This is a genomic window from Rhizobium sp. 11_C7_N12_5, from assembly GCF_051811145.1.
Taxonomy (GTDB): Bacteria; Pseudomonadota; Alphaproteobacteria; order Rhizobiales; family Rhizobiaceae; genus Rhizobium; species Rhizobium lusitanum.
In genome coordinates, this window is sequence record NZ_JBPWPY010000001.1 from 1 (window position 1) to 56,028 (window position 56,028).

Annotated in this window: 54 protein-coding genes (1 of these 54 only partly in view); 33 read left to right on the forward strand and 21 right to left on the reverse strand. The window is 61.1% G+C overall.

All coding sequences use genetic code 11. The features are described 5' to 3' along the window. A partial coding sequence (gene dnaA / locus AB8B29_RS00005; RefSeq protein WP_034513977.1) for a chromosomal replication initiator protein DnaA occupies nucleotides 1–1,551 on the forward strand: 1,551 nt, incomplete at its 5' end. Nucleotides 1,552–1,667: 116 nt separating this feature from the next. Here the strand turns inward: dnaA and gcvA are convergent. Beyond that, on the reverse strand, nucleotides 1,668–2,564 hold the full coding sequence (gcvA, locus tag AB8B29_RS00010) for a transcriptional regulator GcvA (RefSeq protein WP_208865012.1): 897 nt from the start codon (nucleotides 2,562–2,564) through the stop codon (nucleotides 1,668–1,670). 159 nt (nucleotides 2,565–2,723) lie between these two features. Here gcvA and AB8B29_RS00015 point away from each other — a divergent pair, with 159 nt between their 5' ends. Further along, nucleotides 2,724–3,653, forward strand: coding sequence for a DMT family transporter (locus tag AB8B29_RS00015; RefSeq protein WP_439006666.1), 930 nt, complete (start codon nucleotides 2,724–2,726; stop codon nucleotides 3,651–3,653). A 115-nt stretch (nucleotides 3,654–3,768) separates the two neighbouring features. On the opposite strand, the gene hemW is transcribed toward AB8B29_RS00015, so the two are convergent. Genes hemW through rph form a run of 4 tightly spaced genes read right to left on the reverse strand, consistent with a single transcriptional unit; the run spans nucleotide 3,769 to nucleotide 6,782 of the window. Next, on the reverse strand, nucleotides 3,769–4,962 hold the full coding sequence (gene hemW, locus AB8B29_RS00020) for a radical SAM family heme chaperone HemW (protein WP_047641087.1): 1,194 nt from the start codon (nucleotides 4,960–4,962) through the stop codon (nucleotides 3,769–3,771). Nucleotides 4,963–4,980: 18 nt separating this feature from the next. After that, entirely contained in the window at nucleotides 4,981–5,625 is a 645-nt protein-coding gene (rdgB, locus tag AB8B29_RS00025; protein ID WP_047641086.1) for an RdgB/HAM1 family non-canonical purine NTP pyrophosphatase, read from the reverse strand. Nucleotides 5,626–5,636: 11 nt separating this feature from the next. Next, complete coding sequence (locus AB8B29_RS00030) at nucleotides 5,637–6,053, reverse strand: VOC family protein (protein ID WP_037202974.1); 417 nt, start codon at nucleotides 6,051–6,053, stop codon at nucleotides 5,637–5,639. A 12-nt stretch (nucleotides 6,054–6,065) separates the two neighbouring features. Continuing rightward, on the reverse strand, nucleotides 6,066–6,782 hold the full coding sequence (rph, locus tag AB8B29_RS00035; protein WP_037202976.1) for a ribonuclease PH: 717 nt from the start codon (nucleotides 6,780–6,782) through the stop codon (nucleotides 6,066–6,068). A 172-nt stretch (nucleotides 6,783–6,954) separates the two neighbouring features. On the opposite strand from rph, the gene hrcA reads away from it, so the two are divergent. Then, entirely contained in the window at nucleotides 6,955–8,043 is a 1,089-nt protein-coding gene (hrcA, locus tag AB8B29_RS00040; RefSeq protein ID WP_037202978.1) for a heat-inducible transcriptional repressor HrcA, read from the forward strand. 3 nt (nucleotides 8,044–8,046) lie between these two features. Here the strand turns inward: hrcA and AB8B29_RS00045 are convergent, their stop codons facing one another. Beyond that, a complete protein-coding gene (locus tag AB8B29_RS00045; RefSeq protein WP_047641085.1) occupies nucleotides 8,047–8,481 on the reverse strand; it encodes a GFA family protein in 435 nt (144 codons plus the stop codon). Between the two features lie 211 nt (nucleotides 8,482–8,692). Here AB8B29_RS00045 and grpE point away from each other — a divergent pair, with 211 nt between their 5' ends. After that, entirely contained in the window at nucleotides 8,693–9,331 is a 639-nt protein-coding gene (gene grpE, locus AB8B29_RS00050; protein WP_047556215.1) for a nucleotide exchange factor GrpE, read from the forward strand. Between the two features lie 88 nt (nucleotides 9,332–9,419). Here the strand turns inward: grpE and ptsN are convergent, their stop codons facing one another. The 6 genes from ptsN to lptC all read right to left on the reverse strand — a co-directional run bounded on the left by ptsN (nucleotide 9,420) and on the right by lptC (nucleotide 14,722). Further along, the gene (gene ptsN, locus AB8B29_RS00055; protein WP_037202984.1) at nucleotides 9,420–9,884 is read right to left on the reverse strand and encodes a PTS IIA-like nitrogen regulatory protein PtsN; all 465 of its coding nucleotides are present in this window, start codon (nucleotides 9,882–9,884) and stop codon (nucleotides 9,420–9,422) included. Between the two features lie 89 nt (nucleotides 9,885–9,973). After that, nucleotides 9,974–10,549, reverse strand: a complete 576-nt coding sequence (gene hpf / locus AB8B29_RS00060) for a ribosome hibernation-promoting factor, HPF/YfiA family (RefSeq protein ID WP_037202985.1) — start codon at nucleotides 10,547–10,549, stop codon at nucleotides 9,974–9,976. 249 nt (nucleotides 10,550–10,798) lie between these two features. Continuing rightward, on the reverse strand, nucleotides 10,799–12,358 hold the full coding sequence (rpoN, locus tag AB8B29_RS00065; protein ID WP_092574441.1) for an RNA polymerase factor sigma-54: 1,560 nt from the start codon (nucleotides 12,356–12,358) through the stop codon (nucleotides 10,799–10,801). A 195-nt stretch (nucleotides 12,359–12,553) separates the two neighbouring features. Continuing rightward, nucleotides 12,554–13,345, reverse strand: a complete 792-nt coding sequence (gene lptB, locus AB8B29_RS00070) for an LPS export ABC transporter ATP-binding protein (RefSeq protein WP_245297501.1) — start codon at nucleotides 13,343–13,345, stop codon at nucleotides 12,554–12,556. 31 nt (nucleotides 13,346–13,376) lie between these two features. Then, a complete protein-coding gene (locus tag AB8B29_RS00075) occupies nucleotides 13,377–14,039 on the reverse strand; it encodes an LptA/OstA family protein (protein WP_037202988.1) in 663 nt (220 codons plus the stop codon). Continuing rightward, nucleotides 14,036–14,722, reverse strand: coding sequence for an LPS export ABC transporter periplasmic protein LptC (gene lptC, locus AB8B29_RS00080; protein ID WP_037202989.1), 687 nt, complete (start codon nucleotides 14,720–14,722; stop codon nucleotides 14,036–14,038). The genes AB8B29_RS00075 and lptC overlap by 4 nt, the downstream gene beginning before the upstream one ends. 326 nt (nucleotides 14,723–15,048) lie before the next feature. Between lptC and sppA the strand changes: the two genes are divergently transcribed. From sppA to AB8B29_RS00095, 3 genes are all read left to right on the forward strand, one after another. Beyond that, nucleotides 15,049–16,005 carry a signal peptide peptidase SppA gene (gene sppA, locus AB8B29_RS00085; RefSeq protein ID WP_047556211.1) on the forward strand — a complete coding sequence of 319 codons (957 nt, stop codon included), beginning with the start codon at nucleotides 15,049–15,051 and terminating at the stop codon, nucleotides 16,003–16,005. Between the two features lie 26 nt (nucleotides 16,006–16,031). After that, the gene (locus AB8B29_RS00090; RefSeq protein ID WP_004120746.1) at nucleotides 16,032–16,337 is read left to right on the forward strand and encodes an integration host factor subunit beta; all 306 of its coding nucleotides are present in this window, start codon (nucleotides 16,032–16,034) and stop codon (nucleotides 16,335–16,337) included. 168 nt (nucleotides 16,338–16,505) lie between these two features. After that, a complete protein-coding gene (locus tag AB8B29_RS00095) occupies nucleotides 16,506–16,838 on the forward strand; it encodes a lipopolysaccharide assembly protein LapA domain-containing protein (RefSeq protein ID WP_037202994.1) in 333 nt (110 codons plus the stop codon). Here AB8B29_RS00095 and AB8B29_RS00100 read toward each other — a convergent pair. Continuing rightward, nucleotides 16,830–17,237 carry a GNAT family N-acetyltransferase gene (locus AB8B29_RS00100; protein ID WP_376774211.1) on the reverse strand — a complete coding sequence of 136 codons (408 nt, stop codon included), beginning with the start codon at nucleotides 17,235–17,237 and terminating at the stop codon, nucleotides 16,830–16,832. The genes AB8B29_RS00095 and AB8B29_RS00100 overlap by 9 nt on opposite strands. Nucleotides 17,238–17,325: 88 nt before the next feature. Beyond that, nucleotides 17,326–17,778: an SRPBCC family protein gene (locus AB8B29_RS00105; protein ID WP_037202998.1), complete on the reverse strand. Its 453-nt coding sequence runs from the start codon at nucleotides 17,776–17,778 to the stop codon at nucleotides 17,326–17,328. Nucleotides 17,779–17,893: 115 nt separating this feature from the next. Between AB8B29_RS00105 and AB8B29_RS00110 the strand changes: the two genes are divergently transcribed. The 5 genes from AB8B29_RS00110 (at nucleotide 17,894) to AB8B29_RS00130 (ending at nucleotide 23,853) form a co-directional block, all read left to right on the forward strand. Next, nucleotides 17,894–19,012, forward strand: a complete 1,119-nt coding sequence (locus tag AB8B29_RS00110) for a class I SAM-dependent methyltransferase (RefSeq protein ID WP_037203315.1) — start codon at nucleotides 17,894–17,896, stop codon at nucleotides 19,010–19,012. After that, complete coding sequence (locus AB8B29_RS00115) at nucleotides 19,009–19,869, forward strand: TrmH family RNA methyltransferase (protein WP_037203000.1); 861 nt, start codon at nucleotides 19,009–19,011, stop codon at nucleotides 19,867–19,869. Before AB8B29_RS00110 ends, AB8B29_RS00115 begins: the two co-directional genes overlap by 4 nt. Beyond that, nucleotides 19,866–20,384: a signal peptidase II gene (gene lspA / locus AB8B29_RS00120; protein WP_037203001.1), complete on the forward strand. Its 519-nt coding sequence runs from the start codon at nucleotides 19,866–19,868 to the stop codon at nucleotides 20,382–20,384. The genes AB8B29_RS00115 and lspA overlap by 4 nt, the downstream gene beginning before the upstream one ends. A gap of 55 nt (nucleotides 20,385–20,439) precedes the next feature. After that, a complete protein-coding gene (locus AB8B29_RS00125) occupies nucleotides 20,440–22,722 on the forward strand; it encodes a hybrid sensor histidine kinase/response regulator (protein ID WP_092574434.1) in 2,283 nt (760 codons plus the stop codon). Nucleotides 22,723–22,974: 252 nt separating this feature from the next. Further along, entirely contained in the window at nucleotides 22,975–23,853 is an 879-nt protein-coding gene (locus tag AB8B29_RS00130; protein WP_037203005.1) for a GNAT family N-acetyltransferase, read from the forward strand. A 6-nt stretch (nucleotides 23,854–23,859) separates the two neighbouring features. Here AB8B29_RS00130 and AB8B29_RS00135 read toward each other — a convergent pair whose 3' ends face one another. Together AB8B29_RS00135 and AB8B29_RS00140 are read right to left on the reverse strand one after the other, a co-directional pair. Beyond that, nucleotides 23,860–25,269, reverse strand: a complete 1,410-nt coding sequence (locus AB8B29_RS00135; RefSeq protein WP_112440079.1) for an adenylate/guanylate cyclase domain-containing protein — start codon at nucleotides 25,267–25,269, stop codon at nucleotides 23,860–23,862. Nucleotides 25,270–25,346: 77 nt separating this feature from the next. Continuing rightward, a complete protein-coding gene (locus AB8B29_RS00140) occupies nucleotides 25,347–27,635 on the reverse strand; it encodes an NADP-dependent malic enzyme (RefSeq protein WP_037203008.1) in 2,289 nt (762 codons plus the stop codon). A gap of 112 nt (nucleotides 27,636–27,747) precedes the next feature. On the opposite strand from AB8B29_RS00140, the gene mutS reads away from it, so the two are divergent. The 20 genes from mutS to trmB all read left to right on the forward strand — a co-directional run bounded on the left by mutS (nucleotide 27,748) and on the right by trmB (nucleotide 49,691). Further along, nucleotides 27,748–30,489 carry a DNA mismatch repair protein MutS gene (gene mutS, locus AB8B29_RS00145; RefSeq protein WP_112440077.1) on the forward strand — a complete coding sequence of 914 codons (2,742 nt, stop codon included), beginning with the start codon at nucleotides 27,748–27,750 and terminating at the stop codon, nucleotides 30,487–30,489. A gap of 27 nt (nucleotides 30,490–30,516) precedes the next feature. Continuing rightward, nucleotides 30,517–30,810, forward strand: a complete 294-nt coding sequence (locus AB8B29_RS00150) for a hypothetical protein (RefSeq protein WP_037203011.1) — start codon at nucleotides 30,517–30,519, stop codon at nucleotides 30,808–30,810. A 157-nt stretch (nucleotides 30,811–30,967) separates the two neighbouring features. Next, the gene (locus tag AB8B29_RS00155) at nucleotides 30,968–33,883 is read left to right on the forward strand and encodes a [protein-PII] uridylyltransferase (RefSeq protein WP_112440075.1); all 2,916 of its coding nucleotides are present in this window, start codon (nucleotides 30,968–30,970) and stop codon (nucleotides 33,881–33,883) included. Further along, on the forward strand, nucleotides 33,880–35,484 hold the full coding sequence (gene murJ / locus AB8B29_RS00160) for a murein biosynthesis integral membrane protein MurJ (RefSeq protein ID WP_092574430.1): 1,605 nt from the start codon (nucleotides 33,880–33,882) through the stop codon (nucleotides 35,482–35,484). Before AB8B29_RS00155 ends, murJ begins: the two co-directional genes overlap by 4 nt. A 243-nt stretch (nucleotides 35,485–35,727) precedes the next feature. Continuing rightward, complete coding sequence (locus tag AB8B29_RS00165) at nucleotides 35,728–36,120, forward strand: VOC family protein (RefSeq protein WP_092574428.1); 393 nt, start codon at nucleotides 35,728–35,730, stop codon at nucleotides 36,118–36,120. A gap of 111 nt (nucleotides 36,121–36,231) precedes the next feature. After that, nucleotides 36,232–37,296 (forward strand): tryptophan--tRNA ligase, encoded by a 1,065-nt coding sequence (gene trpS / locus AB8B29_RS00170; RefSeq protein WP_113118247.1) that lies wholly within the window; start codon nucleotides 36,232–36,234, stop codon nucleotides 37,294–37,296. A 75-nt stretch (nucleotides 37,297–37,371) separates the two neighbouring features. After that, nucleotides 37,372–37,863 (forward strand): universal stress protein, encoded by a 492-nt coding sequence (locus tag AB8B29_RS00175; protein WP_037203017.1) that lies wholly within the window; start codon nucleotides 37,372–37,374, stop codon nucleotides 37,861–37,863. Between the two features lie 117 nt (nucleotides 37,864–37,980). After that, on the forward strand, nucleotides 37,981–38,547 hold the full coding sequence (locus AB8B29_RS00180; RefSeq protein ID WP_037203019.1) for a NifU family protein: 567 nt from the start codon (nucleotides 37,981–37,983) through the stop codon (nucleotides 38,545–38,547). Nucleotides 38,548–38,571: 24 nt separating this feature from the next. Continuing rightward, nucleotides 38,572–39,228, forward strand: coding sequence for a tRNA (adenosine(37)-N6)-threonylcarbamoyltransferase complex dimerization subunit type 1 TsaB (gene tsaB / locus AB8B29_RS00185; RefSeq protein WP_037203021.1), 657 nt, complete (start codon nucleotides 38,572–38,574; stop codon nucleotides 39,226–39,228). Between the two features lie 2 nt (nucleotides 39,229–39,230). After that, a complete protein-coding gene (locus tag AB8B29_RS00190) occupies nucleotides 39,231–39,725 on the forward strand; it encodes a GNAT family N-acetyltransferase (protein ID WP_047641079.1) in 495 nt (164 codons plus the stop codon). A gap of 38 nt (nucleotides 39,726–39,763) precedes the next feature. Continuing rightward, nucleotides 39,764–40,192 (forward strand): Fur family transcriptional regulator, encoded by a 429-nt coding sequence (locus AB8B29_RS00195; RefSeq protein WP_037203024.1) that lies wholly within the window; start codon nucleotides 39,764–39,766, stop codon nucleotides 40,190–40,192. Nucleotides 40,193–40,222: 30 nt separating this feature from the next. Continuing rightward, entirely contained in the window at nucleotides 40,223–41,020 is a 798-nt protein-coding gene (locus AB8B29_RS00200) for a lysophospholipid acyltransferase family protein (RefSeq protein ID WP_037203026.1), read from the forward strand. Nucleotides 41,021–41,080: 60 nt separating this feature from the next. Beyond that, nucleotides 41,081–42,493, forward strand: a complete 1,413-nt coding sequence (gene miaB, locus AB8B29_RS00205) for a tRNA (N6-isopentenyl adenosine(37)-C2)-methylthiotransferase MiaB (RefSeq protein WP_092574424.1) — start codon at nucleotides 41,081–41,083, stop codon at nucleotides 42,491–42,493. Between the two features lie 30 nt (nucleotides 42,494–42,523). Further along, entirely contained in the window at nucleotides 42,524–43,576 is a 1,053-nt protein-coding gene (locus AB8B29_RS00210) for a PhoH family protein (RefSeq protein ID WP_037203030.1), read from the forward strand. A gap of 18 nt (nucleotides 43,577–43,594) precedes the next feature. Further along, nucleotides 43,595–44,101, forward strand: a complete 507-nt coding sequence (gene ybeY, locus AB8B29_RS00215; RefSeq protein WP_037203032.1) for an rRNA maturation RNase YbeY — start codon at nucleotides 43,595–43,597, stop codon at nucleotides 44,099–44,101. Between the two features lie 25 nt (nucleotides 44,102–44,126). Next, a complete protein-coding gene (locus AB8B29_RS00220; protein WP_092574422.1) occupies nucleotides 44,127–45,299 on the forward strand; it encodes a hemolysin family protein in 1,173 nt (390 codons plus the stop codon). 78 nt (nucleotides 45,300–45,377) lie between these two features. Next, entirely contained in the window at nucleotides 45,378–46,979 is a 1,602-nt protein-coding gene (gene lnt / locus AB8B29_RS00225; RefSeq protein ID WP_092574420.1) for an apolipoprotein N-acyltransferase, read from the forward strand. A gap of 153 nt (nucleotides 46,980–47,132) precedes the next feature. Continuing rightward, complete coding sequence (locus tag AB8B29_RS00230; protein WP_037203317.1) at nucleotides 47,133–47,552, forward strand: helix-turn-helix domain-containing protein; 420 nt, start codon at nucleotides 47,133–47,135, stop codon at nucleotides 47,550–47,552. Between the two features lie 187 nt (nucleotides 47,553–47,739). Further along, nucleotides 47,740–48,993 carry a methionine adenosyltransferase gene (gene metK / locus AB8B29_RS00235; protein ID WP_037203038.1) on the forward strand — a complete coding sequence of 418 codons (1,254 nt, stop codon included), beginning with the start codon at nucleotides 47,740–47,742 and terminating at the stop codon, nucleotides 48,991–48,993. Then, entirely contained in the window at nucleotides 48,990–49,691 is a 702-nt protein-coding gene (gene trmB / locus AB8B29_RS00240; protein ID WP_037203041.1) for a tRNA (guanine(46)-N(7))-methyltransferase TrmB, read from the forward strand. Before metK ends, trmB begins: the two co-directional genes overlap by 4 nt. A gap of 173 nt (nucleotides 49,692–49,864) precedes the next feature. Here the strand turns inward: trmB and AB8B29_RS00245 are convergent, their stop codons facing one another. Together AB8B29_RS00245 and AB8B29_RS00250 are read right to left on the reverse strand one after the other, a co-directional pair. Then, nucleotides 49,865–50,122 (reverse strand): DUF1150 family protein, encoded by a 258-nt coding sequence (locus AB8B29_RS00245; RefSeq protein WP_037203042.1) that lies wholly within the window; start codon nucleotides 50,120–50,122, stop codon nucleotides 49,865–49,867. A gap of 45 nt (nucleotides 50,123–50,167) precedes the next feature. Next, complete coding sequence (locus AB8B29_RS00250; RefSeq protein ID WP_439006062.1) at nucleotides 50,168–50,599, reverse strand: Hsp20 family protein; 432 nt, start codon at nucleotides 50,597–50,599, stop codon at nucleotides 50,168–50,170. Nucleotides 50,600–50,828: 229 nt separating this feature from the next. On the opposite strand from AB8B29_RS00250, the gene AB8B29_RS00255 reads away from it, so the two are divergent. Next, nucleotides 50,829–51,773 carry a nucleoside hydrolase gene (locus AB8B29_RS00255; protein ID WP_047556196.1) on the forward strand — a complete coding sequence of 315 codons (945 nt, stop codon included), beginning with the start codon at nucleotides 50,829–50,831 and terminating at the stop codon, nucleotides 51,771–51,773. A 67-nt stretch (nucleotides 51,774–51,840) separates the two neighbouring features. On the opposite strand, the gene AB8B29_RS00260 is transcribed toward AB8B29_RS00255, so the two are convergent. From AB8B29_RS00260 to AB8B29_RS00270, 3 genes are all read right to left on the reverse strand, one after another. Then, the gene (locus AB8B29_RS00260; RefSeq protein WP_113118248.1) at nucleotides 51,841–54,183 is read right to left on the reverse strand and encodes a methyl-accepting chemotaxis protein; all 2,343 of its coding nucleotides are present in this window, start codon (nucleotides 54,181–54,183) and stop codon (nucleotides 51,841–51,843) included. 193 nt (nucleotides 54,184–54,376) lie between these two features. Next, a complete protein-coding gene (locus AB8B29_RS00265; protein ID WP_092574418.1) occupies nucleotides 54,377–55,276 on the reverse strand; it encodes a ribokinase in 900 nt (299 codons plus the stop codon). A 103-nt stretch (nucleotides 55,277–55,379) separates the two neighbouring features. Further along, nucleotides 55,380–56,028, reverse strand: the 3' portion of a protein-coding gene (locus tag AB8B29_RS00270; protein WP_092574416.1) for a DNA recombination protein RmuC. Its footprint extends 530 nt past the window's final position; the window shows 649 of its 1,179 coding nt (coding positions 531–1,179); its start codon lies off the right edge, out of view; the stop codon is at nucleotides 55,380–55,382.

Consider the following 56,028-nt stretch of genomic DNA (forward strand, 5'->3'; position numbering starts at 1 on the left):
ATGCAGATACATACGAGGACGACGGGTGCGTTGGAAACCGGGGACAATGCGCAGGCGTTCAGTGCGGTTTGCCTAGAAGCGGCGGGGGAAAAAGGAGACGTGGCGCAAAATGTTTTGTTCGAACGTGTCAGTGCGCGCTTGAAGGCGCAGGTTGGTCCTGACGTCTATGCCAGCTGGTTCGGCCGACTTAAACTGCATTCGGTCTCCAAGAGTGTTGTGCGCCTTACGGTTCCGACGACCTTTCTGAAGTCGTGGATCAATAATCGCTATCTCGATATGATCACCGGCCTGTTCCAGACAGAAGACGCGGAGATCCTGAAAGTTGAAATTCTGGTGCGTACGGCGACGCGGCACAGCGCGAAGCCGGGTGCTGACGAACAGGCTGTTGTATCGGATCAGGCTGCCGTGGCGCCGATCCGCCGCTCTGTAGCGCAGCCCGCCGGCCACGCTGTCGCTCAGGCCGTAAGCGCGGCAGCCGCAGCCCGCCCTGCGACGGGAGGTATGCCGCTGTTCGGCTCGCCGCTCGATTCCCGCTTTACCTTCGACACCTATGTCGAGGGCAGCTCGAACCGGGTGAGCCTTGCCGCCGCCAAGACCATCGCTGAAGCCGGCTCAGGCGCCGTGCGGTTTAATCCGCTCTTCGTTCATTCGACGGTCGGTCTCGGCAAGACGCATCTGTTGCAGGCGATCGCCAATGCCGCCGTACAGAATCCGCGCAACCTGCGCGTGGTCTATCTGACGGCGGAATACTTCATGTGGCGCTTCGCAACCGCGATCCGCGACAATGATGCGCTGACGCTGAAGGATTCCCTGCGCAACATCGACCTGCTCATCATCGACGACATGCAGTTCCTGCAGGGCAAGATGATCCAGCACGAGTTCTGCCATCTGCTCAACATGCTGCTCGACAGCGCCAAGCAGGTTGTCGTCGCCGCCGATCGCGCTCCCTGGGAGCTGGAATCGCTCGATCCACGCGTCCGCTCGCGTCTTCAGGGTGGTGTAGCGATCGAGGTCGAGGCACCGGACTATGAAATGCGTCTTGAAATCCTCAAGCGCCGTCTGGATGCGGCCCGTCAGGACGATCCGTCGCTGGAAATCCCGGCGGAGCTTCTGTCTCACGTCGCCCGCAATGTCACGGCAAGCGGTCGCGAGCTGGAAGGCGCGTTCAATCAACTCATCTTCCGCCGGTCGTTCGAGCCCAACCTGACGGTCGAGCGCGTCGATGAGCTTCTCGCGCATCTGGTCGGTTCCGGCGAGCCGCGTCGCGTCCGCATCGAGGACATCCAGCGCATTGTCGCGCGTCACTATAATGTCTCGCGCCAGGAGCTGGTCTCCAATCGTCGCACCCGCGTCATCGTGAAGCCGCGCCAGATCGCCATGTATCTGTCGAAGACACTGACACCGCGCTCCTTCCCGGAGATCGGTCGCAGGTTCGGCGGTCGCGATCATACGACCGTGCTGCATGCGGTGCGCAAGATCGAGGAACTGATCTCGGGCGACACCAAGTTGTCGCATGAGATCGAGCTGCTCAAGCGCCTCATCAACGAATAAGCGGCGGGCGCTATCCGCTCTTCGTTTCACGGCCGGCCTCAGCGCCGGCCGTTTTCTTTGGGTGACCTTGTCTGCTTGATGTTGACGGGGATGACCGATCAGGTGTTCGAGCCTGCCTATGTCGGCGGCGTCGCATGTGAGACTTCGGAGAGCAGCCAGGAGCGGAGGGCCGCAACCGCCGGCCGTTCCAGCGCGCCCGGCGGATAGACGAGATGATAGGCGAGTGCGCTGGCAAACCCGATGGGGAAGGGGGCTATCAGCGTCCCGCCTGCCAATTCCTGCTCGACGAAGGAGCGGCGCATCAGTGCGATGCCGAGCCCTGCCTTCATGGCGTGATAAGCCCCGGTGCCATCCGTGAAGACCGGCCCGCGCGTGGCGTCCACACGCGTCGCGCCCGCAGCCTGCAGCCAGAGCTCCCAGTCGCGCCGATAGACGTCATGAATCAGGGTCTGATCCGCCAGATTGTCGACGACGGGCGAGGGGCCGAGTGTCGCCGCCATCTCGGGGGTGCAAATCGGCACATATTCGTCATCGAGCAGCCTTTCGCTTGCCAGCCCTTCATAGCCGCCGAGCCCGTGGCGGATGGCGATGTCGATCCCGTCCCGCTGGAAATCCATCATGCGATGCGAGGCGCTGATGCGCAGATCGATATCGGGATGAGCCTGCTCGAAGCGCCGAAGCCGCGGCACCAGCCAATGCGTGGCAAAACCGGCAGTGCAGGCGACGGTCAGCACTGTGTCCCTTGAGCGCATCGTCAGGGCCGTGGTTGCCTCGCGAATGAGGCGGAAGGCCGTGCGCATCGTCGCGAAATAGTCGGCGCCTCCTGTGGTCAACGCAAGGCTGCGCGCCCGGCGCTCGAAAAGCCGTACGCCGAGCGCGCTTTCGAGGTCCCGGATCTGCAGGCTGATGGCGCCAGGCGTGACATGCAGCTCGTTTGCCGCCAGCGTCATGCTGAGATGACGGGCTGATGCTTCGAAGGCCCTGAGGGCCGAAAGAGACGGCAACTGATCCATAATGATTGAGTTCAGCTAAATCATTGAATGAGAAAGACTCGCTTGCCAGAGGCCCGCTATCGCGAGATTATTTCAGCAATTCCGATGGTTGGCAACAGTATGAGATTCCGGCCGTCCATAAGTAAAACTCAATCGAATGAAATACTGGAGACTATCGTGATGCCGCAGAAGTCCATGGGCGCAGTCGAGTGGGGCATGCTTGTGGGACTATCCCTCCTGTGGGGCGGCTCCTTCCTGTTCAACGGCATTCTGGTCCATGGACTGCCGCCCTTTACCATCGTGACAGCGCGTGTCGCACTTGCCGCTATCGCTCTGCATGTCATCGTGCGCGTGACCGGGCATTCCATGCCACGCGATCGCCAGGTCTGGCTCGCCTTCTTCGGCATGGGCTTCCTCAACAATGTTATTCCCTTCCTGCTGATCGTCTGGGGCCAGACGCATATTGCCAGCGGCCTTGCCTCGATCCTCAACGCGACGACACCGCTTTTCGGCGTCGTGGTCGCGCATCTTCTGACGTCGGATGAGAAGATGACCGGCAATCGCCTTGTCGGCGTCATCGTCGGCTTTGCCGGCGTGGCCCTGATGATCGGCCCGTCGGTGCTCGCAAGCCTCGGTTCGAATGTGCTGGCGCAGCTCGCCGTATTGGGAGCCGCCTTCACCTATTCCCTCGCCGGCATCTTCGGACGCCGCTTCCGCCGCATGGGGTTGGCGCCCATCATTCCCGCCGCCGGTCAGGTGACGGCCTCGACCGTCCTGCTGCTGCCGATCGCTCTTTTCGTTGACCGCCCCTGGACGCTCGCGATGCCATCGGCCGAAACCTGGCTGGCGCTCGCGGGCCTCGCCATCCTGTCGACGGCCGTCGCCTATGTGCTGTTCTTCCGCATTCTCGCGACCGCAGGCGCTACCAACTTGATGCTGGTGACCTTCCTCATCCCTGTCAGCGCCATCCTGCTCGGTGCACTGATTCTCGGCGAGGACTTGCAGCCGAAGCACTTCATCGGCATGGCGATGATCGCGCTCGGCCTTGCGGCGATCGACGGACGGCTGTTTACCCTCCTCTTGAGGGCAGGGGAATCGCATATGAGATGAGATCGTTGCCGCGCCCCCTCATCCGACCCTTCGGGCCAACTTCTCCCCGAGGGGAGAAGGAGCTTGCGGCACCGGCATGCCCCATATGCAATTGCCCCGCCCTCGAGGGAGGTGACTAACAGGCCAGATCGGCAACGACGGAATCGAGGAGCAGCATTCCCGTCGGCGTGCAGCGCAGGCGGGAATTGCCCAGCCGCTCGATGAACCCGTGCTCCAGCAGGAAAGCCTCGCGCTGCGGATCTGGATCCCGGCCGGAGAGTTCCTGCCAGCGGGCGAGGTCGACACCCTCCTTCAGGCGCAGGCCCATCAGCAGCAATTCGTCGGCCTGCTCGTCGAAGCCGAGCATTTCCTGATCGACCATGCCATGGCCGTCGCGCTCGACCATCTCAAGCCAGCTCTCCGGCTTCCGCTCGGTGGCCGTTGCAAGCTTTTGCGAGCCGCGGGTCAGCCGGCCATGGGCGCCGGGACCGATCCCGGCATAGTCGCCATAGCGCCAGTAGGTGAGATTATGCCGGCTTTCGGCGCCGGGACGCGCGTGGTTGGAGACCTCGTAGGCCGGCATGCCCTCGCGCTCGGTGATCTCCTGCGTTGCCTCGTAGAGCAGCGCCGACTGGTCGCCGTCGGGCACGATCAATTTACCGGCCTTGTGAAGGCCGTAGAAGGGCGTGCCTTCCTCGATGGTCAATTGATAGAGCGAGAGGTGGTCGACGGCGTAGGAGATTGCCTCCTTCAGCTCGCGTTCCCATTCCTCGACTGTCTGGTTCGGGCGGGCATAGATGAGGTCGAAGGACATGCGCGGGAAGATCTCGCGCGCCAGCTTGATCGCCTTCAGCGCGTCGGCGACATCGTGCAGGCGGCCCAGGAATTTCAGGTCGCGGTCGTTCAGTGCCTGCACGCCCATCGACACGCGATTGACACCGGTGGCGCGATAGCCGCGGAAGCGCTCGGCCTCGACGCTCGATGGATTGGCCTCCATGGTGATCTCAATGCCGTCAGGCACATGCCAGGTCCTGGCGATGCCATCGAGGATCGTACCGACCGTCTCCGGCTTCATCAGCGAAGGTGTGCCGCCGCCGAGGAAGATGCTGGTCACTGTTTTCGGGCCGCTGATCATCCGCATCGATGCCATCTCCTTCAGAAAGGCGGCAGCGAAACGCTCCTGATCAACAGGCTGGTGACGGACATGGCTGTTGAAATCGCAATAGGGACATTTGGCCGCGCAGAAGGGCCAATGCACATAGACGCCGAAACCAGGCTCGCCGGTATCCGGTAGCAATTGCGCCCCGCGCATCAGGTCTTGCGAATCCATGATCTCCACGAAGTAAGCCTACGCCTCCAGACAGGTTTCGACAAAGACCTTGAAGGCGCGGGCGCGATGCGACAGCGCCTGCGGATTGCCGGGCTTCCAGCCATGCTTCTCGTCGGCGCTCATCTCGCCGAAGGTCGTCTCATATCCCTCCGGCTGGAATATCGGATCATAGCCGAAGCCCTGGGTGCCGCGCGGCGGCCAGACGACGGCGCCTTCGACTTCGCCGCGGAAAAGTTCGGTATGTCCGTCCGGCCAGGCAAGGCAAAGCACGCTGACGAAACGAGCCGTACGGCGTTCAGGCGAGGTGGCGCCGGCTTTTTCCAGCGCGGTTTCGACCTTCTGCATCGCCATGGCGAAGTCGCGAGTGCCGTCAGCTGTTTCAGCCCAGTTGGCGGTATAGACCCCCGGATCGCCGCCGAGCGCATCGATCACCAGGCCGGAATCGTCGGACAGTGCCGGCAGGCCGGAAGCATGCGCCGAGGCCAGTGCCTTGATCGCGGCATTTTCCTCGAAGGTCGTGCCTGTTTCGTCCGGTTCGATGAAATTGAGGTCGGCGGCCGACTTGGCGGCAAAGCCGAAGGGGCCGATCAGATCCTCGATTTCGCGGATCTTGCCGGCATTGTGGCTGGCGACGACGATGGTCTTGGTATCGAGTTTGCGCATGTCTTGTCCCGTCATAAGCCCCAGATGCGGGGTTCGGCGCATTCCAGGCTGTTGCCGGCCGGATCGCGGAAATAGATCGAGCGGCCGCCGTTCGGCCAGTGAAAATCGGCTTCGATGGCAATGCCCGCAGCCTTCAGCTTCCGGGCCATTGCCTCGATGTCGTCGCCGCTGAGCCGAAAGCAGACATGACCATCGCCCGTCGTGCCATGCGGCGGCACGGGAAGGGAGCCCGGTTCCGGCGGCTTCATCGTCTCGGCCGGATTGAAGATCAACAGCACGCCCGGCCCGCAACGATAAAAGACATGGCGGTTACCACCACGTGCGATCTTCTCGAGCCCGAGAATGCCGCTATAAAAGGCCTCGATCGCATCGAGATCGTCCGCATAGAGAGCGGTTTCCAAGATGCCTTCGAGAGCCGCGTCCGCCATTGCAGGATATCCTCAGACGATCGCCTGCTTCTGCAGATCCACCAGTTCGGCAATGCCGTTCTTGGCAAGGCCCAGGAGCGTGGCGAATTCCTCTTCGCTGAAGGGCGTGCCCTCGGCCGTTCCCTGGATCTCGACGATCCCGCCTTTGCCGGTCATGACGAAGTTGGCGTCGGTTTCTGCCGAGGAATCCTCGAGATAATCGAGGTCGATCACCGGCTGGCTGGCGAAGATGCCGCAGGAGATCGCCGCGATGTGATCTTTCAGCACGCGGTCGACTTTGATCATGTTGCGGCTTTCCATCCACTTCATGCAATCGTAGAGCGCGATCCACCCACCGGTGATCGACGCGGTACGCGTGCCGCCATCGGCCTGGATGACGTCGCAGTCGACGGTGATCTGGCGTTCGCCGAGCTCCTTCAGGTCGACGACGGCGCGCAGCGAGCGGCCGATGAGGCGCTGGATTTCCTGCGTGCGGCCGCCCTGCTTGCCGGCGGCAGCTTCGCGCTTCATGCGCTCGCCGGTCGCGCGCGGCAGCATGCCGTATTCAGCCGTGACCCAACCCTTGCCGCTGTTGCGCAGCCATGGCGGCGTCTTTTCTTCCAGGCTTGCCGTGCAGAGCACATGCGTATCGCCGAACTTGACCAGGCACGAGCCTTCCGCATGCTTGGAAAAATTGCGCTCGAACGACACCTTGCGCATCTGATCGGTTTTTCTGCCTGAAGGCCGCATTCCACTCTCCTGAAACTTCGTTGACCGCTTCTACGACCCAGAGGAGGCTTTTGCAAAGGAAAAGCAGGCTTTAACGCCCCACTGCGGCGGTAACCGCATTTTTCCCTTTTGCGATTGCTAACTGAATGATTATATTTTCACTAAGGCTCAATGGAACGGATTTGGCAGCAAAATGGTATTTACGACATCGACGGTTTCGGATGTCATTGCTGCGCTTGACGAACGCTCCAAGGAAATCTTTCGCCGCATCGTCGAAGGCTATCTCGAAAACGGCGAGCCGCTCGGTTCGCGCAATCTTTCGCGCCTGCTGCCCATGTCCTTGTCGCCAGCTTCGGTGCGCAATGTCATGAGCGACCTGGAAGAGCTTGGTCTCATCTATTCGCCGCATATCAGCGCCGGCCGGCTGCCGACCCAGATCGGCCTGCGCTTCTTCGTCGACGCCTTCATGCAGGTCGGTGACCTCTCCGCCGAGGACCGCGCCAACATCGATCGGCAGGTGCGCGGGAGCAATCGCGACCAGCCGATGGAATCGGTCATGTCCGAGGCGAGCCGCATGCTGTCTGGCATTTCGCGCGGCGCCGGCCTGGTCATTACCGCGAAAAGCGATCCCGTGCTGAAGCATGTGGAATTCATCCGGCTGGAGCCGACCAAGGCGCTTGCGGTGCTTGTCGGCGATCATGACCAGGTCGAAAACCGCATCATCGAACTGCCGGCCGGCATCACCTCGTCGCAGCTGACGGAGGCCGCCAATTTCCTCAATGCTCATATGGCCGGCCAGACCCTTCCGGAATTCCGCCGGCGTGTGCAAAGTCTGAAGGATAGCGTCCGCCAGGAGTTGGACAGCCTGTCGCATGAGCTGGTCGAGCGCGGAATTGCGGTGCTGTCGGGTGACGACGCCGAAGGCAAGCCGACGCAACTCATCGTGCGTGGCCACGCCAATCTGCTGGCCGACGTCGGCGGCGCCGAGGATCTGGACCGGCTGCGTCTGCTATTCGATGACCTTGAAAAGAAGGACAGTCTCATCGAGATCCTCAACCTTGCGGAAAGCGGACCGGGGGTGCGTATCTTCATCGGTTCGGAAAACAAGCTCTTTTCCCTGTCCGGCTCCTCGCTCATCGTCGCTCCCTACCGCGACGATGACGATCGCATCGTCGGAGCAGTCGGCGTCATCGGTCCGACGCGGCTGAACTACGCACGCATCGTGCCCATGGTGGATTATACGGCACAGCTGATTTCGAGGCTGTCGCGGCCAGGGATCTGACGCCTAGTCGGGAAGCAGCGTTCCCGATCCGCCCATTTCCGCCGGAAAATCCTTCTGCTTCGGCAGTCCATCTTTCATGTGCAGCACCGTCGTCTCGTAATTGGCGTGAAATGCCGGTTGAAAGTCGAGACCGGGAAGGACAGCGGCGTAAACATCGGTTACGCCCCATGGGGGATGCTCCGTCAGCAGATGGCCCCCGCAGACCGTGCACCACTTGCGCGCGCTCGTTTCGGTCTTCTGGTAGCTGCCGATGCGATCTGCACCCTTGGTAATGTGGACGGCTTCGGGCGGCCAGAGCGAGAAGGCATTGACCGGTCCCGCCGACCATTCCCGGCAGGAATCGCAGTGGCAATAGCCCATCGCGATAGGCTCGCCGTCGACGGTGACCTCGACTGCACCGCAGAAACATTTGCCGGAAAGGGATTTGCCGCTGGACATTGATCTCACCCGCCGTGTTGAGATACGCTTAACTATATCATCGGAGAGAGGGCCTGGATAGCCGAGTCGCAACCAGCGTCTCTGATCCGCCGGTATCTTGCCACCGTCGTAATGCCACGAATTGGCTGATCTTCTCGACAAAGCCTTGATTTTTTCCGGCTAAACCTCGATATCGGGCACATCCAAAAGACAAAGCAATTCGGAGACCGTCATGACCGACGAAACAACGAAAACCGGACCTGACGCCGCGGCGGCCGACACATCAGCGGATTTCGCTCAAGACGCAGCGGAAACCATTGATGCGACCGAGCCGTCTCAGCCGGACCCGGTCGAGCTGCTGAAGGCCGAAAACGGCGAACTGCGTGACCGCTACCTTCGGCTCGCCGCCGAGATGGACAATCTTCGCCGCCGCACCGAGCGTGATGTGAAGGATGCGAAGTCCTATTCCGTGGCGAGCTTCGCCCGCGACATGCTTGCAGTGGCGGACAACCTGCGCCGCACGCTGGAAGCCATTCCGGCCGAAGCGCGCGCCGGCGCCGATGCTGGCCTGCAGACGCTGATCGACGGCGTCGAGATGACCGAGCGGTCCATGCTCTCGGCACTGGAGCGCCATGGCGTGCGCCAGATCGAGCCGATCGGGCAGAAGTTCGACCCCAATTTCCATCAGGCGATGTTCGAGGTGCCGAATTCAGAGGTGCCGAACAATACGGTCGTGCAGGTCGTGCAGGCCGGCTTCGTCATCGGCGAGCGCGTTCTGCGCCCGGCCATGGTCGGCGTCGCCAAGGGCGGCCCGAAGATCGTCGAGAATGCAGAGGGCGCCAATAGCCCGCTGGACGAAAAAGACGCCTGATCTTCACGCGATAAAAAAATAAGAGCCGGATGATCCACAATCATCCGGCTCTTATTTTTGCCTTGATCCGATGTGATCCAAGTCACCGTTAAGCGGCGTTGGATGCCTGTTCCTCGTTGAGGAATGCATAGATCGCCGAAGCGGATTCCGTGGCGCGCAGCTTGGCGACCAGGTCCTGGTCTCGCAAAACGCGGGCGATGCGTGAGAGTGCCTTGAGATGATCGGCGCCTGCGCCTTCCGGCGCGAGCAGCAGGAAGACGAGGTCGACGGGCTGGTCGTCCAGCGCCTCAAAATCGACCGGTGCTTCGAGACGCGCGAAAATGCCTGCGATGGATTTGATGCTGGCAAGCTTGCCATGCGGGATGGCGATGCCGTTGCCGACGCCGGTGGAGCCCAGGCGCTCGCGCTGCAGCACCACGTCGAAAATCTCTCGTTCGGGAAGTCCGGTCAGTTTGGAGGCTTTGGCTGCCAGCTCCTGAAGCAGTTGTTTTTTGGAATTTGCCCTCAAGGCGGGGATGATCGCATCTTGGTGTAGCAAATCTGCCAATGCCATTCTCTTTATCCTTCGTGTCGCCGAGAACCGATAACGGGGGAGCGGCGGTCGGCCCACTTAGGCACGGAGCCGCCGCTCATCTTCTATTCTCAGCCTTTGATATTGGCCGCGTCGATCCAGCCAATGTTACCGTCCTGACGACGGTAGACGATGTTCAGATGTTCCTTGCCGGGACTGCGGAAGAGCAGCAACGGTTCGTCGGTCATGTCGAGCGCCATCACAGCCGTCGCCACCGACATGGTCTTCAATTGCTTCGTGCTTTCGGCAACGATCACCGGCGCGAAATCGGAGGCAATCTCCTCGTCGTCGTCCGGAACGCCGTCCATGACGGTGTAGGCGACTTCAGCCTGACCGTTCGCATGATTGCCGGCCTGATGGTCCTTAAGCTTGCGTTTGTAACGGCGCAGACGTTTCTCGATACGCTCGGACGCCGCGTCGAAAGCAAGCTGCGGGTCCATCGCCTCTCCGGCGGCATGCAACACCACACCGCTGTCGAGATGAAGCTTGCAATCGGCCGCGAAGCGAGAACTGGACTTGTGAACAGTTACCTGACCCGAATACCCCCCGTCGAAGTATTTCGTCACGGCCATACCGATCTGGTCTTCAATCCGCTGGCGGAATGAGTCACCAATTTCCATATGTTTACCGGAGACACGCACACTCATGGAGTTTCCCTTCTTGTAGTGGTTATTGCGCGTACCAGTTTACGCCAAGCCTCAAGCTCATCCAAGCACTTCACGCGGTCAAAGACAAATTGCGTATATCGGCCGCCTTCGGGATGATGGGGATAAGTTCATGGTCGTGCTGTCCTGCAGCGATTGCGGCGGGCTTCTAGCCCCGCCGCATCTGAAAGTCAACTGCATCTTAACGGACTGTTAGGAGATCCGCAGTCTGTGGTTGAATGCCGACAACGGTCAGAAGTTCGCGACTTTTGCGATGGCCCGCTTCTCTCGCCGCCGCTGCACGGATGAAGGAATGTTCATTGCCTCGCGGTATTTTGCAACCGTACGGCGAGCCAGCTCGATGCCGCCCTTCTTCAGCGTATCCACGATATCATCGTCGGACAGAACCGCATCGGAACTCTCGCTCGAGATCAGCAGGCGGATCTTGTGACGCACCGCTTCGGCGGAATGGCTGTCGCCGCCTTCGACGGCGCTGATCGAAACCGTGAAGAAATATTTGAGCTCGAACAGTCCGCGTGGCGTTAGAATATATTTATTCGAGGTCACGCGGCTGACGGTCGATTCATGCATCTTGATGGCGTCCGCCACGGTTTTCAGATTGAGCGGCCGCAGATGGTCGACCCCATGCACCAGGAAAGCGTCCTGCTGCCGCACGATTTCGCTCGCCACCTTCATGATCGTCTTGGCTCGCTGGTCGAGGCTGCGGGTCAGCCAATTGGCATTCTGCAGGCATTCCGACAGAAAGGCGTGGTCCTGGCTGGTTTTGGAGACGCAGGCGAAATAGGACTGGCTCACCAGCACGCGCGGCAGCGTATCGGGGTTGAGCTCCACCAGCCAGCTGCCGTCTGCGGCGGGGCGCACCACGATATCGGGCATGATCGCCTCGGATATGCCGGTCTCGAAGGAACTGCCGGGTTTCGGGTTGAGCTGGCGGATCTCCGTCATCATGTCGAGCAGGTCTTCCTCGTCGACACCACAGAGCCGCTTCAGCGTTGCAAAATCACGCCGGGCGAGAAGCTCGAGATTCTGGATCAACCGCTCCATAGCCGGATCGAAACGATCCCTCTGCCGAAGTTGGATTGCCAGACATTCGCTGAGAGAGCGTGCGAAGACCCCGGGGGGATCCAACTGCTGCAAGATATTCAGCACGCGTTCCACTTCCCGAGGGGAGGCACCGAGACGCTCCGCCGTTTCCTTTGGGTCGGCATGCAGATAACCGGCATCATCGAGCTGGTCGATGAGGTACTGCGCGATCAGCCGGTCGGCTGCGGTCGGAAGCGAAAAGGGGATTTGTTCGTTCAGATGATCGCGAAGCGACACCTGGCCGGCGACAAAATCGTCAAGATCGTAGCTCTCGCCGGCTTCGCCGCCAGGCATGGATTTCCATTGGCTCAGCAGTTCCGGCGCATCGGCACGCTGCGGACTTCCATCGTCGGGAAAGACGTTGCTGAAATTGGTATCGAGTTCGTTGTTCAGCCGGTCCGTATTGCCGGTATTGTCGCTCTCGTACCAGTCGCTCGCCAGATCACCGGGATTGCGGTCGAAATCATCGTCGCCGTGGGTTTCGTCCACGGTTTCGAAGCGCTCGTCCTTCGTCTCGCGATCGCCACTACTGCCTATATCCTCGTCATTTGACGCAAATTCAAGCAGCGGATTCTTCTCGACTTCCTGCGCGATAAACTGAGTCAGTTCAAAATGGGTCATCTGCAGCAACTGGATGGATTGCATCAGTTGCGGTGTCATCACCAGGCTTTGGCTTTGGCGCAGGAAAAGATTGGCCGATAGTGCCATGGCGGACGCGGGACTCCCCTTGATCTCCTCGGGAATCCGCGTTTTCCGTTAATAAAAACTTCGCGAAATCCCAACTGGCCCAAAAATTGCTTTTTTATTGGATTTGGTCAAGTGGAACTGTGAAGCGAAGGTAAATTTCCGAAGCGCGACAGCGTCCAATAATATTGACGTGCGCTCCGGTTGAATTTCAGCCTGTCAAAGGCTGAAATTGTCGCCGAGATACAGCTTTCGTACTTCCGGATTGCTGACGATGTCGTTCGCCCTGCCATGGGTCAGGACTTCACCTGCATGGATGATATAGGCGCGATCGATCAGGCCGAGCGTCTCACGAACATTGTGGTCGGTGATCAACACGCCGATACCGCGCGCCGTCAGGTGATGGACGAGGTTCTGGATGTCGGCGACCGAGATCGGGTCGACGCCGGCGAAGGGCTCGTCGAGAAGCATGAAGGTCGGGTCGGTTGCCAGTGCGCGCGCTATTTCCAGGCGCCGCCGCTCGCCACCCGAAAGCGCTATCGCCGGCACTGTGCGCAGATTGCGAATGTGGAATTCCTCCAGCAGTTCGTCAATCTTGTGTTCCCGCTTCGCCTTGTCCTTTTCGTGGACCTCGAGCACGGCGCGGATGTTCTCCTCCACCGTCAGGCCACGGAAGATCGAGGCTTCCTGCGGCAGATAGCCGACCCCGAGCCGAGCGCGGCGATACATCGGCATCGAGGTGACATTGTTGCCGTCGATCTCGATCGTACCTTCGTCGACAGGCACGAGGCCGGTGATCATGTAGAAACAGGTGGTCTTGCCCGCGCCGTTAGGCCCGAGCAGGCCGACCGCCTCACCACGCCGCACCACCAGCGAGACGCCGTTGACGACGCGCCGGGTGCGGTAGGTCTTGGTGAGGCCGCGCGCAATCAGGGTACCCTGATAACGCGCTTTATCCGCGGCCGGTGCGCCCGCTGCCGTGGAGGAAGGCCCGGTCGTGCCGGGCAAGATGGAAGTGGTCGATGTCGTCACGGGGCCGGTATCAGTTCTTCTTTTGCTGTTGTTGCTGCACTTGCTGCGACTTGGGATCGAGCTGGATCTGGACACGGCCCCCGCATGCATCCAGCTGCGCTTCGCCCGTCGCCATGTGCACGGTGAGCTGACAACCGGTGAAAACGTTCGGTCCGTCGGTCAGCACCACTTTCTTGCCCTTGAGGATGGCAAGCTGGTTGGCCATGTCGAACGAGCCGTCGTCTGCTGTCGCCGTCTGTGTGCCGGAAACGAGGTAGACCTTGTCGGTGACCAGAATGTGGTCGATATTGGCGTCACCCGATACCAGCGACTGGTTCTGCTCCTTGGCTGCCTTGGCGACCGGATTGTCCTCCGCCGGCTTGGCATTGGCATCAGCGGGCTGCTTCTTCTTGTAGAAAACAGTCATCTTGCCAGCCTGCATCGTCGTGGTCCCCTGAACCACCTTGACGTTGCCGGTGAACACGGCCTGGCTTTCCGCATCATGGATTTCCAGCTTGTCGCTTTCGATCTGGATCGGCTGATCCTTGGAAAGCGCAAGCCCTGGCATGTTGCTTGTCGTTGCCTGCGCGCCTGCTTCCGCCGCTGCGAAAAAGGCGAGCGCGCTGAAAGCACAAAAAAGGCCTGCCTTGCGCAGGCCGGAGTTGAAAATTGAATGTGTCCAATCGTTTATCATGAACCGCCCGGCTTCTGTTCGCTAGCTGTGTTGTGGAATGCGGACGGTTCGATACGCATTTGAACCTGCCCGTCGAATTCGATTACGCTCCCCTTATCCGTCATCTTGAGCGAACGCGCAACAACCGACATGCCACCTCGCTGGATTGCAACCTGATCCTGGCTGGACAGGTCGCCCTTCTTCACATCGAGGAAAGCGGTCTTGAACTCGGCGCGCAAGCCGTTGTCCATCTGAACGACGAAGGGCTCGGTCAGTTTCAACGTGTCGGCCTGGCGATCGAAATCCGCGCTCTGGGCCGTCACATGCGCGATCACGTCGGTATTGACAGGCATCGATGCCTTGATCGTCTTCAGCGTGATCATGTTCGGATTCCGGATATCTTGCAGCGCCTTTTCCGCAAGCAGGGAGTAATTGATGCCGTCCTTGTTGCGGCCGGCGATGGCGGGACGCTCCATGACGACCTTGCCGTCTTCGATCTTGGCGCCCTCGATCTGGATGTCGGCCGGCAGATAGGCGCGGATGACGGAGACGGCGATGAAGATAAGCGAGACGATGAAAGCGGCCAAAGGCAGCAGTATTCGCAGCCTCTTCACACGTGCGGAGTGAAAAGTGGCGACTTTATACGCGTTTCGGTCCGGCGCTGAGTGGATTGCGTGGCCGGAGGTCTCGATCGTATTGAGCATGCAACAGGTCCGTCTTTTCTGATCCGGAGAACGGCATTCACGTCATGCACAGACTGTGCCAAAAGGCCTATCGGATCGTTTCGCATTATTGCACTGGCTTGCCAATATGGATTTTTTTCTGCAGCCGAGGAATTTTGGCAGAAAAATATGCCATTTGCTGGTTTCATCCGACCAGGCGATGTCCTATCTGATGAAGCATCGGAGTGCCGTTCCGTCGACGACATCGAAAAACGGGATCGCCCTTTGCTGAGGATTGTGCCTGTTTCAAGGTATTATGCATCCGGTTCGTAGCGCATTCGGTTTGTGACAGGGAGAAATAAAGCGTTATGGACAGTTCTGCAATTGCGGACCGGCGACAAATGCGCCGCAAGCTTGGTTTCTGGCGTGTCATCGCTGTTTTACTCCTCGTCGCGCTCGGCTTTGCGCTCTATCGTTTCGTCGCGGGCGACCTGCCTGACACGCGGGGACCGCAGATCGCCCGCGTCACGATTTCCGGGCTTATTCAGGACGATCCCGAACTTCTCGAGCGGCTGAAGAAGATCCGCGACAACGATCAGGTCAAGGCGTTGATCGTGTCGATCTCTTCGACCGGCGGCACGACCTATGGCGGCGAACGTATCTTCAAGGCGATCCGCGCCGTCGCCGCCAAGAAGCCCGTTGTCTCCGACATCCGCACCGTCGCGGCGTCTGCGGGCTATATGATCGCAACTGCCGGCGATGATATCGTCGCGGGCGATACCTCGATCACGGGGTCGATCGGCGTCATCTTCCAATATCCGCAGGTCAAGGATCTGCTCGACAAAATCGGGGTTTCGCTCGACGAGATCAAGTCTGCGCCGCTGAAGGCCGAACCCTCGCCTTTCCATCCGGCCAGCGAAGACGCCAAGAATATGATCCGCAATATGGTCATGGACAGCTACGGCTGGTTCGTCGACCTTGTGGCGGATCGTCGCAAATTGCCGCGCGAAGACGTCTTGAAGCTTGCCGACGGCAGCATTTTCACCGGCCGTCAGGCGCTTCAGAACAAGTTGATCGATACGCTTGGTGGCGAAGACGAGATCCTGGCCTACCTCGAAACGCGCAAGGTCAAAAAGGACCTGCCGATCGTCGACTGGAAGGCGGAAGGCAAAAGCTCATCCTTCTTTTGGCCGGGTGCCGCTTCCTGGTTGCTAAATCGTTTCGGTTATGATGATTTTGTGAGGGGAGAGGGCCTCCAGAAAATCATAACCGAGAAGTTGTTTCTTGACGGCCTGCTTTCTCTTTGGCAGGGTGCAGCCAACTGATAAATCAATGATTTAAGGGGGTAGCCGTGATCAAGTCGGAATTGGTGCAGATTGTTGCCGCCCGCAACCCGCATCTCTATCACCGCGACGTCGAAAATATCGTCAACGCTGTCCTCGACGAGATCACCGATGCGCTTGCCGCGGGTAACCGGGTTGAACTTCGCGGCTTCGGCGCTTTCTCCGTCAAGAACCGGCCTTCTCGCTCCGGTCGCAACCCGCGCACGGGCGATACGGTGTTCGTCGAGGAGAAGTGGGTTCCCTTCTTCAAGACCGGCAAGGAACTGCGCGAACGCCTGAATCCGGGCGCCGGCGATGAGGAAGACGACAACTAATAGCCGGCTAGGCTCGTTCTTTCCCGAAATGTGCCCGCGGACATATCCATTGGACATGATTGCGCCGCGACGCGGTGGTACTTGAACTCGGCCGCGTCTTTCCTATTCTGCGGCTGGCGGCATCACGCGTGCAGTCGCACGGATACGCCTGGATAAAGGAGCTGCGCAATGGCCAAAAAGATCGTCAATCTGCTGATATTGCTGCCGCTCGGCATCATCCTGATCGTATTCTGCGTTGCGAACAGGCAGTCCGTGACGCTCGCGCTTAATCCGTTCCGGCCTGAAGATCAGGTCCTGTCGCTGAACGCACCGCTGTTCGTATTGCTGTTCGCGGCATTGATCCTCGGCATGCTCGTCGGCGCTGGGGTGACCTGGTTCAATCAGGGAAAACACCGCAGGCGCGCTCGCAGCCAGTCGCAGGAGGCGGTGCGCTGGCAGGCCGAGGCTGACAAGCACCGCACACGCGCCGAGCAGATCGCCGGACAGCTCCCGTCAAAATGACCGGCTGTTGCCGAGCCGCATCTCTTTGTAATCGCCTTCCGCCGAGGCGCCGTCGCCGATGATTTCGAAGCCCATTGCCTGATAGAAGGCCATCGCACGCGTATTTTTGACCAGGCACTTCAGCCGGTAGTGGCGGCTTTTCCAGTCCGGGAGCGCGGTCAGCAGGGCCTTTCCCGCGCCGTGGCCCTGGAAGGCCGGGAGAATGTACAGCATGTGGATGAAATCATCCGGCTCCCAGATCGCCGCGAAACCCGCGATCATGCCGTGCACGTCTTCGCAGACGAACAGGCGCTCGCCCGTTGTATGGATGGCAAGGTCCTCAAGGCTGAAACGACCGGGATCGACCCAGAGGAATGTTTCCCGGCGCACGCGCAGATAGATCTCGGCAAGAGGCGGCATATCCTGCTCCCGCGCCGGCCGGATGGTCCAAGTCTCTGATCTCGATATCATGAGCGGATTATATGGGCGTCAAAAATGTCAACGGCAATCAGGCGCTGGCCTGACCGTTGATCGCTGCGGTGAAATCGGAAAAAAACTGCTGCGCAAGCTTCTTGGCGCTGGAATCGACCAGCCGCGAACCAAGCTGCGCAATCTTGCCTCCGACCTGTGCCTTGGCCTCGTAATGAAGGATCGTCTCGTTGCCGTCTTCCTTCAGCACGACGTCGGCTCCGCCTTTGGCAAAACCGGCGATCCCGCCCTTTCCTTCGCCCGAGATCGTGTAGCTTTCCGGAGCATTGATGTTGGAGAGCGTCACGTCGCCGCTGAACGATGCGGAAACCGGGCCGATCTTCAATTTCACCTTTGCCGTCAGTTCGGTCGGGGAGACCCATTCCAGGCTCTCACAGCCGGGAATGCACTGCCTGAGGATATCAGGGTTGTTCAGCGCCGCCCACACGGTGTCCCTGGGTGCCGTGATCCGCTCCTCGCCGGTCATGTCCATGTGCAATCCTCCCAATGTGACATTTTGTGCATGGATCATCGCAGATCGGAAAGCGCTTTGCCAAGTGGCGGTCAGATGCTATTTGCACGCTCATATCAATTTCGAGACAAGCATGGTGAAACAGAAGGAACGCCGGCCCGGTCAGAAAGCTGCGGGCGGCCCTGGCGCAAAGCCCCGCCCGGAGGCGCGACGCGATACGCCCGTCAAGACAGGCGGCAAAATGTCAGCATCGCGTGACCGTGGCGAGCGGATTACCGAACCGCGTACCGCCGCCTCCACGGTTGCGGCGCCTGAGCGCCCGCTGATCGTGAGAAATGGCGAGCGACCGCCGGAGCGTGTGCCGGTCATCCTGGAATCGTTGGGCGCCGGGGATTTCCATCTGATCGACAGCGGCAACGCACTGAAGCTCGAGCAATATGGCCCGTATCGCATCGTTCGGCCGGAGGCGCAGGCGCTGTGGCAGCCGTCGCTAGCCTCGCATGTCTGGGACAATGCCGATGCCGTATTCACCGGCGATACCGACGAGGATGGCATGGGCCGCTGGCGGTTCCCGCGCGAGGCGTTGGGCGAAACCTGGCCGCTGCAGTTGCTCGGCGTCGATTTTCTCGGCCGCTTCACCGCATTCCGCCATGTCGGTGTCTTTCCCGAGCAGATCGTTCACTGGGCCTGGATGAAGGAACAGGCCGAGGCGGCGAAACGGCCGCTGAAGGTCCTGAACCTCTTCGGCTATACCGGCGTTGCTTCTCTGGTCGCCGCTGCGGCCGGCGCGGAGGTGACCCATGTCGATGCCTCCAAGAAGGCAATCGGCTGGGCGCGGGAAAACCAGGCCCTGGGCCGCATGGAAAAGCTGCCGATCCGCTGGATCTGCGAGGATGCGATGAAGTTCATCCTGCGCGAGGAGCGGCGGGGCAACAAATACGACATCATTCTCACCGACCCGCCCAAATTCGGCCGTGGCCCGAACGGCGAGGTGTGGCATCTTTTCGAGCATCTGCCCTTGATGCTCGATATCTGCCGCGAGATCCTGTCGCCGAAGGCGCTCGGGCTGGTGCTGACGGCCTATTCGATCCGCGCCAGCTTCTATTCGATCCATGAATTGATGCGCGAGACCATGCGCGGCGCCGGCGGTGTCGTCGAATCCGGCGAGTTGGTCATCCGCGAGGCCGGCCTCGACGGCAGCACGCCCGGCAGGGCGCTTTCCACCTCCCTCTTCAGCCGCTGGGTGCCGAAATGAACAAGGATTTCCGTAACGACGGCCCCCGCAAGGTCGGACAGGTCAAGGAAGTCACTTCGCTTGCCAATCCGATCGTCAAGGATATCAAGGCGCTGACGGTCAAAAAATCGCGCGAGGAGAGCGGCGCTTTCCTGGCCGAAGGTTTGAAACTGGTCATCGACGCCCTCGAGCTTGGCTGGACCATCCGCACGCTGGTCTATGCCAAATCCGCCAAGGGCAAGCCTTTGGTCGAGCAGGTCGCCGCCAAGACGGTCGCTGCCGGCGGACTGGTGCTTGAGGCCAGCGAAAAGGTCATTGCGTCGATCACCCGTCGCGACAATCCGCAGATGGTGGTGGGCGTCTTCGACCAGCGTTGGCAGCAGCTTAGGGATGTCAAGCCGGCGGCCGGCGAGACCTGGGTGGCGCTGGACCGCGTGCGCGATCCCGGCAATCTCGGCACGATCATTCGCACTGCCGATGCAGCCGGCGCTTCCGGCGTCATCCTCGTCGGCGAAACGACCGATCCCTTCTCGCTGGAAACCGTGCGCGCCACCATGGGCTCCGTTTTCGCGGTGCCCGTCGTCAAGGCGACGCCGGAAGAGTTTCTGACCTGGAAGAAGAAGGCTGATGTCTCCGTCGTCGCCACTCATCTGGCCGGCGCGGTCGATTACCGCACGATCGACTATAAGAAGAAGCCCGTGGTGCTGCTGATGGGCAATGAACAATCCGGCCTGCCGGATGTCCTGGCGAAAGAGGCCGATGCGCTTGCGCGCATCCCGCAGGCCGGCCGCGCCGACAGCCTCAATCTGGCGGTTGCGACGGCAGTCATGCTGTTCGAAGCCCGCCGCCATCTTCTGACCCTTAGCGAGAGCCGATGACCGAGAGCCAGACCCACGAGCAGGTACCCGCAAAACCCGCACTGTTTTCCCGGCCCGTGCCGATCCTGATCTTCATCGTCGTCGCAGTCATTCTCGACCAGGCCGTCAAGATCATGGTCGACCAATGGCTGCCGCTGCAGGAGATGGTGCCGGTCATTCCGATGCTGGCGCTGTATCGCACCTACAATCTCGGCGTCGCCTTCTCGATGCTGTCGGGCATGGATGGCTGGTTCATCGTCGGCATGCGGCTCGTCATCGTCGCCTTCGTCCTCTGGCTTTGGCGGCGTGCCCCCAATCATCGCTGGCTTGCCCATCTCGGCTTCGCCTTGATCATCGCCGGGGCGCTTGGCAATTTGATCGACCGCTTTCTCTATGGCCACGTGATCGACTATATTCTCTTCCATACGCAGACATGGTCTTTCGCCGTCTTCAATCTTGCCGACAGTTTCATCACGGTTGGCGCCGGCTGCGTCATCCTGGACGAGCTTCTGACGCCGAAAAAGGCGAAAAACTAAAATTCTAGCGTTTCCTTGAAGGCATCGGGAAGGATGCGTGTGTTAGCCAGACTGCATGAGCACTCTGGCTAACCTGCAGGAAAAGCTTGCGGCTGCGATCGCCCGCGGCCAGACGCCGCCAATCGAAGAAGCGGCCGATGGCGTGTCGTCCCTGATCACGCCGATTGAGACGCCGCGTCGTGCCGAACAGCAGGCGCAGCGCGCGGCGGCGCCATGGAAGCTGCAACGCCGCTGGTTGAATGGCGGCGGCCTGGTTGCCGGAGCCGCCCTGCTCGCGATCGGCTACGCCGGCGGCCCGCCGGCACTGTTCGCCGCGCTGTGCGTTGTGGCGCTGTCGCTGATAGCGATGGCTATCTTCACAAAATGGAGCGTCGTCCGCAGTCCTGCCGTCACCGATCTCAGCGAAAACGAGCATGATCGTTTTTGGGAGCGCAAGGAAAGCACCAGCCTGCTTGCTACCATCCATGACGCACTTGGTGACATTACGGTCACGCGCGGTATCGACCGCCGGATTCTGGATGCCAATGCCACCTTCCGCCGGCTGACGGGGAGAACAAACCCGGAGGGCCTGACGCTGGAGGAAACCGGCCTCGTCTTCCGTGCCGTCACCGATGCGCAACATCAGGATGCGGAGATTGCCACGCCCGAAGGGCGGCGTACATTCGCCTGGTACGACGTCATGTTCCGCGATCCGACGACGGGACAGTTGTGCATCCAAAGCGTGGCGCGCGATGTGACCGAAGAACGGCAGATCACCCGCCTTCGCGAGGATGCGCGGCTGAAAGCCGAATACAACAGCGCAGCCAAGTCGCGGCTGCTGGCCACCGTCAGCCATGAAATCCGCACCCCCTTGTCCGGCATCCTCGGCATGAACCATCTGCTTGCCCAGACGCGGTTGACGCTCGAGCAGGCCAATTATCTGACGGGCATTCGCCAGTCGGGCCACGCCTTGGTGCAGTTGGTCGAAGATCTCCTCGATTTCTCCACGATCGAGGTCGGCCGTTTCCAGTTGCATCCGCGCAAGGAGGCATTGCGGCCGTTGCTGGAAGGCGTCGTCGAAATGCTTGCCCATCGCGCCCACGAAAAGGGCCTGGAAATCGCGGCAAGCGTCGCGTCCGATGTCCCCGAGATGTTGGAGTTCGATCCCGCCCGCCTGCGTCAGGTCCTGTTCAACGTCATCGGCAATGCGGTGAAATTCACGCAGACCGGCGGCATCCTCGTCCGAGCGGGCCTGAAAGGGCGGGACCTGACGATAACGGTCCACGACAGCGGCCCGGGGATGACGGAGGAAGAGCAGGCCCGCATTTTCGGTGAATTCGAGCAGGCTGGTTCCATCGTGGAAAAAAGTGCCGGCACCGGGCTTGGGCTTGCGATCTCCGCCCGCATTCTGCGCGAATTCGGCGGTGGGCTCAGTGTTGCCAGCCAGCACGGCAGCGGCAGCGTGTTCACCATCCGCTTTCCGATCGGCCTGGTTGCCGAGGAGGATGGATACAGACGGCGTGACGCCGTGCTCGAGGGGTCGCGCGTCCTGTTGCTGGCGCCGGAGGGCGCGGCAAGCACAGCGATTGCGCAAACCATCCGCGCTCTTGGTGGCCATTGCCGCCTGATCGGCTCAGGCGATATGGGCGAGTTGCGGCAATCTTTCCCGATGGGGGAAGGCGGTGCCTGGACGGATCTTATCGTCGATCATCGCATGGCGCCTTGGTATTTCCGCGAGGGAAGTGAGCTGGCGACACCGGCGCTGCGCAAGATTTTCCTCGTCAATCCCGAGGAGCGCAACACCCATCCGCTCGATCTTTTCGACGCATGGCTCATCCGGCCGCTGCGCGAACAGTCGCTGATTGACGTCTTGAGCGGTCGCATGCGCGGCATGGAAAGGCGCGACCATTCGAGTGACGGTTTGTCCGAGATCGGGATAACGACGCCGGAGGCCGAGGATCCCGCACTCAACATCCTGCTTGGCGAGGATGATCCGGTCAACGCAATGCTGGTTCGCGCCATGCTCGCCAAGGCCGGTCATAGGGTTCGCCTCGTCGAGGATTTCGACGGCCTGCGTGCTCGCGCGCAAGACGGCGAGGCTCGGCCGGATATCATCGTCACCGATTTCAACATGCCCGGCGGCACCGCGGTTGCCGTCCTCGCGCAATTGCGCACCCATGAGCGCCGGCAGGGATTGTCGCCCTTGCCGATCATCGTATTGACCGCCGACAGCCGCGATGCGATAGGTCGTCAGGCGCTGCTTGCCGGGGCCGATGCCGTCATCGTCAAGCCCGTCGATCCTAAGCGGCTGATAGCCACCGTGCAGAGCCTGTCGAAGGCGGCTTTCGAACGCGCCTAAGCCAGGCATTTGATTTTCGAATCAAGATCGGGCATATCCATCATGTCGCCTGAACCGATTAGGCAGCAATGACTGATAGTGGCTTGCGGCGACCTTCAACCTGCGCGAATTGCTGTCGTTTAGTTGGGGACGGGGCGCCCATTCAAAAATTGCAACGGGCACACTTCTTGCTTTTAGCAAAGCTGCGTGTCACTTTCCTGTCGCACGAATTTGGTTTATGGCGCTATATCGGCCCGCAGGGGGAGAATCGCCATGTCCATCGAAATCTTGAATCGCGAAGCTCAGGGCGAAATGGTTCAGTCCTCAAAGGCAACGGTTGCGCCGGTTGCCAGCGATGTGCTCGGACGCATCGGAAATCTAGAAACGCGCCTTGCTCGCACGGCGCGCGAAATTGATGCCGCTCAGGCCGTCCGCTATCGCGTTTTCGTCGAGGAGATGAACGCGCAATTGCCGGCCGACGCCATGCGTCGCCAGCGTGATATCGACGGCTGGGACGCAATCTGCGATCACCTGCTGGTATTGGATCGCTCGCTTGAAGGCGATCCGGAAGACCAGATCGTCGGCACCTATCGCCTGCTGCGCCAGGAAGTGGCCATGGCCAACGGCGGCTTCTATTCCTCCTCGGAATTCGACATCGACACGCTGCTCGCTCGCCATCCCGACAAGCGCTTCATGGAGCTCGGCCGTTCGTGCGTGCTGCCGGAATACCGCAACAAGCGCACCGTCGAGTTGCTGTGGCAGGGCAATTGGGCCTATGCGCTGAAGCACGGCATGGGCGCGATGATCGGTTGCGCCTCTTTCCCCGGCGTCCTGCCGGAACAGCATGCGCTGGCTCTGTCCTTCCTTTATCACAACGTCCTTGCGAAGGACGAATGGACGGTCGGCGCCTTGCCGTCGCTTGCCCGCAACATGGACCTGATGCCGGTCGAAGCCGTCAATCCGAAGAAGGCGCTTATGGCGCTGCCGCCGCTGATCAAGGGTTATCTGCGCCTCGGCGCCATGGTCGGTTCGACCGCCGTCGTCGATCAGGCTTTCAACACGACGGACGTCCTGATCGTCCTGCCGATCGCCAGCATCTCGGATCGCTACGTCAATTATTACGGCGCGGATGCCGGTCGTTTCGCAAGCTGACGGATCTCAAGGGATCGCAAAGATATCCATCGCATCCGTGATGCCTCGAAGCGCGACGTGATGAGATTGCGGCGTGAGGCCGCGCGTTGTCATCAGCTCGGCGGCGAGAGGATTATCGAGCACCGAACTGGTTGCGAATATTTCGCGTGACGTGGCGAGATGCTGGACGCGGGATGCGATATTGACCGTTTGCCCGAAATAATCCTGCCGTTCGTTCAGGCTCACCGCGATGCACGGTCCCTCATGGATGCCGATTTTCAGAAGAAGATCGTCGCTGCCGCGCTCCTTGTTGAGGCTGAGCATGGCCTCCCGCATCCGCATTGCCGCCATCAACGCCCGGTCCGGTGTCGGGAAGGTGGCCATGACGGCATCGCCGATGGTCTTGACGACCGCACCCGCCTCCGCCGCCACGATCTCGTGCAGGATGCCGAAATGGGTCTTGACCAGATCGAAGGCTGCGAGGTCGCCGACCCTTTCGTACAGCTCGGTCGAGCCGCGCAGATCGGTGAAGAGAAAGGTGAGGCTGGTGATCTTCAGTCGCTGGTCGATGTCGATCGTGTCCGTGCGATAAATGTCGCGGAACGTCTGGTTGGAGAGCAGACGCTTGGCGGTCAGGAACGGTCGGCGTTGGCTGAGCAGGGTGTGGAGAGCCTCGTTGGCCAGGCAGATCGATGGCAGCACGCGGAGGTCCGTATGGTTCTCCATCATGATGCGCAGGGGGCCGGGACGCAGTTCGATGGCCTCGCTGTGTCGGTGCATTCGGTCGAAAACGAGCGAGAGAGTCTGCCTTTCCTTCGATGGTTCTCCCTTCACGTCGAGGAACTGCGCGGCGTGCGTGACCGGTTCGAAGATGATGGTAAACTCCGCAGGTAATTGAAGCGATATGACGGCCTTTTCGCCAGGCGGCAGTTCCAGCGATTCCAGGATGAATTGATCGACCTTCTCCTCGTAGCCCTCATCGGGAAGATCGATACCCGAGCCCCAATAGATCTGTCGGAAATATTCAAGCGGCGGCAGTTCGTGCGGATTGTGGGCTTCGATGTGGCGCACGCGCGGACTGACGGTGAAGGTGACCTCAACCATCTCGTCGAGCGTCGGCTCGTAGCCGGCTGCGCACAGCGTGCAGTTATAGGTTTCGCTTTGCACTGTTTTCAGCGAGGTATTGGCATCCAACACCCCGCCGCAACCCGGGCAAAGAACATTCCACGACATCTCGAACAGGCCGAGGCGGGAGCTGTGCAGGAAGGCGTTGATGGCCTGCTCTTCATCGAAGCCCTGGTCGGCCGCGAAGGCAAGCACGTTCACGCGATTGAGCTTGCGATCGGGCGCCTCAACAACGAGCCGCTCGATAGCATCGACGATATCCGACCGCGCTGAATGGCGCAGTATTCCGAACAGGACCTGAGCTTCACTCATCCTGATAGTCTACACCGAATTGATACGGCAGCCCATCACCTTTGTTCGGTCACGGGCTCCGCCATCTGGTGTAGTGGCTACGATCCCGCGCCATAGGCGGCGATCGCCGCCATGTTGACGATGTCGGAATCCTTGGCGCCCATGGAGGTGATCTGCACCGGCTTGTCGAGCCCGACGAGCAGCGGCCCGATCACGGTGGAACCGCCGAGTTCCTGCAGCATCTTGGTGGAGATCGCGGCCGAGTGGAAGGCCGGCATCACAAGCACGTTTGCCGGTCCGGAGAGTCGTGAGAAGGGATAGAGGCTCTCCATGATCTTGCGGTTCAGCGCCACGTCGGCGGCCATTTCGCCATCGAATTCGAAGTTCACATAGCGCTTGTCGAGGATGCTGACCGCTTCGCGCACCCGTTCGGAGCGTTCACCTGACGGATGACCGAAGGTGGAATAGGCGAGCATGGCGACGCGCGGCTCATAGCCCATGCGCCGGGTGAAGCCGGCTGCTTCTTCGGCGATGTCGGCCAGCTCCTCGGCCGTCGGCATGTCGTGCACGGCGGTATCGGCGACGAAGACGGTGCGGCCGCGGGCGATCACCAGCGACACGCCGATGACCCGGTGCCCAGGCTTCGCGTCGATGCAGCGGCGCACGTCTCCGAGCGCTGTCGAATAGTTGCGCGTCACGCCCGTCACCATGCCGTCGGCATCGCCCAATGCCACCATGCAGGCGGCGAAGTGATTGCGGTCGTTATGGATCAGGCGCGTCACGTCGCGGTGCAGATAGCCCTGGCGCTGCAGCCGGGCATAGAGATAGTCGATATAGGCATCGACCCGCTTGGAAATGCGAGCGTTGACGATTTCGAGGCCGGGCCGGTTGAGGTCGATGCCGGCGCGTTCGGCGGTGGAGTGGATCAGATCTTCGCGGCCGAGCAGGATGGCGGTGCCGAGCCCCTGGTTGGCATAGGAGAGGGCGGCGCGCATGACCTGCTCTTCTTCCGCCTCGGCAAAGACGATGCGCTTCTGGTGCCGGCGCACACGCTCGTAGAGCTGCGCCAGCGTCGAGGCGATCGGATCGCGCCGGGCTGAAAGCTCGCGGGCATAGGCCGCCATATCGGGCATCTCGCGGCGAGCGACGCCGCTCTCGATCGCCGCCTTGGCCACGGCCACCGGGATTGCCGAGATCAGGCGCGGATCGAACGGCACGGGAATGATATATTGCGCACCGAAACGCGGCCGCGCGCCCTGATAGGCCGCCACGACGTCGTCAGGCACGTCTTCGCGTGCGAGGCTTGCCAGCGCATTGACGGCTGCGATCTTCATCTCGTCGTTGATGGTGGTGGCGCGCACGTCGAGCGCGCCGCGGAAGATGTAGGGAAAACCGAGGACGTTGTTGACCTGGTTCGGATAGTCCGAGCGCCCGGTCGCCATGATTGCATCGTCGCGGATACGGGCGACTTCCTCGGGCGTGATTTCCGGATCGGGATTGGCCATGGCGAAGATGATCGGCTTGTCTGCCATAGAACGGATCATGTCGGCGGAGAAGGCGTCTTTCTGCGACAGGCCGAACACGACGTCGGCACCTTTCATCGCTTCTTCCAGCGTGCGCTTGTCGGTCTTGACCGCATGCGCCGACTTCCACTGGTTCATGCCCTCGCTGCGGCCCTGGTAGATCACGCCCTTCGTGTCGCAAAGGATGACGTTGTCCGGGTTGAAGCCCATGGCCTTGATCAGCTCGACGCAGGCGATTGCGGCGGCACCCGCGCCATTGCAGACGAGCTTGGTTGTCTTGAGGTCGCGACCTGTCAGCTCGAGCGCATTGATCAGGCCGGCGGCTGCGATGATGGCGGTGCCGTGCTGGTCGTCATGGAAGACGGGGATGTCCATGAGTTCGCGCAGGCGCTGCTCGATGATGAAGCAGTCGGGCGCCTTGATGTCTTCGAGATTGATGCCGCCGAAGGAGGGACCGAGATAGCGCACGCAATTGATGAACTCATCGACATTCTCGGTATCGATCTCGAGGTCGATCGAATCGACGTCGGCAAAGCGCTTGAAGAGAACCGCCTTGCCTTCCATGACCGGTTTGGAGGCCAGTGCCCCGAGATTGCCGAGGCCGAGAATGGCTGTGCCGTTGGAGATGACGGCGACCATGTTGCCGCGCGTGGTATAATCATAGGCTGTGGCGGGATCGGCGGCGATTGCCTTCACGGGAACGGCGACACCGGGCGAATAGGCAAGGGAAAGGTCGCGCTGCGTCGCCATCGGCTTGGTCGGATTGATCTCAAGCTTGCCGGGGCGGCCCTGCCTGTGGAAATCCAGTGCCTCCTGATCGGTGATCCCCGCTCCTGGACGCGACTTGCTCTTGTTATCAGCCATTTTTCCTCCAAACCTCCTGTGGGCGACCGGTCCCTCTTGCCCGATAGCTGTTGTCTTCTATAGCGGCGCGCGGATAGGGTGACACCTCATTTTTTGGAAAAACTGCACCTCCGTGAACGAACGTATAACCACCAGCGTCGATGCTTTCTCGGCCGCCGAGCTTGCCTCGGAGGAAAGTCGCGCCTCCGCGACTCCGATGATGGAGCAGTACATCGAGATCAAGGCGAACAATCCGGGTTCGCTCCTGTTCTATCGCATGGGCGATTTCTACGAATTGTTCTTCGAGGACGCCGTCGATGCGTCGCGCGCGCTCGGCATCACGCTCACCAAGCGCGGCCAGCATATGGGCCAGGATATCCCGATGTGCGGGGTGCCCGTGCATGCCGCCGACGACTATCTGCAGAAGCTGATCTCACTGGGTTTCCGCGTGGCCGTCTGCGAGCAGGTGGAAGACCCGGCCGAGGCGAAGAAGCGTGGCGGCAAGTCTGTCGTCCGGCGCGATGTCGTGCGTCTGGTGACGCCGGGCACCATTACCGAGGAAAAGCTGCTCTCGCCCTCGGAATCCAACTATTTGATGGCGCTCACGCGCATTCGCGGCGGCGCCGAGCCGCAACTGGCGCTCGCCTGGATCGACATTTCGACTGGCGTATTCCGGCTGGCCGAAACGGAAGCCTCGCGGCTGCTCGCCGATATCCTGCGCATCGATCCGCGCGAGCTGATCCTGCCGGATATGATGTTCCACGATCCGGAGCTGAAACCGGTCTTCGACGTGCTTGGCCGCACCGCCGTTCCGCAGCCGGCAGTGCTGTTCGACAGCGCTAGCGCCGAGGGGCGCATCGTGAGATATTTCGGCGTCTCGACGCTCGACGGTTTCGGCACTTTTTCCCGCGCCGAGCTTGCCGCAGCTGCCGCTGCCGTCGCCTATGTCGAAAAGACCCAGATCGCCGAGCGGCCGCCGCTTGGGCTGCCGGAACGCGAAAGCGGCGCGTCGACGCTGTTCATTGATCCCGCCACCCGTGCCAATCTTGAACTGGTGCGCACGCTCTCCGGCGACCGCAACGGCTCGCTCCTGAAGGCGATTGACCGCACCGTGACCGGTGGCGGCGCTCGTCTGCTCGCCGAGCGACTGATGTCGCCGCTCACCGATCCCCAACGCATCAACGAACGGCTGGATTCGATCGGCTTCCTTGCCGAGGAGCCCTCTCTTTGCAGCGATTTGCGGACAGCGCTGAAGCACGTGCCCGATATGCCGCGCGCCTTGTCGCGCCTGGCGCTTGACCGTGGCGGCCCGCGCGATCTCTGGGCGATCCGCCAGGGGCTGGGCGCGGCTGCCGATATCGCCCGTATGCTCGGTGCAGCACTTCTGCCGGAAGAACTGAAGGCTGCATTTGCTGGGCTCGGTGCCTTGCCTGACGATCTCGAAGCCCTGCTCGCCGCCACGCTCGCCGACGAACTGCCCTTGCTGAAGCGCGACGGCGGCTTTCTGCGGGAAGGGGCGAATGCCGAGCTGGACGAGGTGCGCGCGCTGCGCGACCAGTCGCGCCGCGTCATTGCCGGCCTGCAGCTGCAATATGCCGAGGAAACCGGCATCAAGTCGCTGAAGATCAAGCACAACAATGTGCTCGGCTATTTCATCGAGGTCACAGCCGGCAATGCCGGTCCGATGACCGATACGTCCGAGGCCAAGGCGCGCTTCATTCACCGGCAGACCATGGCGAACGCCATGCGGTTCACCACGACCGAGCTTGCCGATCTCGAAAGCCGCATCGCCAATGCCGCCGACAAGGCGCTCGCCATCGAGCTCGAAGCCTTCGATCGCATGGTCGCGGCAGTTGTCGCCAATGCCGAGCCGATCAAGGCCGGCGCCCGTGCGCTGTCGGTAATCGATATCGCGGCGGGCCTTGCGCTGCTCGCCGAGGAGCAGGCCTATTGCCGGCCCATTGTCGACGCGAGCCGCATGTTCGCCATCGAAGGCGGCCGCCATCCGGTCGTCGAGCAGGCGCTGCGCCGCCAGGCCGGCGGACCTTTCGTCGCCAACAATTGCGATCTGTCGCCCAAGGCGGACGGCAAGGATGGCGCCATCTGGCTTTTGACCGGCCCGAACATGGGCGGTAAATCGACCTTCCTGCGCCAGAACGCGCTGATCGCCATTCTCGCGCAGATGGGTTCTTTCGTGCCTGCCGCATCGGCGCATATCGGCATCGTCGACCGGCTGTTCTCGCGTGTCGGCGCGTCCGACGATCTGGCGCGCGGCCGCTCCACCTTCATGGTCGAGATGGTCGAGACGGCGGCGATCCTCAATCAGGCGACCGAGCGCTCGCTGGTCATTCTCGACGAGATCGGCCGTGGCACCGCCACCTTCGACGGCCTTTCCATCGCCTGGGCCGCCGTCGAGCATCTGCATGAGGCCAATCGCTGCCGCGGCCTCTTCGCCACCCATTTCCATGAGCTGACCGTGCTGTCGGAGAAGCTCGGGCGGCTCTCCAATGCCACCATGCGCGTCAAGGAATGGGATGGCGACGTCATTTTCCTGCATGAGGTCGGGCCGGGCGCTGCGGACCGCTCCTACGGCATCCAGGTGGCGCGGCTTGCCGGCCTGCCAGCCTCGGTGGTGGCGCGCGCCCGCGACGTTCTGACGCGGCTTGAGGATGCCGACCGCAAGAATCCGGCAAGCCAGCTCATCGATGATCTGCCGCTCTTCCAGGTGGCGGTTCGCCGCGAGGAAGCCTCCGGCCGGCGCGCGCCGTCCATGGTCGAGGAGAGGTTGAAGACGCTCGATCTCGACGACCTGACCCCGCGCGCCGCCCTCGATGTGCTCTACGAGCTGAAGAAAACTGTGACCAAGGCCGGCTGACCGAAGGCGATTTCCAAGGACAATACAATGCATATCGAAAATCTTCTCGCCGAGGTCCGCATACTGGCCGATCGCTTTTCCCCCATCGCCGCGCGTGGCAAGATCTGCGGCGAGGGCGAGGCGCCGGATTGCGAGTCCGATCGCGGTCTTCTGAACATCGCCCTGTCATGCAGCCGTATTTCCGACATCTGCTCGAGGATCGCAAATGCCGGCTATTGGGAATGCGAGCGCGAAATGGTGACGCAGATCGGTGCCCAATCGCGAAACATATTATATAGCTTGAACGAGCTCAGACGGGCGCTTGATATGCCGAGGCCCTAAAACCGCCGATTTCTGCGTCGATTGCCGTCACGCTTCGTCAACCTTGACCCGATAGAAATCCTGAGATCGTCGATTAGACAGGTTTGGCTCAGGCTGGATTATGGAAATTCGGGCGTAGAATGCCTGTGTCAATCGCTGGGCAAAGAGGCTATAGCGCATGCAGACGAAAAGACAGGCGCGCCAGCGGTGGGCCGCGGTCAACGAACAGGAATCCGGTCGGCAAAGCATGGAAATGCATGACATCGATTTTCCCGCCATTCTCGACGTTCCCTCGCTGAGGGCGGAATGCGAGGCCCTTGCCAACCGTCATCTGGATAAGAGCGAGGAGCGGTCCGCTCTGCTCGTTTTGTTGAAGAAGGCGAGCCAGGAAGGGCGCGAAGAAGCGCGGCGGTTGCTGGCGGCCCAAGGCGGCGGGCTGGATTGCGCCCATCGAATTTCCTGGCTCCAGGACCAGATCATCACCGTTCTCTACGATTTCACCGTCCACCACGTCTATCCGAATCAGGCCGGCAACTTCTCTGTCACCGCCGTTGGTGGCTATGGCCGCGATACGCTGGCACCGGGTTCGGATATCGACCTTCTGTTTATCTTTCGGCCGAAGCCGGACAGCGAAACACACAAGGCGGTCGAATTCATCCTCTACATGCTCTGGGATATGGGCTTCAAGGTCGGCCACGCCACGCGCACCGTCGAGGAGTGCATACGCGAGGCGAAATCCGACATGACGGTGCGCACCGCCATCCTCGAGACGCGCTATATCTGCGGCAGCGAGCCCTTAGCGCACGAGCTGGAAACACGCTTCGACAAGGAAATCGTCACCAATACCGGCCCGGAATTCATCGCCGCCAAGCTGGCCGAACGCGATGAGCGCCACCGCAAGGCCGGCGACACCCGCTATCTGGTCGAGCCCAATGTCAAGGAAGGCAAGGGCGGCCTGCGCGATCTGCACACGCTGTTCTGGATCTCCAAATATTATTATCACGTCCGCGATACTGTGGAATTGGTGAAGCTCGGCGTGCTCTCGAAGCAGGAATACCGCCTCTTCGAGAAGGCCGAGGATTTCCTCTGGGCCGTGCGCTGCCACATGCACTTCCTGACCGGCAAAGCCGAGGAGCGGCTTTCCTTCGATATCCAGCGGGAAATTGCCGAGGCGCTTGGTTACCACGCCCGCCCCGGCCTTTCCGCCGTCGAACGCTTCATGAAACACTATTTCCTCGTCGCCAAGGATGTCGGCGATCTCACCCGCATCCTCTGCGCGGCGCTTGAGGACCAGCAGGCCAAGGCGACGCCCGGTCTTACCGGCGTCATCAGCCGCTTTGCCAATCGCTCGCGCAAAATCCCCGGCACCGTCGAGTTCGTCGAGGATCGCGGCCGCATCGCGCTCGCCAATCCCGAGGTCTTCAAGCGCGATCCGGTCAGCCTGATCCGGCTGTTTTTCGTTGCAGATATCAACGGTCTGGAATTCCATCCGGACGCCTTGAAGCGCGTCACCCGCTCGCTCGGCCTGATCGACAGCGATCTGCGGGAGAATGAGGAGGCGAACCGGCTTTTCCTCTCCATTCTCACCTCCAAGCGCGATCCTGCGCTGATCCTGCGCCGTATGAATGAGGCCGGCGTCCTCGGCCGCTTCATTCCGGAATTCGGCAAGATCGTCTCGATGATGCAGTTCAATATGTATCATCACTATACGGTGGATGAGCATCTGATCCGCGCCGTCGAGGTGCTGTCGGAGATCGACAAGGGCAAGGCCGAGGATATCCATCCGCTGACCAACAAGCTGATGCCTGCTATCGAGGATCGCGATGCGCTTTACGTTGCGGTGCTGCTGCACGATATCGCCAAGGGCCGCGAGGAGGATCATTCCGAAGCCGGCGCCAAGGTGGCGCGCAAGCTCTGCCCGCGCTTCGGCTTGTCGCCGAAGCAGACCGAGCTTGTGGTGTGGCTGATCGCCGAGCATCTCACAATGTCGATGGTCGCCCAGACGCGCGACCTGACGGACCGCAAGACGATCATCGATTTCGCCGATCGGGTGCAGTCGCTCGACCGGCTGAAGATGCTGCTGATCCTGACGGTCTGCGATATCCGCGCCGTCGGTCCGGGTGTGTGGAACGGCTGGAAGGGCCAGCTTCTGCGCACGCTCTATTATGAAACCGAGCTGCTGCTGGCCGGTGGCTTTTCCGAGGTCTCGCGCAAGGAGCGGGCGGAAGCCGCTGCCAATGCGCTCGAAGCGGCATTGGATGATTGGGGTCAGAAGGCTCGCAAGGCCTATGTCAAGCTGCACTACCAGCCCTATCTTCTATCCGTGCCGCTGGAAGATCAGATCCGCCATACGCGGTTCATCCGCCAGACGGACAAATCGGGTCAGGTTCTGGCGACCATGGTGCGCACGGACAGCTTCCACGCCATCACCGAAATCACTGTCTTGTCGCCCGACCATCCGCGCCTTTTGACCGTGATCGCCGGCGCCTGTGCTGCGGCGGGCGCCAACATCGCCGACGCACAGATCTTCACGACGGCCGATGGCCGCGCTCTCGACACCATCCATGTCAGCCGCGAATTCCCCGACGACGCCGATGAGCTTCGCCGCGCAGGCACCATCGGCAAGATGATCGAAGACGTCCTTGCCGGCCGCAAGCGGCTGCCGGAAGTCATCGCCACGCGCACGAAGAACCGTCGCAAGAACAAGGCCTTCGTCATCCCGCCGTCGGTGACCATCTCCAACAGCCTGTCCAACAAGTTCACCGTCATCGAGGTCGAATGCCTCGACCGCACCGGCCTTCTATCGGAAATCACCTCGGTTCTCTCGGATCTGTCGCTCGACATTCACTCGGCGCGCATCACCACCTTCGGCGAAAAGGTCATCGATAGCTTCTACGTGACCGATCTCGTCGGGCAGAAGATCTCCAACGAAAACAAGCGAGCCAATATCACCGCGCGCCTGAAGGCGGTCATGGCGGGTGAAGAGGATGAGGTGCGCGAGCGCATGCCCTCCGGCATCATCGCGCCCGCCGCCACGCGCACTTCCGCCGCCGAAAAGCCAGATACTGAAAAGAAAGCCGGTTCAGCCGCATGAGCCTCGTTAGGAAATTCATCACGGTCGGTGGCGCGACGCTTGGCAGCCGTGTCTTCGGCTTCGCCCGCGAAACGTTGATGGCCGCCGCCCTTGGCACCGGACCGATGGCCGACGTGTTCTACGCCGCCTTCCGCTTTCCGAACCTCTTCCGCCGCCTGTTCGCCGAAGGCGCCTTCAACGCCGCCTTCGTCCCGCTTTTCGCCAAGGAGATCGAGGCGAACGGCATCGAGGGTGCGAAGCGCTTCTCCGAGGAAGTCTTCGGCGTTCTGTTTTCCGTCCTCTTCCTGATCACCGTCGTCATGGAATTGGGCATGCCGCTGATCGTGCGCTGGATCATCGCGCCTGGCTTTGCCGGCGATCCGGACAAGTTCTCGATCACGGTGCGCATGGCCGCCGTCATGTTTCCCTATCTCATGTGCATGTCGTTGACGGCAATGATGAGCGGCATGCTGAACTCGCTGCATCATTTCTTCGCGGCCGCCGTGGCGCCCGTCTTCCTGAACGTTGTCATGATCGGCGCACTGTTCTATTCGCTCTATTTCGGCGCTGTGCCGCTGCAAACAGCCTGGTATCTCTCCTGGGGCGTGCTTGCCGCCGGCATCCTGCAGTTGTTTGTCGTCTATGTCGGCGTGCGCTATGCCGGCATCAGCATCGGTTTCCGCTGGCCGCGCTTCACGCCGAATGTGAAGCGGCTGCTGATCCTTGCCATACCCGCCGCCGTCACCGGCGGCATTACGCAGATCAACCAGATGATCGGCCAGGCGATCGCCTCCAGCCGCGAAGGTGCGATCGCGGCCCTGCAATATGCCGACCGCATCTATCAGTTGCCGCTCGGTGTCGTCGGCGTTGCCGTCGGCGTTGTTCTTTTGCCCGAACTCGCGCGTGCCTTGAAATCAGGCCATCTGAAGGAGGCCGGCAATCTGCAGAACCGTTCGATCGAATTCGTGCTGTTCCTGACCTTGCCGGCGGCCATGGCGCTTTGGGTTCTCTCGGACGACATCATCCGCGTGCTCTACGAGCGCCGCGCCTTCCATCAGGAAAACACGATCATCGTCGGCTCGATCCTGGCGATCTACGGCCTGGGCTTGCCGGCCTTCGTGCTGATCAAGGCGCTGCAGCCGGGCTTTTATGCCCGCGAGGATACCAAGACCCCGATGCGGTTCTCAGGTGTTGCGGTCGCCACCAACTGCGCGATCGCGCTCAGCCTCTTCCCCTACATGGGCGCACCCGGCATCGCCGTCGCCGAAGCGACCGCCGGCTGGATCAGCACCGTGCTGCTCTTCACCACGCTCTTGCGCCGGGGCCATCTGACCTGGGAGTGGGGACTTGCCCGCCGCGCCGTGCTGCTGCTCGTTTCAGCCGGCGTCATGACCGGGATGATCATTTTTCTTCAGCATCGCTGGGAACCGTATCTGGCGTCCGGCACGTCTTTGCTGACCAAAGTCGGCACGCTCGGCCTGCTGATCGCAATTTCCATGCTGGTCTATTTTGTGGTCGCTTTCCTCATCGGCGGCGCCGATCTCGGCATGATCCGCCGCAACATGAACCGCAAGCCGGCAGCATCAACGCCGGATGCTGAGGCGGTGAAGGGGAGTGACTAAGCTCCTTAGCCCCGCGATGCGGGGAGAAGGTGGCTTGGAGCGATCGAACGGAGTGAGATTGCGGCAAGTCGGATGAGGGGCCTTCACGGATGTCGGCACAGAGATAAACTCTGCCGGCCCCACCATCGCTGCGGCTGGCCAGGATAATCTGCCGATGCCGGACTTTTGTGCTTGGCCCCTCACCCTAGCCCTCTCCCCGCCAGCGGGGCGAGGGGACGGCTTTACCAAATGCGGAGTTCTTCCATGCCCCAATCCCTCTTTCTCGTCGCCCTCGTCGTTGATGATTATGATCGTGCCAAGGCTTTCTACTGCCATTGCCTCGACTTCGACTGCCTGCTGGATGAGCTGCAGCCGGAGGGCAAGCGCTGGGTCGTGATCAAGCCGAAGGGCGGAGAAGGGGCGGCGCTGCTGCTTGCGCAGGCGGCCGATGACAGGCAGCGCGCCGCGATCGGCAACCAGACCGGGGGCCGCGTCGGGTTCTTCCTCAAGACCGACGATTTCGCCCGCGATCATGCGGCGATGAAGGAGAAGGGCGTGCGCTTCCTGGAAGAGCCGCGCCATGAGGTCTACGGCACCGTGGCGGTCTTTGCCGACCCCTACGGCAATACCTGGGATCTGATCGAGCATTCTTCGTGAGTCTCAACGATATAGCCTCTTGATCCCGGCCTGTCCGGCGTGCATAAGCCGCTCGAAACCAAGGGTCGAGCGCTGCTCGCCCGGGCCCTCCACAAGCCTTTCGAGGACGACATGACCGAATTCAAGCCGCTGGTATTCTCCGGCGTTCAACCCACAGGCAATCTCCATCTCGGCAATTATCTTGGCGCGATCCGCAAGTTCGTGGCCCTGCAGGCCAACAACGACTGCATCTACTGCGTCGTAGACATGCATGCGCTGACCGCTCAGCTCGTGCATGACGACATGCCGGGCCAGACGCGGTCGATCACCGCCGCGTTTCTCGCCGCCGGCATCGATCCGGAGAAGCATATCGTCTTCAATCAGTCGGCCGTGCCGCAGCACGCCGAACTCGCCTGGATCTTCAATTGCGTCGCCCGCATCGGCTGGATGAACCGCATGACGCAGTTCAAGGACAAGGCCGGCAAGGATCGCGAGCAGGCCTCGCTCGGCCTTTACGCCTATCCGAGCCTGATGGCCGCCGACATCCTGCTCTATCGCGCCACGCATGTTCCGGTCGGCGACGACCAGAAGCAGCATCTGGAGCTGACCCGCGACATCGCCATGAAGTTCAATCTGGACTACATGGAGCACATTCGCCGTACGGGCTACGGCATCGACATCACCGTCGGCGACGAGCCGGTGCATGCCTATTTCCCCATGGTCGAGCCGTTGATCGACGGCCCGGCGCCGCGCGTCATGTCGCTGCGTGACGGCACCAAGAAGATGTCGAAATCCGACGCCTCGGACCTGTCGCGCATCAATCTGCTCGACGATGAAGAGAACATCTCGAAGAAGATCCGCAAGGCCAAGACCGATCCGGACGGCTTGCCGAGCGAAGCAGACGGCCTTGCCGGCCGCCCGGAGGCCGATAACCTGGTCGGCATCTATGCCGCGCTCGCCGACAAGTCGAAGGCGGAGGTTCTCTCCGAATTCGGCGGCCAGCAGTTCTCCGTCTTCAAGCCGGCGCTGGTCGATCTTGCCGTGCAGGTGCTCTCGCCGATCACGAACGAGATGCGCCGGCTGATGGCCGATCCCGGCCATATCGACGCCGTCCTGCGTGACGGCAGCGCCCGCGCCCGCGCTCGCGCCGAGGTGACGATGAAGCAGGTCCGCGACATCGTCGGCTTCATCTACTGATGATCTCGTAGACGAGGGCTCCCGTCGAAAACCGGGGGCTTGCAAAACGCCGCCTTCGGGTGTCAGAGTCGCCGCATGGTATCAACACGTCTCTCACGGCTCGAAGGTCATCGCCGCAAGTTCATGGCGGTCATCGACGGCACACCCGAATGCCAGCGCGCCGTCCATTATGCCGGCCGGCGTGCCAAGAATTCCAATGGCGGCCTTGTGCTCCTCTACGTGATCCCCGAGGGCGACTTCCAGCAATGGCTTGGCGTCGAGGAGATCATGCGGGCGGAGGCGCGCGAAGAAGCAGAAGCGGTGACGGCAAAGGCGGCGCAGAATATCCGCGAGAATGTCGGCATCGATGCGGAAATCGTCATTCGCGAGGGATCCGCCGCCGAGCAGATCAACGCCGTGATCGAAGAGGATCGCGATATCGCGCTGCTCGTTCTTGCCGCAGGTTCGGCCAAGGAAGGGCCGGGTCCGCTGGTCTCGTCGATCGCCGGGCGCGCGGCAGCCTTTCCGATCCCGGTGACGGTGCTGCCTGATACGCTGACCAACGAGGAAATCGACGCCCTCAGCTGATCCGTGCGTGCTATTTCTTGAGAATTACTCTCTTGAATAGAGCGGCCAAAAGGCCTATTTTCTTTTGAAGCATTCTAAAGTCGGGACCGGGTTTGTGCCCGCCGCATGGAGATCAAGATGTTCATTCAGACCGAAGCGACGCCGAACCCCGCGACCCTGAAGTTCCTGCCGGGCAAGGTGGTGATGGAAAACGGCACGGCCGAGTTCCGCAGTGCCGAGGAAGCCGAAGTCTCGCCGCTTGCGGCCCAGCTTTTCGAGATCCCGGGCGTCACAGGCGTCTATTTCGGTTACGACTTCATTTCCGTCTCCAAGGAGCAACAGGAATGGCAGCATCTGAAGCCCGCCATTCTCGGCTCGATCATGGAGCACTTCATGTCGGGCAAGCCCGTGATGGGGTCCGCCTCGGTTCTGTCCGAGGTGCAGGATGCAGGCGGCGAATTCTTCGATGAAGGCGATGAGGCGATCGTGCTGACCATCAAGGAACTGCTTGAGACCCGCGTGCGCCCCGCCGTTGCCCAGGATGGCGGCGACATCACCTTCCGCGGCTTCCGTGATGGCAAGGTCTACCTCAATATGAAGGGATCCTGCGCCGGTTGCCCGTCTTCGACGGCGACGCTGAAGCACGGCGTGCAGAACCTGCTGCGCCATTTCGTTCCGGAAGTTCAGGAAGTCGAAGCCGTCTAATCCCCGGCTTTTCGGAAAGTTGACATGATCGTACTGGCGCTCGACACGGCAGGTGTGGATTGCGCTGCCGCTGTGTATGATAGCGGCAGTGATTCTGTGATGGGGGAGGTCACGGAAACGATCGGACGGGGACATGCCGAGCATCTGATGCACGTGGTCGACGAGGCGCTGGCGAAAGCCGGTACGGCGCTCTCAGATGTCGAACGTGTCGTCGTGACGGTCGGTCCCGGTTCCTTCACCGGCATCCGCATCGGCGTTGCCGCCGCACGTGGTTTTGCACTCTCCCTCGATATTCCGGCCGTTGGCGTCACGACCCTCGAGGTCATGGCGGCGGCAGCCGGAAAGCAGAATCCTGGCAAGCCGGTTTTGGCCGCCATCGACGCCAAGCGCGAGGAGATTTATCTCCAGGCCTTTGGCGCCAATGGCGACCCGCTGGACGAGGCACGTGCGGTGACAGTCGATGAGGCGCGGACGATCGCTGCCGCCTTCGACGGCATTGTCACCGGAACGGCTGTCGCCCGGTTGAGCGATGCGCCGCCAGCGGAGCGGCCTGACGCATTTCCGATTGCCGTCGTCGCCCGGCTGGGCGCTGCCAAACCTGTCAGCGAAAAGCCGAAGCCGCTTTATCTTCGCGGACCCGACGCCAGACCGCAGGCCGGATACGCAGTTGCCAGGCAGTAGAAATGCTCGAATCCTATCTCACTCTGAAAGCCGAATACGAAATCATCCCGATGGAGTTAAAGGATTGCGCCGAGGTGGCGCTCCTGCACGGTGAACGATTTTCGCGGGTTTGGGACGAAACCGAATTTCAGGATCTCCTCTCGCAGGACCTGACTTTCGGCTTCGTCGCCCGCCAGACCAATGCCATCTTGAAGAAGGCGCTTCCCGGCTTCGTGCTGGCAAGGCATGTGGCGGGCGAGGCCGAGATCCTGACGATCGCCGTCAATGCCAAGCTCGGCCGCTCCGGCCTCGGCTGGCGGCTGATGCAGGCGGCATTGCGCGAAGCCCGCAATCGCGGCGGCGACACCATGTTCCTGGAGGTCGATGGCGGCAATAAGCCGGCGCTCGGCCTCTACCGCAAGCTTGGCTTCGAGACGGTCGGTGAACGCAAGGCCTATTATGTCAGCGACACCGGCACGAAGTCGTCGGCGCTTGTCATGCGCCGCGTTCTTCGCTAGTCCGTTGTCGCAGTCCAATAGACCGAAGACAGCAATTGATGGATGATCCGGTAAAAACCCTGGAGGAGCTTTGCGCCGAGCGCGGCATGCGCATGACGGAGCAGCGCCGGGTCATTGCACGTATCATCGAGACCTCCGAGGATCATCCGGATGTCGAAGAGCTTTACCGGCGTTCCGTGAAGGTGGATGCGAAGATCTCGATCTCCACGGTATATCGCACAGTGAAGCTGTTCGAGGACGCAGGGCTGCTCGCTCGCCACGATTTCCGCGATGGCCGCTCGCGCTACGAAACGGTGCCGGAAGAGCACCATGACCATCTGATCGATCTGAAGAGCGGCGAGGTGATCGAATTTCATTCGCCGGAGATCGAGGCGCTGCAGGAGCGCATTGCCCGCGAACACGGTTTCAAGCTCGTCGACCATAGGCTGGAGCTTTACGGCATCCCGCTGAAGAAGGACGAAGGTTGAGGTGAAGGCAGTCGTGCGGGAGCGAATGATTTGGTGACCTGGCTGCGCATCGGCTGTGCCGCCATCGTCATTTCTGTCGTCAGCCTGGTGCTGCTGCCGCTGCAGATCGTTTGCTTGCGTTTCGATTGGAAGCTGAGGCGATATCTGCCGCGCTACTGGCATCGCATCGTCTGCTATTGGCTCGGCGTCCGCATCCATGTGATCGGAAAGATCGAGGCTGACAGGCCCTTGATGCTCGCCTCGAACCACTCATCCTGGCTCGATATTCTCGTGCTTTCGGCGGTCGCCGATGTCGCCTTCATCGCCAAATCCGAGGTGAGGGACTGGCCGATCTTCGGTCTTTTCGCGCAATGGCAGAAGAGCGTCTTCATCGAGCGTGAGCAGAAACGGAAGACCGGCGAGCAGGTGAACGAGATCGCCGAGCGTATGGCTGACGGCGAAATCATGGTGCTGTTTCCGGAAGGGACGACCTCCGATGGCAATCGCCTGCTCGAGGTCAAGTCCTCGCTGTTCGGTGCCGCCGCCGCCGCGTTGCCGAAGACGCCGGATGCAGTCGTGCATGTCCAGCCCGTCGCCGTCGCCTATACCCGCATTCACGGTGTCGCGATGGGTCGTTATCACCGACCGATCTCGGCCTGGCCCGGCGACATCGAGCTGGCGCCGCATCTGAAGGATATCGTTGCCTGTGGCGCCATCGATGTGGATGTCTGTTTCGGCGAGGCCGTGGATTATCGTGCCGGCTCCAACCGCAAGGACGTTAGCGCCACCATCGCGCGGCGCATCCGCACAATGCTCGCCAGCCGCCTGCTTGGCCGCGAGATCGCTTGATTTCCAGGTGATTCCAACTTTTTCATTTTCTCGGCAAGCAAAAGCCACTACATAGCGGCCATGACCAAGGACAGTGCACTTCTCGACGCCCCGGCGACGGCTGCATCGCAGCTCGGCCACCGCGACGGCTCCAACAGCCGCAAGGTTTTCATCAAGACCTACGGCTGCCAGATGAATGTCTATGACTCCACGCGGATGAGCGACGCGCTTGCCCGCGATGGCTATGAGCCGACCGAGGACATGGAGGAGGCCGATCTCGTCCTCCTGAACACCTGTCATATCCGCGAGAAGGCGGCCGAAAAGGTCTATTCCGCGCTTGGTCGCCTGCGCGACATGAAGAAGCGCAAGGCCGCCGACGGCCGCGAGATGATGATCGGGGTTACCGGCTGCGTCGCCCAGGCAGAAGGCGAGGAAATCCTTCGTCGTGCGCCTGCCGTCGATGTGGTCATTGGCCCGCAGACCTATCACCGCCTGCCGGATGCGCTACGCCGCGCCAAGGAAGGCCATCGTGTCGTCGATACGGAATATGCGATCGAGGACAAGTTCGAACATCTGCCGGCGCCGGAGAGGGCGAAGATCCGTTCCCGCGGCGTCACCGCCTTCCTGACGGTGCAGGAAGGCTGCGACAAGTTCTGCACCTTCTGCGTGGTGCCCTATACGCGCGGCTCCGAAGTCTCCCGCTCGGTCGCCCAGATCGTCGAGGAGGCCGAGAAACTTGTGGATGGCGGCGTGCGCGAAATCACGCTGCTCGGGCAGAACGTCAATGCCTGGCATGGCGCCGGCCCTAAGGGTGAAGCCTGGAGTCTCGGAGATCTGCTCTATCGGCTGGCGGAAATCCCCGGCCTTGCGCGGCTGCGCTACACGACCAGCCATCCGCGCGACATGGACGAGCGGCTGATCGATGCGCATCGTAACCTGCGCACGCTGATGCCTTACCTGCATCTGCCTGTTCAGTCCGGTTCGGACCGCATCCTGAAGGCGATGAACCGGCGGCATACGGCTGCCGAATATTTGGCGCTCATCGAGAAAATACGCGCCGCGCGGCCGGATATCGCCCTTTCCGGGGATTTTATCGTCGGTTTCCCGGGGGAGACAGATCAGGATTTTGAGGATACATTGAGACTGGTCGAGGAGGTGAACTATGCGCAAGCCTTCTCGTTCAAATATTCCACGCGTCCGGGCACGCCCGGTGCTGACTTGAAGGACCAGGTGGCCGAAGAGATCAAGGCGGAACGGCTGGAACGGTTGCAAGCGTTGCTGTTGAAGCAGCAGCATGCGTTCGCCGACGCTTGTGTGGGCAAAGTCGTGGATATCCTCCTGGAAAAGCCGGGCCGCATGCCGGGCCAGTTGATTGGACGATCTCCCTGGCTGCAATCTGTGAATGTTGATGCAAAAGCATCGCAAATCGGTGACATTATCAACGTACGAATCACCGGAACCAGCACGAACAGCCTTTTCGCTGAATTGCTCTAGGTTCTGGACGGGCACAAGGAGCCACACCGCTTGAACGGACAGGAATTGGTTTCTTCTTCATCGCGCCAGCCCCGCACCGCGAGCGACGCCAATCACTTCATCCTGACGTTCGAGAACAATAGGTTCGCCAGCGAACTCTTCGGACAGTTCGATCAGAACTTGAAGCTGCTTGAGGAACGTCTCGGCATCGATGCCCGCGCCCGCGGCAATTCGGTCGTCATAACAGGCGATGTGCCGGCCACCAATCAGGCGCGCCGCACGCTCGATTATCTCTATGACAAGCTGCAAAAAGGCGGCAATGTAGAGCGTTCCGACGTAGAAGGGGCAATCCGCATGGCGGTTGCCGCCGATGACCAATTGACGCTGCCGACCATGGAGAGAAAAGCCAAGTTGACGATGGCGCAGGTTTCGACGCGCAAGAAGACGATCATCGCTCGCACGCCGACCCAGGATGCCTATCTGCGCGCCCTGGAGCGGTCCGAGATGGTCTTCGGCGCCGGCCCCGCCGGCACAGGCAAGACCTATCTCGCCGTTGCGCACGCCGCCCAGCTCCTGGAGCGCGGCGCCGTGGAGAAGATCATCCTGTCGCGGCCGGCCGTCGAGGCCGGTGAGCGCCTCGGCTTCCTGCCCGGCGACATGAAGGAGAAGGTCGATCCTTATCTGCGTCCGCTCTATGACGCGCTCTACGACATGATGCCGGGCGACAAGGTCGAACGTGCCATCACCGCAGGCGTCATCGAGATCGCACCGCTTGCCTTCATGCGCGGCCGCACGCTCGCCAACGCCGCCGTCATCCTCGACGAGGCGCAGAACACGACGTCGATGCAGATGAAGATGTTCCTGACCCGCCTCGGCGAGAATTCGCGGATGATCATCACGGGCGATCCGAGCCAGATCGACTTGCCGCGCGGCATCAAGTCCGGCCTGGTGGAAGCGTTGCAGCTGCTCAACGGCGTCGAGGGCATCAGCATCATCCGCTTCAAGGATATCGACGTCGTCCGTCACCCGCTGGTGGGGCGCATCGTTCGGGCCTATGACTCGACCTATGCCGCACAGGCAGAGGAAGGCGCTCCGCAGATTTGATCTGCGGCGCACAAGCTCATGGCCGAACTCGACATACAGATCAGTGTGGAGGAGGGCGCTTGGCCCTCCGAAGAGGTATTGCAGCCGCTCGCCGGGCGTGTGCTGGAAGTAGCCGCGAACTACCTTAGGAAACACGAGAAGCAGCCCTTTCCGAAGGTGGCGCCCGAATTGTCGCTGGTGTTCACCGACGACGCCTCGATCCGCGAGATCAACGCCGAATGGCGCTCGCAGGACAAGGCGACGAACGTACTTTCCTTTCCCGCCTTTCCGCTGCAGCCCGGCGGCAAGCCCGGCCCCATGCTCGGCGATATCATCATCGCCAGGGAGACGGTGGAGCGCGAGGCGATCGATCTCGAAAAGAGTTTTGACGACCATCTGACCCATTTGATGGTGCATGGTTTCTTGCATCTCTTCGGCTACGACCATATGAATAATAGCGAGGCCGAAAGAATGGAGGGGCTGGAGACTCGCATTTTGGCGGAGCTTGGCCTATCTGACCCCTATGCGGGACAGGACCCCATTTGATTTGAACCCTGTCTGACCAGGAACAATGAGCGACTTTACGACAAGATCGGCCCCCGAGGCCAAAGACGGCGCCGATACGGCCTCCTCCGACGAGGTTGGCAGTAGTAGCAACGGCAAGCGATCCCAATCTTCATTCTGGGCGCGTGCTGCGCGCATTCTGCGCCCGGCACAGGACTCCGCCCGGCTGCGCGAGGATCTCGCCGACGCGTTGATGACCAACGCGACGGGTGACGATGCCTTTTCCCCGGACGAGCGGGCGATGTTGCACAACATCCTTCGCTTCCGCGAGGTGCGCGTCGAAGACGTCATGGTGCCGCGCGCCGACATCGAGGCAGTGGATCAGAACATCACCATCGGCGAGCTGATGATCCTGTTCGAGGAGAGCGGCCGCTCGCGCATGCCTGTCTATGCCGATACGCTGGATGATCCGCGCGGCATGGTGCATATCCGCGACCTCCTGTCCTATGTCGCCAAGCAGGCTCGCAACAAGCGCCGGAGCGGTACAGCCAAGGCTGCCGGGTCCGCGACAGGTGTGACTGCTGCGGCAGAAAAGGCGCCGCGCTCGGCCAAGCCCAATTTCGATCTCTCGCGCGTCGATCTGCAGAAAACGTTGGCGGAGGCCGGCATCATCCGCAAGATCCTGTTCGTGCCGCCGTCCATGCTGGCCTCCGACCTCTTGCGCCGTATGCAGGTCAACCGCACGCAGATGGCGCTGGTCATCGACGAATATGGCGGTACGGACGGCCTGGCCTCGCATGAGGATATCGTCGAGATGGTCGTCGGCGACATCGACGATGAGCACGACGATGACGAGGTGATGTTCAAACGCGTTTCCGAGGACGTTTTCGTGGCCGACGCTCGCGTCGAACTGGAGGAGATCGCCGAGGCGATCGGCCCGGATTTCGATATCGCCGAGCAGGTGGACGAAGTGGATACGCTCGGCGGCCTGATCTTCTCAGCGCTCGGCCGCATTCCCGTGCGTGGCGAGCTCGTGCAGGCGCTGCCGGGCTTCGAATTCCACATTCTCGATGCCGATCCACGCCGCATCAAGCGGGTGCGCATCACGCGCAAGCGGCATGCGGCACGCCGTCGCCCGATCAAGGCAGAGGGCGAAGCCGGCATGACCGAGCGCGGTTTGCCGTCACCGGAAGCAATCGCCGAGGAAACTTCGGCCGAGCGCAACAGCGCCAGCCAATAAATGGCGCCTCGGCGGGACAAACCGCTGCTTTTTTGAAAGACTGCGGCCAGTTGATTCGCGGTTGGACGGAGCTGGCGCATGGAATGGCTTTCGGGCAGGGTGATCCTCGTCTGGGGTTTTAAACGTGCGCTGCTTGCCATTCTGGCTGGTGCCTTCGGCGTGCTGGCGCTGCCGCCCTTCGGCTTCTTTGCCGCCATGTTCGTCTCCTTTACGCTGCTGGTCTGGCTGCTCGACGGCGTCGCTGCCGGCCCTGATAGCGGGCTTTTAGGCCGGCTATGGCCGGCCTTCTTCACCGGTTGGCTGTTCGGTTTCGGCTATTTCGTCGCCGGTCTGTGGTGGCTTGGCCACGCGCTGCTGATCGATGCCGATGAGTTTGCCTGGGCGCTGCCGCTGGCAATCCTCGGCCTGCCGGCCTTCCTGGCGATCTTTTATGGCGTGGCGACCGTGCTTGCTCGGATTTTGTGGTCCGACGGCATGGGACGCATCGCGGCGCTCGCCTTCAGCTTCGGTCTGCTGGAGTGGTTGCGGAGCTTTCTCTTTACCGGCTTTCCCTGGAATGCCATCGGTTATGGCGCCATGCCCATTCCGCTGATGATGCAGTCTGCGCATGTGGTCGGCGTGCTTGGCGTCACCGTGCTTGCCGTCTTCGTCTTCGCCGCGCCGGCCCTGCTCGGAACGCGTCAGGGGCGGGTGCCAGGGTTGGCACTGGCGGTGCTCCTCGCCGCCGCCGATTTCGGCTACGGATACTATGCACTGAGCCTGCCGGATGCGCCGTCAGCGGGCGGCAAGGCGGCAACCGTCGTGCGCATCGTCCAGCCGTCCATCGATCAGGAAACCAAGATGGACTCGGATGCAGACCGCGCCGCCGTCTTCGACAGGCACCTGGCTCTCTCGGTGCAGCCGCCGGCCAATGGCGGCAAGCGCCCCGATATCATCGTCTGGCCGGAAACCGCCGTGCCCTTCATCCTGACCGACAATCGTGATGCGCTCGCCCGCATCGCGGACCAGCTGGACGACGATCAGATACTGATCACCGGCGCGGTTCGCGTCGAGGACATGGGACCTGGCGCCGCGCCGCGCTATTATAATTCGATCTATGTCATCGACGGCCGCGGCCAGATCATCGGCGCATCCGACAAGACCCATCTCGTGCCCTTCGGCGAATATGTGCCCTTTGAAAGTATCCTGAGCTATCTCGGTATCGAGAACGTCGTGGAATTGCCGGGAGGATTTTCCGCGGCCACGAAGCGGCAGTTGCTGACTTTGCCTGATGGCATCAAGCTTTATCCACTGATTTGTTACGAAATCATCTTCCCGAACGAGATGACGCCGGAAATCCGGCAGGCCGACGCGATATTGAACGTCACAAATGATGGCTGGTTCGGCGACACGCCGGGGCCTTATCAGCATTTCCTGCAGGCAAGGGTAAGGGCGGTGGAGCAGGGTCTGCCGCTGATTCGCAGTGCCAATACCGGCATCTCGGCCTTTGTCGATCCGCATGGGCGTGTGCTCTCCGGAATCGATTATAATCAGCAGGGCTTCATAGACGCGACTTTGGGTGGTGCAACCCCATCGGGTATCGACGACGGGGCACGAAAAGTATACTTCTGGTTGATTGCGGGTATAGGCGGCATGATCGCGCTGATTTCACGCATGGGTTTTATTTCAAGGGTGAATTGACCAAAAAACCCTAAAATTGCATAGTGCTTGGTGTCCGCCTTTTTGAACGTAAACTGGAGGCCTTGGGGGCGTCGGCTGCAACGTGGCGTTATAGGGGTGGTGAAGGGTACCGGGTGGCAAGGGCCTGAATTCAACCTATGTTAGGGTAATATGATGATTGAGAACAAAAAAAAGCCGAACCCCATCGACATTCATGTCGGAAGCCGCATACGCCTCCGCCGCACCATGCTTGGCATGAGCCAGGAGAAGCTCGGCGAAAGCCTCGGAATTACGTTTCAGCAGATCCAGAAGTACGAGAAGGGCACTAACCGCGTCGGGGCAAGCCGTCTCCAGAATATTTCCAGTATTCTCAATGTCCCGGTTTCCTTCTTCTTCGAGGATGCCCCAGGCGAGCATAACACCAGCACCGGCGGCATGGCCGAGGCGTCCAGTTCCAATTATGTCGTCGATTTCCTGTCTTCCTCCGAGGGTCTGCAGCTCAATCGCGCCTTCGTGAAAATTTCGGACGGCAAGGTCCGCCGCAAGGTGGTCGAGTTGGTCAAGGCGCTCGCTGCTGAGGCGGACGCCGAATAGACCTTTGGGACAGCACCGGTATCGTTAAGTCGAGAGGCGGCCATTTTGGCCGCCTCTTCCGTATTTATGGCAAAATTTTATCACTTTAGCCGGGATATAAAGATATATTTATGTCCTTGTGCGACTTGTTTTTCGGGCCGGAGGCGACTATCAAATGTAGAGATTTGTTCTTTGAGGGGAATCCCGTATGCGCGCGAATTATCTGTTTACGAGTGAGTCTGTTGCCGAAGGTCACCCGGATAAAGTTTGTGATCGTATCTCCGACGAAATCGTCGATCTGGTTTACCGCGAGGCCGCAAAGACCGGCGTGAACCCCTGGGGCGTGCGCATTGCCTGCGAGACCCTTGCCACCACCAACCGCGTCGTCATCGCCGGCGAAGTTCGTCTGCCGCCGAGCCTGATGAAGAAGGACAAGGACGGCAACGACGTTATCAATCCCTCGAAGTTCAAGGCTGCGGCTCGCCGCGCCATCAAGGATATCGGCTACGAGCAGGACGGCTTCCACTGGAAGAAGGCGCGCATCGACGTGCTCCTGCATTCGCAGTCCGCCGACATCGCCCAGGGCGTTGACAATGCCTCCGACCAGCAGGGTGACGAAGGTGCGGGCGACCAGGGCATCATGTTCGGCTACGCCTGCCGCGAAACGCCGGATCTCATGCCGGCGCCGATCTACTATTCGCACAGGATCCTGCAGCTGCTCGCCACCGCCCGCAAGAAGGGCGATGGCGATGTCGCAAAGCTCGGCCCGGACGCCAAGAGCCAGGTGACGGTCCGCTACGTCGACGGCAAGCCCGCTGAAGTGACCTCGATCGTGCTGTCCACCCAGCATCTTGACGACAGCTGGGATTCGAAGAAGGTTCGCGCCGTCGTCGAGCCCTATATCCGCGAAGCGCTTGGCGACCTGAAGATCGCGCATGATTGCAAGTGGTACATCAATCCGACCGGCAAGTTCGTCATCGGCGGTCCGGACGGCGACGCAGGCCTCACCGGCCGCAAGATCATCGTCGACACCTACGGCGGTGCAGCACCGCACGGCGGCGGTGCCTTCTCCGGCAAGGACACCACCAAGGTCGACCGTTCCGCCGCTTATGCAGCGCGCTACCTTGCAAAGAACGTCGTGGCCGCCAGCCTTGCCGATCGTTGCACGATCCAGCTGTCCTACGCCATCGGCGTCGCCCAGCCGTTGTCGATCTATGTCGACCTGCACGGCACGGGCAAGGGTGTCAGCGAAGACGATGTCGAAGCAGCCATCCGCAAGAGCATGGATCTTTCACCGACGGGCATCCGCCGGCATCTCGACCTCAACAAGCCGATCTATGCGAAGACCTCGGCCTATGGCCATTTCGGCCGCAAGGCCGGCCGTGACGGCTCCTTCTCCTGGGAGCGCACGGATTTGGTGAAGGCTCTCAAGGAAGCTGTGAAGGTGCGGGAAGCCGCATGATCGACGTCGCTCGCCGATCGCGGGCGACGGAAGCATTCTTCGGCCGGCGCAAGGGTAAAGCCTTGCGCGGCCAGCAGGCCGAGAAGCTGGAGGTATTGCTGCCGCGATACCTCGTCGATCTTTCCGCTCCGGCGCCGCAGCCGCTGAATGACCTTTTCCCGGTGCCGACCGAGCGTCTGCGCCTGGAGATCGGCTTCGGTGGCGGCGAGCATCTGATTCACAGGGCACTGGAACAGCCGGCCACCGGCTTTATCGGCGTCGAACCATTTGTCAATTCGATGCAGAAGCTGCTTGCGCGTGTCGACGAGACCGGTGCGCGCAATCTCCGCGTCTACAATGATGACGCAACGCAGCTGTTGGACTGGCTCCCGGACGGCTGCCTGGACCAGATCGATCTGCTCTATCCCGATCCCTGGCCGAAGAAGAAGCATTGGAAACGACGCTTCGTCTCGCAGGTGAATCTCTCCCGTTTCCATCGCGTGCTGAAGCCGGGCGCGTTGTTCTGCTTCGCTTCCGACATAGACACATATGTTAATTGGACGCTGCAGCACTGCCATGCGCATGGCGGGTTCGAATGGACTGCGCGGAATGCCGCCGATTGGCTGACGCCTTACGAGGGATGGCCGAGCACGCGCTATGAGGCAAAAGCCCGGCGCGAAGGGCGGTCTTCGGCCTATCTGACCTTCGAAAGGGTCTGATTGCAGCCGTCAAGGATAAGAAGTCGGCAAAAATGTCGGATTGAAACAGGCGCTATTGCCCCAGGACAGCCACGTGCGGCCACTGGCTCGAATACACATGCGCCACGATGTTGGCCGGTGTAGAGCACAATCCTGTGCGAACGGTGAAGCTCACCGTCAGGCGACGTGATCGGTCAGTGCAGGCTGACCGTCTTGAGTTCGTCCTCGGCAGCGCGATAGAAGGTGCTGGAGCGATTGTCCGTCAAAAGGATCGGCGTGCCGTCGGCACCGAAGAGAGCCCAGAGGTCGACATCGGGATCGATATCAGGCGCCTCGGGGAAGCAACGGGAGACTTCGTTCCAATCCATCTTTCTGATGTAGGCGACTTCGCCGGTGCCGATATTGGCAAGCTCGGATTCGGTTAGGCGGGCGTTAGCTTCTTTCAAAAGCATGTTCGTACCTCCAGTATGAGGGACCAACGGCAGTGAGCCGTTGTCTTACTGTGAGACCGAAATGTTAATTTTCTTTACTATGCGATCCGGTTCCGGCCGAATGAGATCGACGGAGAGAAGCCCATTCTTCAGAACGGCGCCAAGGACCTGCATGCCGTCGGCAAGGGCGAAGACGCGCTGGAACTGCCGGGCCGCGATGCCGCGATAAAGATAGTCGCGCTCCCCCTGTTCAATTTGACGCCCGCGGATCAGAAGTTGGTTCTCTTCCGTTGTGACATCAAGTTCGTCCTCCGAAAAACCGGCAACTGCAAGCGTGATGCGCAGACGCTCCGGCTCGCCCGAGAGACGGTCGGCCTGCATGCGCTCGATATTGTAGGGAGGATAACCGTCACTGGCCTTGGAAATCCGCTCCAGTGTCTTTTCCATGGTGTCGAACCCCAGAAGCAGGGGGCTGGCAAAAGGCGTCGTCCGGCTCATCGTTTCAAGTCCTTGGTGTCAAGCGACTGTTCCGGACCTGATCTTCAGCACCCGGTTGCCGTTAATATGGGACTACGCGCCAATGAGTGCAAGGCATCGTGTCTTCGCATTTGCGAGATCGAATTCCGTCGCGAAATATCGGCTTTCGGCGCGCTTCCGAATGTCTTGACAAAGCCTGATCGGACTCGCATCAAAGCCCGTCGATCTGTACCGGAGGAAAGTTACAAACATGACCGAACCTAGAAAAATCATCATCGATACCGATCCCGGTCAGGACGATGCTGCCGCGATTCTGCTTGCTTTCGGCAGCCGCGACGAGATCGAGGTGCTCGGCATAACGACGGTCGCCGGCAATGTGCCGCTGCGGCTGACGAGCCGCAACGGCCGCATCATCTGCGAGCTCTGCAACCGCCGCGATGTGAAGGTTTTCGCCGGTGCCGACGCGCCGATCAAGCGCAAGCTGGTCACCGCCGAACATGTGCACGGCAAGACCGGCCTCGACGGTCCGGATCTGCCCGAGCCGACCATGGAGTTGCAGCCGGGCCATGCCGTCGATTTCATCATCGACACGCTGCGCGGCCAGCCCGAGGGTACGGTCACGCTCTGCACGCTCGGCCCGCTGACCAATATCGCGCTGGCCTTCCAGAAGGCGCCCGACATCGTCGGACGCGTGCGCGAGCTGGTGATGATGGGCGGCGGCTTTTTCGAGGGCGGCAACATCACGCCGGCGGCGGAATTCAACATTTACGTCGATCCCGAAGCGGCCGATATCGTTTTCCGCGCCGGCGTGCCCATCGTCATGATGCCGCTCGACGTCACGCACAAGCTGCTGACGCGCAAGGATCGTGTCGCTCGCATCGCCGCCCTCGGGACTCCACCCGCCAAGGCCATGGTCGAGATGCTGGAGTTCTTCGAACGCTTCGATATCGAGAAATACGGTTCGGATGGCGGTCCGCTGCACGATCCGACCGTGATCGCCTATCTCTTGAAGCCAGAGCTGTTCAAGGGCCGCGATTGCAATGTCGAGATCGAGGTGACATCCGAGCTGACCGTCGGCATGACCGTGGTCGACTGGTGGGGCGTCACCGACCGCAAGCAGAATGCCAAGGTCATGCGCGATGTCGATGCTGACGGCTTCTTTGCGCTGTTGACGGAACGCTTCGCCCGCATCTGATGCGCGAGCAAGAAAAAAGGCCGCCGGATCACTCCGGCGGCCTTTTCGGTTGCTGAGTTAGCCCGGCTTAGAATTCTTCCCATGCGTCCTGTGCCAGGGCATTGGCACCATGGGTCTGCGGACGTGGTTTGCGTACCGGTGCGGGCGCAGGCGAGGCCCTGCGGGCAGGGGCGGGCGCCCGCATCTGCTGTGCTGCTGCTCGCAATGCGCCGGCATTGTCCTGGGTGCCGTAGGAGGTCCGGAAGCGCGCGACCAATGTCTTCAGGGTCTGGGCTTCCTCGGCAAGCGTCACGCTTGAGGCGGTGGTCTCCTCGACCATCGCGGCGTTCTGCTGCGTCACCTGGTCCATCTGGTTCATGGCCGAATTGATCTCCTTCAGCCCGATGGCCTGCTCGCTTGCGGAGGCGGAGATCTGGCGGATGAGGCCGTTGATCTCCATCACCTGCTCGGCGATCTTGTGCAGGGCGTTGCCGGCGCGGCCGACCAGATCGACGCCTTCCTTGACCTGTCCGGCCGAGGTGTTGATCAGCGTCTTGATCTCCTTGGCGGCATTGGCCGAGCGTTGCGCCAGTTCGCGGACTTCCTGGGCGACGACCGCGAAGCCCTTGCCTGCTTCGCCCGCGCGCGCGGCTTCGACGCCGGCATTGAGGGCAAGCAGGTTGGTCTGGAAAGCAATCTCGTCGATCACGCCGATGATGCGCGAGACTTCCTGCGAGGATTGTTCGATACCGTGCATGGAGGCGATGGCCTTCTGCACGATCTCGCCGGAGCGTCCGGCATCCTCGGATGCGGCGTTGACGCTGCTGGCGGCCGTGCGGGCGTTTTCGGCGCTGGAGTTGACCTGTGCGGTAAGCTCGTTGAGGGCCGCAGCGGTTTCCTCAAGGCTTGCCGCCTGCTGCTCGGTGCGTCGGGCAAGGTCCGATGCGCTGTTGCTGATTTCGCCGGTACCGCTGCCGATGTTGCCGACGCTGAGATTGACCGTTTGCACGGTCTCTTCGAGGCTGGCGAGGGCGGCGTTGAAATCCTGCTTCAGCTGAGCGTATTCGCCGGGGAAATCGTCGGTAATCCGATGGCTGAGATTGCCCTTCGAAAGCTCCGCAAGGCTGTGGCCAAGAATACCGACGATATGACGCTGCAGAGCGACGCTCTCGTTGCGTTCGGTTTCCGAGCGGCGGCGTTCGCCTTCGGCAGCCAGACGCTGATCGTTGGCTTCACCTTCCAGAAGCTTGGTGTTGGCAAGCGCGAAGCGGAAACCTTCCAGCGCCTTGGCAACCGAACCGACCTCGTCGGCCCGCGCCTGACCGGCAACCGGTTCCGCGTAATTGCCGGCGCTGAGGCCCTTGACGCTGGCCACAAGGCTGGCGAGCGGCGTCTGTACAAAGCCGCGAACGGCGGCATAGAGAGCCAGCATGACGGCGACGAGCACAAGAATACCTGCCACGATCATCGTATAGGTCTGATCACGCACAGGTGCGGCGATCGCGCTATGCGGCACGTCGATGAGAACGACCCAGGTGGCGTTGAGGCCCGGAACGGCGAAGGGATAGACAACGCGGTCGAATTCCTCGCCGCTATTGTCCGACAGGTTCTTCAGGATGCTCGCTGAAGAGGAGGTCAGCGCCGCCTTGATGATATCCGCGCCTGCCCCGCTATAATCCTTCATCAGCAGGCCCGCAGTCGGCGCGACCAGCCACTTGTTGTCCTGGGACACCAGCAGGACGCGACCGGAACCGAACGGCTGCATCTTCTGCAGCTTTGTGGAAAGCGAGCCGAGAGAAATGTCGACGCCTGCGACGCCGATCAGCTTGCCGCCAGACATCACCGGATAGGCGATCGAGCTCATGGTCGTCGGAACATCGGTACCTTGGGCGAGATAGGGCGGAGTGATTGCACCCCTGCCGCTTTCGGCGGCGAGCTTCCACCAAGGTGCCGTGTAGTCGTTATCGAAAGTGGAGAACTGGATGCCGCCATCCTTGGTCTTGGACCAATAGGGCGTAAAGGCGCCCTTGTCGTTGACGGCTTGATCCTTGTTGTTGGCAAGCTCCGTCGTCTTGCCGTCGATGGCGCCGAGCTGCTCGCAGAACCAGCTGCCGAAGGCAAACGCGTTCTGCTCGACATTCGCCTTGAGGATATTGATGATACCCTTGCGGTCGAAGGAATGACCTTCGTGGCCACGGCCGATGATGCCGGCCATGGAGCGGGCGGCGCTGGCCATCTCGCCGACATTGGCGGCAATTTCGTTGGAAATGGACTTGGCCTCGGTATTGGCCTGATCCATCGTCAGAGTCTCGACGCGATCGCGAGTCTGGGAAATCAGCAGAAAATTGGAAACCAGCAAGACGAGTGCTATCGCCAGCCCCGTGACCAAGATCAGCTTGGCCGCAAGCGACTTCATACGAAAGATGAACATCATTTCCTCGAAAAAGCGATGCGTCGGATAGGCATTATCCAGATGCAAAGTCGGCGCAGGATGGCCCTGTCATGGGGCCGCCGTGAGAATACCTGCCGCAACCGGAAGGCTTGGACGCCAGGCCAGAGGAGAATGATACCGAAGCGCAAAAATTTAATTAATTACGCTTCCTGATGCTTACGAATTCCAGCCGTTAGAGCCGTTCTTCGACTTCGCTGGCAACTGGAATGGAAGGCTGTGCACCCGCCTTGAGGCAGGCGAGCGAACCGGCGACGGCGGCGCGGCGGAGGCTGGCGTGAAAGTCCATGCCCTGGTCGAGGCTTGCGGCAAAATAGCCGCAGAACGTATCGCCGGCGCCGACCGTATCGACAGGCTCGATGACCAGACCCTTGGCGCGTGAAACCTCGCCATCGCGGATGGCGATGACGCCGTCGCCGCCGAGCGTCACGATCAGCGTTTGCCCGGTTTCGGCATGCAGGCGCACGAGCGCTGTCTCGCGCTCCGCTGCCGACATGTTGTCCTGGCCGGCCAGTCTCTCGAATTCCGTCTCGTTGGCGATGACGATATCGGCGAGCCGCCCGAGGCGCGCTGCCTCCGGGATCAGAGGAGCGAGATTGAGCACGGTGCGCACGCCCTTGGCCTTTGCTGAAATCAACGCTGTCTCGACCGCAGCAACGGGGATTTCGAATTGAAGCATCAGCGTATCGCCGGGGTTCAGCGCGGCGACAGCCGCTGTTGCGTGTTCGGCCGTATTCGTGCCGTTGGCGCCGGGCACGACGGCGATCATGTTCTCGCCGTCGCCGCCCACGAGGATCAGGGCTGTGCCGGTCGGTTCCGAGACGCGCCGGGTGGTGGAAAGATCGGTGCCGGCAGCGTCAAGCAGTGCGAGGGCAGGCTCTGCGAAGCCGTCATTGCCGACCGCACCGCTCAAGCGGACCGTTGCGCCGGCGCGCCGCGCGGCCAGCGCCTGATTGGCGCCCTTGCCGCCGGCGGCGGTGGAAAAACTGTTGCCGGCGACGGTTTCGCCCGGCTTCGGCAGACGATCTGTCGTGGCGATGAGGTCCATGTTGATGGAGCCGAAAATGGTGATCATGCGATATCCTGCCCTGGGTGTTGATTTTGCATGATCCTGCCCGAAGGCTGCCTTCAGTCTTTTGGGATCACGCGCCGATTTGGCGCGACACTGCCCGAAGCGATCAGTCCTCGTCAACCACCCTCAGCTTGAGTTGGCTGGTGCGGTTGTCGGTCGGCTTCGGCCTGTCCTCCGCACGCGTCTTTGCTGGTTCTTTCGCGGTCTCGAATTCCAGGGCCTCTATTCTCTCGCCGCGCCTTGCCAGCTTGTCGGCCGAGGTGACGATCATGTCGACATCCTTTTGCGCCATGGCGAAGTGCCCCTGGAGCTTGCGCACCCGTTCGTCCAGGCGCGAGAGATCGTCCATCAGATGTGCCACCTCGCTTTGGATGACATGCGCCTGCTCGCGCATGCGCTGATCCTTCAGCACGGCCTGGATGACCTGGATCGACAGCATCAGCAGCGACGGCGAGACGATGACGATGCGCGCGCGCTGAGCCTTCTGCACGATCGCCTCGAAATTCTCGTGGATTTCGGCGAAGATCGATTCGGAGGGGACGAATAGGAAGGCCGTGTCCTGCGTCTCGCCCGGAATGAGATATTTCTCGGCGATGTCGCGGATATGCAGTTCCAGATCGCGGCGGAACTGCTGTCCGGCGATCTTGCCGTGCTCAGGATTGGCGGCGGCGCGAATGGCGTTCCAGGCTTCGAGCGGAAACTTGGCATCGATGACCAGCGGCGGCGAGCCATTCGGCATGCGAATAGTGCAGTCC

Excerpts from the sequence above, each read along its gene's own strand:
- gcvA (WP_208865012.1), bottom strand. The coding sequence starts at position 2,564 with ATGGATCAGTTGCCGTCTCTTTCGGCCCTCAGGGCCTTCGAAGCATCA.
- AB8B29_RS00015 (WP_439006666.1), top strand. The coding sequence starts at position 2,724 with ATGCCGCAGAAGTCCATGGGCGCAGTCGAGTGGGGCATGCTTGTGGGA.
- hemW (WP_047641087.1), bottom strand. The coding sequence starts at position 4,962 with ATGGATTCGCAAGACCTGATGCGCGGGGCGCAATTGCTACCGGATACC.
- rdgB (WP_047641086.1), bottom strand. The coding sequence starts at position 5,625 with ATGCGCAAACTCGATACCAAGACCATCGTCGTCGCCAGCCACAATGCC.
- AB8B29_RS00030 (WP_037202974.1), bottom strand. The coding sequence starts at position 6,053 with ATGGCGGACGCGGCTCTCGAAGGCATCTTGGAAACCGCTCTCTATGCG.
- rph (WP_037202976.1), bottom strand. The coding sequence starts at position 6,782 with ATGCGGCCTTCAGGCAGAAAAACCGATCAGATGCGCAAGGTGTCGTTC.
- hrcA (WP_037202978.1), top strand. The coding sequence starts at position 6,955 with ATGGTATTTACGACATCGACGGTTTCGGATGTCATTGCTGCGCTTGAC.
- AB8B29_RS00045 (WP_047641085.1), bottom strand. The coding sequence starts at position 8,481 with ATGTCCAGCGGCAAATCCCTTTCCGGCAAATGTTTCTGCGGTGCAGTC.
- grpE (WP_047556215.1), top strand. The coding sequence starts at position 8,693 with ATGACCGACGAAACAACGAAAACCGGACCTGACGCCGCGGCGGCCGAC.
- ptsN (WP_037202984.1), bottom strand. The coding sequence starts at position 9,884 with ATGGCATTGGCAGATTTGCTACACCAAGATGCGATCATCCCCGCCTTG.
- hpf (WP_037202985.1), bottom strand. The coding sequence starts at position 10,549 with ATGAGTGTGCGTGTCTCCGGTAAACATATGGAAATTGGTGACTCATTC.
- rpoN (WP_092574441.1), bottom strand. The coding sequence starts at position 12,358 with ATGGCACTATCGGCCAATCTTTTCCTGCGCCAAAGCCAAAGCCTGGTG.
- AB8B29_RS00075 (WP_037202988.1), bottom strand. The coding sequence starts at position 14,039 with ATGATAAACGATTGGACACATTCAATTTTCAACTCCGGCCTGCGCAAG.
- lptC (WP_037202989.1), bottom strand. The coding sequence starts at position 14,722 with ATGCTCAATACGATCGAGACCTCCGGCCACGCAATCCACTCAGCGCCG.
- sppA (WP_047556211.1), top strand. The coding sequence starts at position 15,049 with ATGGACAGTTCTGCAATTGCGGACCGGCGACAAATGCGCCGCAAGCTT.
- AB8B29_RS00095 (WP_037202994.1), top strand. The coding sequence starts at position 16,506 with ATGGCCAAAAAGATCGTCAATCTGCTGATATTGCTGCCGCTCGGCATC.
- AB8B29_RS00100 (WP_376774211.1), bottom strand. The coding sequence starts at position 17,237 with ATGCCGCCTCTTGCCGAGATCTATCTGCGCGTGCGCCGGGAAACATTC.
- AB8B29_RS00105 (WP_037202998.1), bottom strand. The coding sequence starts at position 17,778 with ATGGACATGACCGGCGAGGAGCGGATCACGGCACCCAGGGACACCGTG.
- AB8B29_RS00115 (WP_037203000.1), top strand. The coding sequence starts at position 19,009 with ATGAACAAGGATTTCCGTAACGACGGCCCCCGCAAGGTCGGACAGGTC.
- lspA (WP_037203001.1), top strand. The coding sequence starts at position 19,866 with ATGACCGAGAGCCAGACCCACGAGCAGGTACCCGCAAAACCCGCACTG.
- AB8B29_RS00125 (WP_092574434.1), top strand. The coding sequence starts at position 20,440 with ATGAGCACTCTGGCTAACCTGCAGGAAAAGCTTGCGGCTGCGATCGCC.
- AB8B29_RS00130 (WP_037203005.1), top strand. The coding sequence starts at position 22,975 with ATGTCCATCGAAATCTTGAATCGCGAAGCTCAGGGCGAAATGGTTCAG.
- AB8B29_RS00135 (WP_112440079.1), bottom strand. The coding sequence starts at position 25,269 with ATGAGTGAAGCTCAGGTCCTGTTCGGAATACTGCGCCATTCAGCGCGG.
- AB8B29_RS00140 (WP_037203008.1), bottom strand. The coding sequence starts at position 27,635 with ATGGCTGATAACAAGAGCAAGTCGCGTCCAGGAGCGGGGATCACCGAT.
- AB8B29_RS00150 (WP_037203011.1), top strand. The coding sequence starts at position 30,517 with ATGCATATCGAAAATCTTCTCGCCGAGGTCCGCATACTGGCCGATCGC.
- AB8B29_RS00155 (WP_112440075.1), top strand. The coding sequence starts at position 30,968 with ATGCAGACGAAAAGACAGGCGCGCCAGCGGTGGGCCGCGGTCAACGAA.
- murJ (WP_092574430.1), top strand. The coding sequence starts at position 33,880 with ATGAGCCTCGTTAGGAAATTCATCACGGTCGGTGGCGCGACGCTTGGC.
- AB8B29_RS00165 (WP_092574428.1), top strand. The coding sequence starts at position 35,728 with ATGCCCCAATCCCTCTTTCTCGTCGCCCTCGTCGTTGATGATTATGAT.
- trpS (WP_113118247.1), top strand. The coding sequence starts at position 36,232 with ATGACCGAATTCAAGCCGCTGGTATTCTCCGGCGTTCAACCCACAGGC.
- AB8B29_RS00175 (WP_037203017.1), top strand. The coding sequence starts at position 37,372 with ATGGTATCAACACGTCTCTCACGGCTCGAAGGTCATCGCCGCAAGTTC.
- AB8B29_RS00180 (WP_037203019.1), top strand. The coding sequence starts at position 37,981 with ATGTTCATTCAGACCGAAGCGACGCCGAACCCCGCGACCCTGAAGTTC.
- tsaB (WP_037203021.1), top strand. The coding sequence starts at position 38,572 with ATGATCGTACTGGCGCTCGACACGGCAGGTGTGGATTGCGCTGCCGCT.
- AB8B29_RS00190 (WP_047641079.1), top strand. The coding sequence starts at position 39,231 with ATGCTCGAATCCTATCTCACTCTGAAAGCCGAATACGAAATCATCCCG.
- AB8B29_RS00195 (WP_037203024.1), top strand. The coding sequence starts at position 39,764 with ATGGATGATCCGGTAAAAACCCTGGAGGAGCTTTGCGCCGAGCGCGGC.
- miaB (WP_092574424.1), top strand. The coding sequence starts at position 41,081 with ATGACCAAGGACAGTGCACTTCTCGACGCCCCGGCGACGGCTGCATCG.
- ybeY (WP_037203032.1), top strand. The coding sequence starts at position 43,595 with ATGGCCGAACTCGACATACAGATCAGTGTGGAGGAGGGCGCTTGGCCC.
- AB8B29_RS00220 (WP_092574422.1), top strand. The coding sequence starts at position 44,127 with ATGAGCGACTTTACGACAAGATCGGCCCCCGAGGCCAAAGACGGCGCC.
- lnt (WP_092574420.1), top strand. The coding sequence starts at position 45,378 with ATGGAATGGCTTTCGGGCAGGGTGATCCTCGTCTGGGGTTTTAAACGT.
- AB8B29_RS00230 (WP_037203317.1), top strand. The coding sequence starts at position 47,133 with ATGATTGAGAACAAAAAAAAGCCGAACCCCATCGACATTCATGTCGGA.
- metK (WP_037203038.1), top strand. The coding sequence starts at position 47,740 with ATGCGCGCGAATTATCTGTTTACGAGTGAGTCTGTTGCCGAAGGTCAC.
- trmB (WP_037203041.1), top strand. The coding sequence starts at position 48,990 with ATGATCGACGTCGCTCGCCGATCGCGGGCGACGGAAGCATTCTTCGGC.
- AB8B29_RS00245 (WP_037203042.1), bottom strand. The coding sequence starts at position 50,122 with ATGCTTTTGAAAGAAGCTAACGCCCGCCTAACCGAATCCGAGCTTGCC.
- AB8B29_RS00250 (WP_439006062.1), bottom strand. The coding sequence starts at position 50,599 with ATGAGCCGGACGACGCCTTTTGCCAGCCCCCTGCTTCTGGGGTTCGAC.
- AB8B29_RS00255 (WP_047556196.1), top strand. The coding sequence starts at position 50,829 with ATGACCGAACCTAGAAAAATCATCATCGATACCGATCCCGGTCAGGAC.
- AB8B29_RS00260 (WP_113118248.1), bottom strand. The coding sequence starts at position 54,183 with ATGTTCATCTTTCGTATGAAGTCGCTTGCGGCCAAGCTGATCTTGGTC.
- AB8B29_RS00265 (WP_092574418.1), bottom strand. The coding sequence starts at position 55,276 with ATGATCACCATTTTCGGCTCCATCAACATGGACCTCATCGCCACGACA.